We start from the raw sequence: 56451 nt of genomic DNA on the forward strand, positions 1-56451 counted from the left end.
GCTCGGCCCCGGGCCCCGGACGGTGTCCGACGCGCAGCTCGCGTACATCATCTTCACCTCTGGCTCCACCGGCGAGCCCAAGGGAGTGATGGTGGAGCACCGCTCGGTGGTCAACCACAACCTCGCCATCGCCGCGCGCTTCGGCCTGCGCCCTGGCGACCGGATGTTGCAGTTCGCCCCGCTCAGCTTCGACGCGGCGGCCGAGGACCTGTACCCGCCGCTCGCGGTGGGCGCCACGGTGGTGATGCGCAGCGGCCTGCTGCCGGCACACACGATGACGCCCTACCTGGAGCAGGAGGGCATCACGATCATCAGCCTGCCACCGACGTACATCGAGGAGTGGATCCGGCAGATGGAGGCCCTGGGACAGCGAGTGCCCTCGCGGCTGCACCTGCTGGCCCCCGGCGGCGACGTGCTCAAGCGCGAGACGTTCGAGGCCTGGCAACGCGTGGGAGGCGCGCACGCGCCCTGGGTCAACGTCTACGGCCCCACCGAGTGCACCATCACCTCCGCCACGTGCGACATCCCCGGCGCCGAGGGCGTGGGCACCGACGCCACCTTCCCCATCGGCCGCCCCATCCCCCGCGTCCGCTTCTACCTGCTCGACGAGCACCTGCAGCCTGTGCTCCCGGGGTTGCCGGGCAAGGTGTACATCGGTGGCGCGGCGCTCTCGCGTGGCTACCTCGATGCGCCAGACCCGACGGCCGAGCGCTTCGTGCCCGATCCGTTCGCGGGCGTGCCCGGCGCGCGCATGTACCACACAGGTGACCTGGCCCGGCTCCAGCCGGACGGACGGCTACGCTTCCTCGGACGTGCGGACCACCAGGTGAAGATCCGCGGCTTCCGCATCGAGCTGTCGGAGATCGAAGCCTGCCTGCGGCGCTTCCCGGAGGTGGAGGAGGCGGTGGTGGTGGCCCGTACCTCGGCGGCGGGCGTGCAGCAACTGTGCGCCTACGTGCAGGCACCGGCCCCGGTCCGGGCGGACGCGCTCCGCGCGCACGTGGCGGAGCGGCTTCCCCAGTACATGGTGCCCGCGGCCTTCGTCGTCCTGGAGAAGCTGCCCATCAACAACAACGGCAAGGTGGATCGTCATGCCCTGCCGGATCCGGACGCGATGGCGGCCCCCGCTCCCGTGGCGGTGGAGGAGCCCGCCTCGGCGAAGCTGGAGACGCCCTTCCGCTCGACGCTGGAGATGCGGCTGCAGCGGCTGTTCAGCGAGGTGCTGCGCCAGCCGACCATCAAGCCCGAGGATAACTTCTTCGAGCTTGGCGGCGACTCCATCCTCGCCATGCGGCTGCTGGGGCGGATGGAGGAGGAGTTCGGCGTCCCCGTGCCGCTGGCCGCGCTCTTCCAGTACCCGGTGTTGAAGGACACGGCGGACGCGGTGCGCGAGCTGCTGGCGGAAGGAGAGACCTCCTCGAGCGTGGTGCGCCTGTCCGGCCCCGGCACCCCGGCCGAGGCGCCTCCCCTCTTCCTCTTCCACCCGGGTGACGGCGAGTTGCACCACTACCGCCACCTCGCGCCGCTGCTGGAGCCGGGCTTCCGCGTCTTCGGCATCCAGGCTCCGGAGACGCTGTCCGGGCGCACCTTCGCCAACTTCGACGAGCGCATCACGGCGTATGTGAAGGACCTCCAGGCCGTGCAGCCCCACGGGCCCTACCGGCTCATGGGGTACTCGTACGGTGGCTATCCCGCGCTCGGTGTGGCGGCGGCGCTCGAGGCGGCGGGCGAGCGGGTGGAGCTGCTCGCCATGCTCGACACCCTCACCTTCGAGACCATCGACGTCATCGCGCCGACGCGGGTGGATCCCGCCCTGCTGGTGGCCGAGGAGTTCGGCGTGCTCGACGAGGAACTGCGGCGCGAGCTGGCCCCGCTGGCTCCCGAGACGAAGTGGGACGTGGTGGCGGCCCGAGCACGCGCGAAGGGCACCGCGGCGAGCCACTTCGAGGGGAAGGACCTCTCCCGGCTCTGGCACATCCTCGGAGAGGTGCTGGTGCCGCAGGTGCGGAGCTGGAAGGTGCCTTCGCTCCCGGGCTCGCGGCTCCTGCTGCTGCGCGCCGAGGCCACGCAGGCCCAGGACGAGACGCTCGGGTGGGGCCGGTACGTGCCGCGAGAGCGGATCGACGTGGTGACGGTACCGGGCGCCCACTTCAGTGCCCTGCAACCCCCGGGCGTGGAGGCGCTCGCGGAGCGGCTGCGCGCGGTGCTGGCGCGGACGCTGGATTAAGGGCCGAGCGAGGACCTGCTCGTGTTCCGCATGCTCCCTCTCCCTCTGGGAGAGGGCGGGGGGTGAGGGTATGGGGAGCACCCGGGTTGCCCCTGTGCTCTGTCACACAAGTGGGGGCTCTGGAACAAATACCCTCACCCTAGCCCTCTCCCAGAGGGAGAGGGGACATCCACGGTGAAGACTCCACTAGCGGATGCGGCCCTCGAGCCAGGACTTGGTGAAGATGTTGGGGCTGAGCGGAGCCAGCTCCACCTGCTCGTACTTCACCACCATCTGGGTGCCCTCCTCCTCCTCCAGCTCAAGGACCTCCTTGTAGTGGTAGACGGTCTGGCCGCTCACGGGGTCCTTGAGCCGCTGGTAGCTGCGGATGATGTCGGTGCGCAGCGTCTTGCCCGAGGGCGCGTACCCCACGCGCTTGACGATGTTGTGGTCGGGGTCCACCCAGAGCCGGAGCATGGGGAAGTTGACCTCGGCCTCGGGCTTCGCGGTCAGCATCAGCTTGCGGTAGGCGGTGCCGTTGATGGTCTCCTCGCCCTCGTCCTTGGCCTCGTAGTCCTCGGAGAGGCGGGAGCGGTCGAAGTCGCCCTCGCAGGCGATGGTGCCGATGATGTTGGCGCGCCGGGTGGTGCGCTCCCACTGGCCCACGGCGACGTTGTACTCCCACAGGTTCTTGCCGATGCGCAGGTAGCCACCGCCGGCCATGTTCCGGGGCTGGGTGATGAGGAAGAGCAGGTCCTGCGCCGAGTCGCGGCGGTAGACGTTCATCTCGAACGCCTTCTCGACACCGTCCTTGCGGATCTCCCGCATGCGCACGATGCCCTTGTAGTCACTGGCGAAGCCCATCCGCTTATCGATGATGCGCAGGAGCTCCGCCGGGGAGGCCTTGCTGGTGGCCTTCTCGGCCGTGGCGGCCTTCTCGACGTTGGCGACCTTGTCGGCCGCGCCCGCCAGGGCCGGCTGCAGCAGGGCGAGTGCCAGGACACACGAGGACACCAGGGCACGTGGCTTCATCACAGGGACTCCATGGCGGAACGAGGAGGGAGGGCGGCGGCGCGGGCCGCCGGGAGGATGGAGGCGACCCCCGCCCCGAAGGTGACGAGGAGCACCGCGAACAGGGCCTCACCCAGGCGCGGCTCCAGGGGCAGGGTGCCGCTGAAGAACAGGCTGGCCATGGCCTCGGGCAGGGAGAGGGCCCCCTGGAGGAGCGCGCACAGGGCCGTGGCCACGAACGCCCCCACGAAAGAAGCCGTCAACCCCAACAGCAGCCCCTCCAGTACGAACAGGCCCACCACGGACGTGCGCTGCATGCCCATGGCGCGCAGCGTGCCGATCTCCCGCGTCCGCTCGCGCACGGCGACGTTGAGGGAGACGAACAGGCCCACGATGACGACGGCGAGCACGATGAGCGCCACCAGCACCGTCAGCGCCGCGAGCCCATCCGTCACGAAGGAGAGGAAGGCGGACTCGTCCTCCCAGGTGCTGACGTCGAGCCGCTGGCCCGCCCAGCCCTCGCGCAGCAGCGGGGCCAGCTTGTCCCCGAAGGCCTCATGCGTGGCCGGCAGCACCTCCAGCTTCGCGTCGCGCAGCGCCTGGCGCAGACCGGAGCCCAGGGCGTCGATGTCCACGCCCTCGCCGCAGGAGAGCTGGAGCACTCCGGCGGCCTCGGGCCGGTAGCCGCCCAGCTCGCGCAGCGTGGCGTTGGAGACGAGCACACCCGAGGTCTCCCCCAACAGTCCGGCGCGCTCGGTGATGGCCACCACCTCCACGTCGAGCGCGTTGCGCTTGCCGCCCACCGTCTGCGCGAAGAGGCTGGCCACGTCCCCCACCTTGACCCGCAGCCGCCCGGCGAGCTGCGTGGAGAGGACCACCGTGCGCGGCCGGTCCAACCCCTCGAGCGCGCCCTCCTTCACCTTGAAGAGGCGCAGGGCGTCCTTCTCGCGGGAGACGTCCAGGCCCACCACGAAGGAGCGCGCCCGGTAGCGGCCCGCGCCCGCGGTGAGCTGGCCTCGCCCGCGCTCGCGCAGATGGCACACCGCGGGCACGAGCGGCTCGACCACGGCGCGCACCTGGCGGGCGTCGCCGATGACCGGGGAGATGGTGTCGGGGTGCACCTTGAAGAAACCACCGACGTTGAGGTCCCCGCTCAGGAACGTCGTCACGGCCTCGCGCTGCGCCGAGGCGACGCCGGTCTTCAGGGCCATCATCCCGACGAGCACCGCGCTGGCGCCGGCGATGACGCCGAAGAGCAGCAGGCCGCGCTCGCGGTGGAGGAAGAGGTTGCGCAGGGCGATGCGGAAGAGAGCCAGCATGGTGTCAGCCCTCCCCCTGACGCATGGCCGCGAGCGGGGTGACCGCGCTGCCGCGCCACGCGGGCACCAGCGCCGCCCCCATCACCACCCCCAGCACGCCCAGCCCCACGGCCAGCACGTGCCACGCCTCCAGCTGCGGGTACAGCACCGGACCTCCGAGGAAGAACTGCAGTGTGTCGTCGTGCACGGCGAGGCCCTGGCCCATGAGGCCCTTCAGCAGGGCGGCCCCGAGCCCGATACCGAGTACGCTGCCGGCCCCGCCCAGGAACAGCCCCTCCAGCAGCAGCCCGAGGAACACCTGCCGGCGCTGCATGCCCACCGCCCGCAGGGTGCCCACCTCGCCCACCCGCTCGCGTGCCAGCAACAGCAACGTGCCGGTGGACACCAGCAGCACGAAGAGCCCGAGCAGCAACGCGATGACCAGCAGCAACACCTGCGTCATCGCCACCACGCCGCTGATGAAGCCGCCCACCTGCTGCCAGTCCGCGGTGGTCAGGGGCAGGCCCTTGTCGCTCACGAGCTGGCGGATGCGCTCGGCCACTTCCTCGGGCGTCGCTCCGGGCTTCAGCACCAAGGCGGCCTGCGGGATGCCGCCCGACAGCAGCTCCTCCTCGGTGAAGCTCGGCGAGAGCCCTTCCGCCCGCTCGAAGACGGGGGCCTCGCTGCCCGTCGTCTTCACCTCTCCGTCGACGATGGCCGGCGGAGCGAACGCGTCCGTGGACAGGCTCCCGGTCCCGCCAGCCAGGCCGAACGAGTCGATGAGCCGCCGGGCCTCCTCCGCCTCGGCCCGGGTCTGCCGGCCCGACAGGTGGCGCACGGTGACGAGGTCCATCAGGCTGGTGCTGTTGACGCGGCTGGTGTCGCCACCGAGCCCGCGGAAGCGGAACGTCCCCCAGACCTTCACCGGGACGCCGCCGCCGATCCCCAGCAGCCCCTTCACCACCAGGGTGTCCCCTGGCCGGATGCGGTACAGCGGGAGATGGGGCGCGAGCGCGTCATGGAAGAGGCGGTAGCGCGCATCGAAATTGCCGTCATCGAGCTTCAGGAACTCCGTGAGCAGCGCATCCAGCTCGCCCTCGTGGCCCAGCTGGCGCGCGAGTTCCGCCCGCAGCGCGGTGGCCCGCTCCACGTCGAGCCGCGCCAGCAGGTCCGGAATCTCCGCGACGTTGCGCTCCACCTGCGTCCGCAACCGCTCGTCGGCGGCGAGCGTGTTGCCCCGCTCGCGCTCGCGCCGCACCTCGTCCAGCCGGGACGCCATGGGCAACTTGAAGGACTGCTCGTAGAGGGCGTGCCCCAGCAGGATGCCGCGGCTGCCCGGAGGAGGCATCTGCCCCTGCACGAGCTCGAAGCGCGGAAACGCCCTCGCGAACCGCGGCAGCTCCGAGCCCAGGTAGTCCACGAAGAGCGTCTCGCCCTCGCCCACCTGCTTGGCCACGCGGTTCTCGAGGAACTCGAGGACCGGCAGGGGCTCGGTGGAGAAGCGCTCCCAGAAGCGCTCCGAGGTGGCCTCCTCCAGCGCACGCTGATCCTCCCGCGACTCCTCATCGCTGGCGAACGCCTCCTCGCGCCGGCGCGCGTCCCCGGCCACCCGCTGGAGGGTGCGCGCCAGGTCCTCGGCGAGCCTCCGCAGCCGGGCCTCGCGCTCCAGAGAGGCGGGCTCGCGCACCACGGCGCGCACCGCGGCCAGCTTGTCGTCCAGGTAGTTGCCGCGGAACACCGTGGCCACCCCCGTCTCCAGGGGCACCACCTCCCCCACGCCCTCCACACCGCGCAGCAGCGTCTCGGTGGAGGCGTAGTCGGGCAGCGGCAGCAGCTCCGGAGGGCCACCGGGCCCCACCATCATCTGGGGCGGCTCGGTCGAGCCGGAGTGGTACACCTGCAGGTCTCCGGCCCCGCTCTCGATCATGCTGCGCCGCGTCCCGCCATAGACGGCCTCCACGAGCGCGAACCCAACGGTGAGCAGAGCCGCCATACCGGCCGCGAGCAGGCCGACGATCCAGCTGCGAGGACGAGACCTGACGCTCCGCAGAGCGAATGAAATCAGCATCACGGATGAAGCCTGCCCGGGGGCCCGTGGGGGGGAGGAAACGGGCCTGGCACGGCTTCCCGGACTCTAAGGAACCGGACCGGCTGAAACAAGCCGCCGGCTCAAGAGGGCTGGAGCGCGCTCAGCAGCAGGCTCACCTGGGCATCGGAGAGCTGAGACACGTCCAGCTCGTTCGGGTCCACCATGGAGCGCAGGTGGCCCACGAGCTCGGAGACCGAGGGGTGCTCGAAGAGCGCCAGCTCTCGCAGCCGCAGCCCGGTGCGCTCGTTGATGCGAGCCACCACCCGCGTGGCCTGCAACGAGCTGCCACCGAGGGAGAAGAAGTTCGAGCGGCCTCCCACCTCGTTCACGCCGAGCACCTCGCGGAAGGCCTCCACCACCACTTCCTCCAGGGGCCCCAGGGGACCGCCCGTGGCCTCACCGAAGGCTTCCGCGGCGAGCGCCGCCCGGTCGATCGTCCCATCGACGAGCCGGGGGAGCCCGGGCACTCCATGCGGCACGGCATCGGCCCCGGCCACCAGAGCGGGCGCACCGGCCTCCTGGGTGACGAAGACATGGGCCTGCTCCAGGGGTACACCCGCTCCCAGGCCGGCGGCACGCCAGGGGAGCGCCGAGCCCTCCACCCCCACCAGCACGTGCGAGGCCCCCGACTCGATGGCGAGAACAAGGGAGGCCAGCGCCTGGGAGGGCTCCAGCATCCGGTAGCCCGGAGGAGACGCCATCAGGTCTCGCGCCATACCCGTCGCCCGGATGGAGCTGAAGGACACGGCCAGCGCCCGCCGGCCCTCCGCCACGAGCGCCTCCGCGAAGCGCTCGACGAACCCGGAGGCGGCGCAGTAGCTCGCATGCAGCCCCGCCCCGAGCGTCCCCATGAGCGAGGAGGCGAAGACGAGCACGGCCTCTGGCCGCGCCGCGAACGCCTGGGCGATGGCCAGGGCGCCCATCACGTGTGCCGAAGCCCCGCGCACGAGCGCCTCGGGCGTCTGTGCGCCGAGCGACAGGGACTCCAGGGTACCGGCGAAGTGGAAGGCGCCGTCGAAGGCACGGCCGGCGCGGGCCTCGGCCTGACGCACCACCTGGCCAAGCGCCGCCGCGTCCGTGACGTCCACCGGCACGTACTCCGAATCCCCGAGCTCGCGCACGAGCGCCTCGGAGACCGCGTCCCGCTCACGGCGCCCCACCAGGAGCAGGCGGGCACCGAGGCTCCGCCGCAGGTGACGGGCCCAGGCCTGCCCCACCCCACCGAGCGCGCCCGTGACGAGGTACAGCCCTTCCCGCTTCAGGCTCCGGGGAGAGTCCACCTTCCGAGGCACCCAGGAGGAGAACGCGCGCTCCAGCCGCAGACCCTCGCGGTACGACACCTCACGCGCGGCGCGAAGCCCCTCGAGCTCCGCGGCCACGCACCGGGCCACCTCCTCCGGCGAGGCAGAGCACCAGACGAGCCGTGCATCAAGGCCCGCCACCTCCGCCGCCGCGGACCAGAGCAGGCCCGGTATCAGCAGCGGGCCCACCGCGGAGTCGGAGGCGGATTCGAGGCGCGGAGCCACCACCCGCAGTTGCACCGGCGCGCCCTCCACCCTCGGGGCCAGGGCCTGCACCAGACGCAGCAGCGGCGAGATGGCCTCCACCGGCGCCGCCCGGCCCGCCACGTACACGACATCCTCGAAGCGCTGTCCCTCCGCGGCGAGCGCCTCGAAGGCCCGCCCCACCTCGTCGGCCAGAGCTGGACCCGGCTCCACGCACACCACGCGCCGCCGACCGGAGAGCCGCTCACGCAGAGGGGCGGAAAAGGCCGCACCGGCCACCAGCAGCAGGGAACCCGCGGGCGACACCTCGCTCGCGGTCACCTGGAGGCTCGACACCCACCGGGGCACGGCCAGGCAGCGGGGCAGCGTCGAGGCACCACCGAGGAGCCGCTCCGCCTCGCGCCTCTCGGCGGCCAGCTCACCCGCCTCGAAGCGGCGCCGCAGCTCGGTGCGCCCCCGCTTGCCCAGCTCCGTCTTGGGCACCTGGTGCTTCGCGAGCGGCACCAGATAGCCCACCTGCACCCCGAGCGCCCTCGCCACCGCCTCCCGGATGGAGCGCAGCAACTGCCCGAGCGGCGGCGCGTCCGGCATGGGCACGAAGAAGACGAGCACCTCGTCCGTCTGTGTGCCCCCGACCCGCGTGGGGCAGGCCACGGCGAACGATGGCAACACACCGGGCACCTGCTCCACCACGGATTCGATCTCCTGGGGGTAGAGGTTGTTTCCGTTGATGATGAGGACTTCCTTCTGACGCCCCGAGATCGCCATCTCGCCCTCGCGGAGGACGGCCATGTCGCCGGTGCGGAACCACCCATCCGCCGTGAAGGACTTCGCGTTGAGCTCGGGGTCGTCCAGGTACCCGGCCAGCACGGCGGCCCCGCGCACCTGGAGGTGGCCCACCGTGCCCTGGGGCACCACGACGTCCTGGTCGTCCACGACCCGGAGCGAGGAGCCGGCGGGGGGTGGGCCGAGCTGGACGTGAGGCTCTCCCGGGTGGGTGCGCACCCCGCGCGTGAAGGTGAAGAACGACGTGGTCTCGGCCATGCCCCACGCCGGGCAGAGGGCATCGGGCCGCAGCCCATCCTGGAGGAGCGGCTGGGTGAAGCGGTGCATCGTCTCGGCGACGATGGGCTCTCCGGCGCAGGACAGCACGCGCACGCGCGAGAGCTTCCACGCGCGGCGCTCACCCCGGGCGAGCCGGTCCGCGACGAGGCCATAGGCGAAGTTGGGGGCCCAGCTCATGGTGGCACCGAACTCGGTGAGCAGGTCCAACCAGCGCAGCACGTCCACCAGCACGAAATCCCTCGCGACGAGCACGTGCGAGGTCCCCGCGCGCAGGCTGACGAGGTGGGGGTAGGCCGTGCCGGCCACGTGGTCGAGCGGCATCCAGCTCAGGCCGAGGTCCTCTTGCGAGTACCAGCCACCGGCCAGGGTCGCGTCGCACATGGCCAGCAGGTTGTCTTGCGAGAGGACCACGCCCTTGGGCCGCCCGGTGCTGCCCGAGGTGAACGACAGCACGGCGGGAGAAGACGGAGACAACGCAACGGGCTGGCCGGCGGCCGAGCGGTCCAGCGAGGAGAGCGCGACGGCGCGCGGACCCAGCGCCGAGAGCACAGGGGCGGCCTGGGCGTTGGTGAGCACGAGCGGACCGCCCAGTCGCTCCGACACCGAGAGGATCCGGGCGATGCTGGCGTGCGACCGATCGAACGAGGCCGGCCAGGCCATCGGCACCGGCACCACGCCTCCGAGGGTACAGGCCCAGAAGGCGCGCACGTAGTCGCCGGGACGATCCATCAGGAGGATGACGCGCTCGCCAGTCTTCACGCCAAGGGAGCCCAGCCCGCCCCAGAGCCGGAGGGCCTCCTCCCAGAGGTCCGCGTACCGAAGCGTCTCTCGGCCACCCTCCACGTCGATGAAGGTGACGGTGCGATCGGCGTGGACCCGAGCCGCGTGCCGCAACAGCTCCCCGAGTGTCGTTGCCGCGCCCGGGGCACCGCGCCTCGGGCCTCCCTCCAGGAGTGACGGGCCCGCCAGCTCCGAACTTCCATCGGCGGCCGGGCCAGGGATCGCTGTCGTGGCGGAGAGGGCCGCGCCCGTCCTGGGACGCAACGACTCGGGGAGCAGCTCGTCCAGCGGGTCGAACCGCTCCTCGTGCTGCCTCGGGCCCGACAGCGCCACGGCCTCGCGGCCAGCCTGATGGAACCGGGCCTCCAGGTGCTGGAGGAAGGCGGGAGTGGCGGGTGTCAGCCGCGAGAGCGCCTCGCGATCGGGCTCGCCCGAGTCGAGGATGGGAATGGCGTCGATCAACGCGACACACGGGGTCTGTTCGCCCAGACGCTCGCGGAGCAGCGCCTCCAGCACTCCCGAACGGATGGCTCGCCGCGGCACGACCCAGGCCACCGCCGTCGCGCCTTCGCCCACCACACAGACGTCCTGGACGTGGGAGTCGCTTCGAAGCACCTGCTCGACCGCACCCGCCAGCATCGTTCGAGAACCCATGACAGGGGATGGTAGCGCACGCTCCAGCGGCGCTGGAAACGGGCCGGGGTGCGGTTGCATCGGGACGATCGGAAGGGACAAGCTGAGGCTCCCCGAACGAGGTACCGATGACGGCTCCGCAGAGCGCCCCCTCCCCCACCCTCGCGCAGTCGCTGCACTTCTGGGCGCGCAACGCCTCGAACGAGTCGGCGCTTCTCCGTACATCGCTGAGCGTGGGGCTCTTCGACGCACTGCCAGTGGAAGGAGAGGGCGCGCCGGTGTCGGTGCGGCAACTGGCGGAGAAGGTGGGGGCTTCGGTCCGCGGCGTGCGCTCGCTCGTCGAGTTGCTGGTATGCCTGGGTTTGGTGCGGATGGATGACGCACGAGGACTGGCGCTGGCCTGCCCCGTCGCGGCCTTCCTGAGGGACGCGGCGTTCCGAGAGCGGCTCCAGGAGGCGGCGCGCTGGTGGGGCCCCATCGGCCACCTGGAGGAGGCGGTGAAGACAGGGGAGGCCGTCAACCACGAGGGACAGCGTTGGGACGTGCTCGACCACTACGGGCGGCTCTTCCTGGAGACGACGCCCGCGCCCTCACCGGAAGCCGAGGACTTCTTCGACCGTTTCGCGCGCAGCGCCGCACGCACATGGCTGCTGGTGGCGGTGGGCCGGCTGGGACTGCTGGAGCAGCTCTCCACGGGCCCCAAGGACGAGGCGGTGCTCCGGGCGGCCACGGGCGCGAGCGAGCGGGGTCTGCGGCGGGTGTTGGAGGTGCTGGCCCACCTGGGCATCACGCGGACCGAGGGCCTGACGAGCACCTTCACGGACGAGGCCCGGCAGGTGCTGGACGGCAAGGCGCTGCCGTACCTGCTGCGCTCCTTCTCCGTGTCCGCGCAGTACTGGGAGGCGCTGGACCGGCTCGAGGAGACCGTGCGTCACGAGCGCTACATCCTGGACCTGAAGGACCCCGAGGTGAGCCGGCGCTTCTACGCGGACAACTCGAATCAGATCACCGCGGTGTTCGCCTCGCACTACCAGCTCAGCCGGCGCGCGGCGGCGACCATCGCCCAGGTGCGTCCGCTGACGGGCGCGTCGGTGCTGGACATCGGCACGGGCTCGGGCGTCTGGGGCGTGGCCTTCGCGCGGACGGAGCCCACGGCGCACGTCACCTACTTCGACCAGGAGGTGGTGCTGGCGCAGGCGCGGCGCAACGTGGAGCAGCTCAAGGCCCTGGGCCAGGCGCGCTTCTGGCCCGGCAACCTCTTCACCCAGGACTTCGGCGAGGCCGCGTACGACTTCATCATCCTGCCGCAGGTGCTCAACGTGCTGCGGCCCGAGTCCCTGCCAGACATGTTCCGCCGGGTGGCGCGCGCGCTGAAGCCGGACGGCATCCTGGTCATCGCCGAGTACGTGCTGAACGAGCGGCGCGACGGCCCGCTGGACCACCTCTATTTCGGGCTGCGGCGCTTCCTCACCAACGAAGGGGATCTGCTCTCCCATTCGGAGTACGGCCGGCTGCTGGCGGACGTAGGCCTCACCGCATCGGTCTGCCTGCCACTGCCAACGCAGGAGCTGCTCCTCGCCGCGCGCCCCGGGGTGACGCTGCCCACGCAGCTCGCGCCTCCCGCGCGCACGGCCGCCTGACGCACCCCGTCACACGCCCCTTCCCCCGCCTGCTTGCTCACCTCATGATTCTCAGTTTAAGCTAATCTTACACTTCTTCCGTTCCCCCGGACGGTTCCCATGGCCCCAGCGTCGCTGGAGGACACCCCCCGCCGCACGAGCGATGGCCTGACGCCCGCCGGGCGGGAGCGATCCGGCTCGGTGGCGGCGCGGCTGAGGGCGAGGTACGCGCGGGAGGTGGCCCGGATGAGCGGCCACGCGCACTCAGTGGCCGGGGGGCTCGGGCACATGGCCTTCCACATCGGGCTCGGGGTGGGAGCGGCTTTCGCGGCCTACGCGCTGCTGGAGACGCGGCCAGTGGTGGGCTGGGTGCTCTACCCGCTGGTGGCCTTTTTCATCGCCACGCGGTTCCGCGCGCTCGGCAACATGCTGCACGAGGCGTGTCACGGCATGTTCGTGCGCGGCAAGCGCGCCAACCGCTTCTTCGGGCACGTGCTGTCCATCATCGACCTCACCGCTCTCGGGCCCTACACGCGCGAGCACTTCACCCATCACCAGCACCTGGGGGATCCGGTGAGGGACCTGGACTTCATCCCCCGCCAGAAGTTCGGCTTCGCCGAGCCCATCCAGCACTTCGCGCGCCGCCACCTGCTGCGCCCGCTGCTGCTCGTCCACCTGCCGTCCTTCGTGCGCCCGGTGCTCTGGAGCCGCACGGACCCCTGGCCGGTGACGCTGTGCCGGTGGGCCTTCGTCGCGGGGCTGCTGGCGCTGGCGCAGTGGGGCGTCGGCTGGAGGGCGTTCCTGCTCTTCTACGTGCTGCCCTACTTCGTGACCTACCAGGTCATCCGCTACTGGTCGGACGCGGTGGACCACGCGGGCATCATCGGTGAGGCGGACGAGTTCCAGCGCTCCCGCAACCACATCTTCGCGTGGGGGCTGCTCAACCGGGTGCTCTTCCCCCGGAACGACCAGTACCACCTCACGCACCACCTCTTCCCGGCGGTGCCCACCACCGCCCAGGGTCGCGTGCACGCGCTCCTCATGAAGGATCCGGAGTACGCGGACCGCCCGCACTCCTTCTCCTCGCTGCTGTGAGGAGTCTCATCACCCGGAGGCACCGTCCACGACACGGGACAGTCCACGTTCCACTCCTCACCGGTGAGGAGTGAAACGAGGCGGATGCATTCCGCTCCTCACCGGTGAGGAGCGGAACGAAGTGGCCTCCCACCGAAGCCCCGCTCAGGGAATCACGATGGGCACGTGCATGCTCTTGCCATCGTAGGGCGTGGAGCCGCAGCGCGCGTGGGCCCAATCTCCGTTCATCGCCGTGCAGATACGGAAGGCGGTGATGTTGGAGATGGCCACGTTGATGCCCGGAGTGTCGCAGCGGCCGGAGTAGGTCCAGGCGAGACTCCGGTTGACGGAGTTGACGCCGATGCAGGGGCCGATCCACGCGCCCGTGTCGCGCCGTTGGATGTCGATGGAGTACTGGGCGCCCGTCTCCTCCTCGCTCCAGCTCAGGTCCACGAACGGCGTGGTGCCACCGGGAATCTCCAGGAAGACGTCATCGGAGACGCCATCATAGGCCTTCTCGACGAAGGGTCCCCAGGTGCTGCTGTTCGAATAGAAGATCCGGAAGGCGGCGATGTCGCCCTTGTTCACCATGCGGTTGCCCGCGCTGGGGCAGACGCCGTTGAAGACGGTCTTGTTCGCCGAGCCGATGATGCCGGCGTAGATGCACGGACCAATCACGGTCCCATCACGCAGGACGAGGTCGAGCGAGTAGTTGTACCCGGTCAGCCGGGTCCAGCGGACATTGACCTGGTTGAGCGAGTGCATGGAGCCATCGGGCTTGAAGGCGATGCGCTGCTTGTAGGTGCTGCGCGAGGTGAAGGTACCCGGGGGAGAGAAGGCTCCCTGGTGGAAGATGTTGAAGAACTCGCCGCGGCGGTCCACCACCACGTTGTGACCATGGGTCTGGATCAGCGCTCCGGCGTCGTTGCGCATCGGCTGGGAGAGCTGCCGCACCGCGCGCGCCCGGGTGAGCGCCGGCAGGGAGTCCGCCATGATGTAGTTCATGGCGTACTGGCTGTTGTACCAACCGCTGCTGAAGAGCAGGTAGTAGATGCCATTGCGCTTGAGGAGCTCGGGGGCCTCGTTGATGCCCTCCTCGTTCGCGGGGAGGGTGTAGAGCGCCGGGCCGGTGTGGTTGTAGACGGTGCCAGGGGCCGCGAGGTTGAACGAGGAGATGTTGTTGCCCCGGTCGAACCAGACATAGAAGAGCCAGCGGCCCGACGTGTCATTGAAGGTGGCCGAGTCGATGCGGATGTTCCGGTTGCAACCCTGCGGCGTGCAGGCGGAGCCGATGGTGGTGCGCGGATAGGTCGTGTTCGGGTTGATGGGCTGGGGCGCGCCGAAGTTGAGATTCAGGTCTGGCGCCGAGGCCACGAAGGTCGTCACGTCCTGGCCGGTAGCCGGGCAAGCCATGCCGTTGGGGACCCGCTGGGCCGAGAAGTAGAGGTAGTAGACGCCGTTGTATTTGCCGAGGTCCGGCGCCCAGAGCATGCAGTAGTCATAGGTCGGGTCGGCGGCCGAGGCGTCGTAGCTCCGCTTGAGGCGGAAGCTCGACAGGTCGTTGGTCTCGTAGATGGGCAGGGTCCGTCCGTCACCGGTGCCGGAGAGGAAGAACAGGTCATCGTTCTCCTTGTAGACGTCGGGGTCGGCCATCCCCGGAACGAGCAACGAGCGCGAATAGAAGTTGGCGCCGCGTGTGGCGCACGACGATCCTACGAAGCCCTCGTCGCAGACGCAGACCGCGCTGCCCGCGTTGTCCTTGCAGACACCGTGTCCGCTACAGGTCACTCCGTCACAGACCCCGGCCAGCTCCGACGAGGAGGAGGCCGTGCGCCCCGAAGCGAACTCGGGGCCAGCCTCCTCCGCGCCAGCGCATCCGACGACCGCGGCGAGGGTGACAAATGAAAGGGATATCCACTGGAATCTCGAACGCATGGTGACTCCTCGAGAGCCGTGGCACGCGCATCGGGCCACGGCGGTTGACTCATGGAATCAGCAATTTGCGGGTATTCACAGTATTTCCCGCGTTTGCGCGCGAATGCGAGCCACTGAAGCACCTGGTTCCCAAGCATTTGAAGCTCTGGGGTGAAGCGGTGGATGTCCTGCCATCACGTTCATTGGAACCCCGTCGGTGACGGGAAACTGGATGGTGCAGATCGGCGGTCACCACCTCGCCATCGACGTGACGTACCAGAACGGCGTGGCGAGCCCGACACCGAACTTCATTGGCGTCGAGCCGCAGACCTGGACGAGCGGCGGCATCACGTACTCGCCGCTCACCGACGAGCGCATCGCGGTGTTCGGCATCTTCGATACCTTCTACCCGACGGGGGCCGACCGCGTCGGTGTCCGGGTCTCGAGCCTCACGCCCCAACAGCAGGAGCTCGTGACGGCGGCGATCTCCGCGTGGGTGAAGGACTACAACCCGGGCATCGCCGATACGCTGCTCGCCGAGTACACCTCGGCCGCGGCGTACGCCGACACCTATGTCGCCTGGGCGGGTGACCAGCTCGTTCCCAACGTCAACGGAACCTACGTCCGCATCGATGGGCCCCGGGTGTGGAGCGTGCGACCGCGGTCCTGCTCGACCTGCGGGAGCACTCGGTCGAGGGTGAGCTCCAGCTCCCGTTGGATCAGCTGGGGCTCACCCTGCATCACAACCTGGGCGAGAACCCTTCGACGTTGGTCGCGCGAATGGGAAGCGAGCTCGCGCGATACATCGCGGAGCACGTCGCGGCCACGGCGCCCGACGGCCGGGCTTTCGACATCGCCGTGCGCTCGCTGGAGGTGCGGCCGGTCGACGGGGCGAACTGCCTCGTGGCGCTCCTGTCGATGCAGCCGCCCCCGGGCGCGGCAACGGGTGCGTTCACGCTCCGGTACGACGCCATCGTCCACCGCGTCGTCACGCACAAGGTGTTCGTCTCCATCCGAAGTGACTTCAAGAACGGGGTCCTCTCCGACCAGCCCGAGCTGCTCGGCGTATTGCGATACCGAAGCACGGACCTCGTCATCGATCGCTCGAACGGGACCTGGTGGAAGGGTTTCCGGTCCGTCTTCGTACTGGGAGTCCGGCACATCGCGGAAGGTACCGACCACCTGCTCTTCCTGTTGGTTCTATTGCTCGCCGCCCCCTGGTCGCGAGCGGGGCCCGGTGGAGAGCGTCCAACACCGTGCCACGGAGCGTGAAGCAGGTCGTCAAGATCGTGACGGCCTTCACGCTCGGTCATTCCATGACCCTGGTGGCGGGAGCGGTCGGCCCCCTGTTCTCGGGCCGCGAGCCGCTCATCGCCGCCGGATTCGGGCTCGTGCATGGGCTCGCGTTCTCGACGGTGCTCGCGGAGCTCGGGCTCGACTCCCAGGCCCTCGTGCTGAGCGTGCTCGCCTTCAACCTGGGCATCGAGGCCATGCAGCTCGCGGTGGTCGCGATGACGATGCCCTGGCTCCTCCTGCTGAGCCGTTCCCCCGAGTACGCGACCGTTCGTATCGTCGGAGCGAGCCTCGGAGCGGTGGCCGCGTGTGGTTGGATCGCCGAGCGCGCGTTCTCCATCCAGAACCCCATCGCGCCGCTCGTGGAGGCCGGTTCCCACCAAGCGCTCGCCGGAATCGTCCTGCTTGCCACGCTCTCGGTCATCGTCGCCGCCAGGAGCCGCATCCGTGCACATCGGATGCGGGCGGGCGACGGCTCGTGCGCCACCAGCCCCTCACTCAGCGGGTGGTGACGCGCTCGATGGCCTCCAGGGCCTCGGGGAAGCGGTCCGGGTGCATGCCCAGGCCCAGACGGAAGCCGTGACCGCGCTCCAGCGGATGGGCACCCGAGGGGTCGCCGTACTCCATGGAGCTGAGCGGCAGGACGAACACCCCGGCCTCGCCGAGCGCCTGGAGCTTCGCCTCGGACTCCTTTGGACTGGCCGCGCCGCGCACGCCGATGCAGGTGACGAGCCCGCCCATGGGGGCCACGCCATACACGCCCCGCGAGCGCTCCAGGAAGGCGGCGAGGATGCGCCGGTTGCTCAGCCACTCCTCGCGCGCCTGGCGCAGGGCGGAGCTGTGCAGGTCCTTGAGGACCTCGTAGGAGATCCACTCGGTGACCGGGTTCACGGTGTGCGTGGTGTAGTTCTTCTCGTTCTGCATGCCCGCCAGCATGGCCGTGTCACCGACGCACCAGCCGATGCGCAGGCCCGGGCAACCCAGGCACTTGATGAAGGAGCCGGTGACGAAGCTCCGGGTGCCCGCGCGGTACACCGTGGCCCCCAGCACCTCCGTCTCGGAGGAGAGGAAGCGGTAGTGCTCGTCGCCCACCAGCGTGGCGCCGGACCGCTCCGTCCAGCGGGAGACGCGCTCCAGCAGCTCCGGCTCCAGCACGAGGCCGCTCGGGTTGTGAGGGTTGTTGATGATGACCACGTCCGGACGCTCGCGCTCGAGCAGCTCCAGCCAAGCGTCGGCGTCCACGGAGGGCACGCCCCGCTCGTCCCAGCGCAGGGGCAGGCGGACGACTTCCGCGCCCTGCTGCATGGGCAGCTCGTAGAGGAGCTGGAAGGCGGGCCAGGCGAGCGCCACCTTGCGCGGGCGGAGCTGGCGGAAGAGGAGAAGCAGGGCCTCGCTGGTGCCGGTGGTGATGAGGACGTTGTCGCGCGTGGCGCCGGGGTGCATGGCGGCCACGAGGTCCCTCAGGTCGGCGCGGCCCCAGTTGGGGCTGTCACGCAGCAGGGTGGAGAGGAACGTGTCGGCGGCTTGTTGGGGGCCGACGCCGGAGCCGGCGAGCAGCTCTCCCACCGTGCGGGGCCGGGCACCGGACTCTCCGAGGTTGTAGCGCGCGGTGAAGCGCGAGCCCTCGAGGTAGTCCTCCATGAAGAACGAGCGAAGGGGTTCCATGTCTCTCCAGGAGCGTCAGCGGGAGGGCAGGCCGTCAGGCCAGGGGACCTCACCGCGCGAGGCGATGACGACCTGCTGGATGGGCATGTCGAAGCCACGGGAGGACGTGAGGCCCACGGGCTCGAGCAGCCGCCGGAAGTCGGGCATGGACAGCACGTCGCCCTCGTTGGACACGTAGCGGCGCAGCGCGAAGTAGAGCGCGTCCAGGGGCCCATCGCGCCGGTCCGTCAGCAGGTAGCCCGAGATGATGAGCAGCCCCCGGGGACGCAGCGCGCGGGCGAGCTGTCCGAAGAGACGTGGCAGCGCCTCGGGAGGCAGCGCGGGGATGACCTGGGGCAGGAGGATGAGGTCGTACTGGCCCTCGCCGTAGTCCACGGAGAGGCAGTCCCCGGCCCAATAGCGCGCCCGTCCGTCCAGCTTGAGCTTCGCGATGTTGGGCTTCACCTGCTCCAGGACGTGCTCGGAGTCCAGGTAGGTGACGTGCACCGTGGGATCCGCCAGCCCGAAGGCGGCGCCCCAGACACCCGAGCCGGTCCCCACGTCGAGGACGCGAGCCTCCTTCAGCGAGCGCATGGAGGCGACGAGCTCCGCGGCCTTGCGGCCCAGCTTCACGTGCGAGGCGAAGATGCCGGTGATGCGAGAGGCGTTGCGCTGGTAGATGCGCCTGGCTGTCTCGGGGTCGCGCAGATCCAACCGGAACTTCCGCTGGGTGACGGCCTCGTCCAGGTGCCCGAAGGCCTCCCAGTAGTCCATGGTGGCCGGGAACGCGCGCTGGAAGTACGGCAGGCTGCTCGCGTCCAGGGAGCGGCCGGCCAGCTCGGTATATCCGAAGGACTCCGCCTCCCGCCGGACGAGCCCCATGCACACGAGCACCTCCAGCAGTGTGCGCAGCGACTCCGGATGGGAGCCCGTGGCCTTCGCCAGTTCCGCGAGCGGCCGGAGGCCGGACACCAGCGCATCCAGCAGGCCCACCTCACCGCTCGTCACGAGCGCCTGGGTGCGGAGGAAGTTGCGCGCGGCGCGGTCGTCGTAGTCCGCGGCGGTGGCGCTCGGCGCGGGGGCCCGGGGCTCCAGGAACTCCTTCCGGTACCAGCCGAGCAGATCTCGTGACTCCCCGTGCCAGTCCACCGGAGCGCCGGTGCGGACGGCCTCGGGCAGCTTCGCGGACACGAGCCACCAGCCGAGCGCCTCGCGCATCCGGGCGGCGAAGTCGGGGCGGCGCAGGAAGGAACTCGCCGCCGGGAGCGAGTACCCCCTCCCCTCCTCCAGCCGGACGAAGCCGAGCCCCACCAGCGGCTCGATGACGGAGCGCGTGCCTCGCACGGTGCCGCCCATGCGGGAGGCGAGCGTCTCCAGGGACACCGGCGCGGCGGAGCCCTCGTCCGGGAGGTGGCCGAACAGCCCGAGCGCGAAGGCGCCCAGGAGCGCGGCCGACTCGTTGCTCGCATCGCGAGCCCAGAAGTTGAGCTGTTGGACGAACGCCGTCTGTGAGGGCGCGGGGAAGGACTCCGCCAAGGTGGCTCCTCGTCGGGGGGGGAGCCCGAGTATGGCCCAGGTGGGCCCGGGCTTTCACCTGGGCGGGGACAGGCGCCGCCAGGCCCCGATGAGCGCTTCCGCGGCGGCCATTACGTCCCCGAGCGTCGTCGTCCGGCCCAGGGACAGGCGCACCGAGCCGAGCGCCTCCCCGGGCGCCACGCCCATCGCGGTGATGATGGAGGAGGCGGACTCCTCGCCCGCGTGGCACGCCGAGCCCGTGGACGCGGCCACCTCGGGAGCGGCCGCCAGGAGCGCGGAGCCGCTCACCCCGGGGAAGCGCACGTTGAGGGTGTTGGGCAGTCGCTCTTCCAGGTGACCATTGAGCACCAGTCCCGGGACGCGCGCCCGCAGCCGCGTCCAGAGCTCGCCCCGCAGCCTGCACATCCGCGCCGCCTCGCCCTCCACCGTGCGGAGGGCCACCTCGCTGGCCACCCCGAGCCCCACGATGGACGCGACGTTCTCCGTCCCCGGGCGCAGGCCCCGCTCGTGCCCCGCCCCGAGCAGAACCGGACGCAGCGGCGTACCCCGGCGCACGTACAGTGCGCCCACGCCCTTGGGCGCTCCGAACTTGTGGCCCACCACCGTGAGCAGATCCACGCCCAGCCCGTTGACGGACACGGGCAGCTTGCCCACCGACTGGGCCGCGTCGGTGTGCACCAGCACGCCCCGGGAGCGGGCCTCGCGGGCCACCTCGGCGATGGGCTGCAGCACGCCCGTCTCGTTGTTGGCATGCATGAGGGTGACGAGCGCCGTGTCGCTCCGCAGTGCCTCCACGGCCTCGGAGACGCGGACCCGGCCGTCCCCATCCACCGGGAGCCACGTCACGCGCGTGCCGTGCTTCTCCAGCTCGAGGCAGGGCTCGGTGGTGGCCGGGTGCTCGATGACAGAGGTCACCACGTGCCGCTTCTCCGGAAGCGCGGCCGCCACGCCACGGATGGCGAGGTTGTTGGCCTCGGTGCCATGGGCAACGAAGAAGATCTCCTCCGCGGAGGCGCCGAGCAGCGCCGCCACCTGGGCCCGTGCCCGGTCGACGGCCTCGCGGGCCCGGCGACCGTAGACGTGCGCGCTGGAGGGGTTGCCGAAGTGCTCGCGCAGGTACGGGAGCATGGCGTCCACCACCTCGGGAAGCAGGGGCGTGGTGGCGTTGTGGTCCAGGTAGACGGGGTCGCGTGGAGCACTCATGGGACGAGGAGGCTACCTCACGGTACGTCCGTCGGGTCCCACCCCGTGTACAGGTTCTCGTTCAACCCATCGAGCCGCCGCATCTCCTCGGGGGAGAGAGTGAAGTCGAAGACACTGGCGTTCTCTCGGATGCGCGCCTCGTGGACGGACTTGGGGATGACCACCATGTCGTGTTGGAGGCACCAGCGGATGAGCACCTGGGCGGGAGACTTGCCGTGCTTCCGGGCGAGCTCCACCACGCGCGGGTCCCCGAGCCGCAGTCCCTTGGTCAGCGGACTGTAGGCCTCCACCGCGATGCCCTTGTCCGCGCAGTAGCGCAGCAGGGACGGCTGGTAGAGGAAGGGGTGCTGCTCCACCTGATTGACGGCGGGGACCACCTTGGCGCGGCCCAGCAGCTCGTCGAGGTGGTGCTCCAGGAAGTTGCTGACTCCGATGGCCCGGCACTTCCCATCGGAGAGCAGCTGCTCCAGGGCCCGCCATGATTCGAGCCGCCGGCCCGGCACCGGCCAGTGCACCAGGTACAGGTCCACGTACTCCAGCCCGAGGTCCTTCAGGCTGCGCTCGCAGGCGCGAAGCGTGGAGTCATGGCCCTGGTCCTCGTTCCACAACTTGGTGGTGACGAAGATCTCCTCCCGGGGCAGGCCGCTCTCCCGCACGGCGAGGCCCACGTCCCGCTCGTTCCCGTAGATGCGGGCGGTGTCGATGTGCCGGTAGCCCGCCGCGAGCGCCGCCGATACGGCCGCGCGCGTCACCTCGCCGCGCGGGGCCCGGAAGACGCCCAATCCCAACCGGGGCATCCGCACGCCGTTGTTCAGCTTCACAGTGGATTGGAGGTCGAGCTCCATGGTGTCTCCTTGCACGTGTGCAACCGCCATCGTCAGGTGAATCCCACGACGCAGCGCGTCTGGATTTCGCACGAACGGTCAATCCCCGACGTGCCGTCAGGGTGACGCCCGGTGGGGCGTCTGGTTTCAGACGCCCTGCCGCCATGCAGGCACGGCTTGGAACCTGCTTGGTTGACCGGCCACACGCAGGGTCAAAGGATTGAGCCGTCATGAGCACGCAAGAGCCGAGGATCGTGGTCACGTCGACTGACATGGAGCGGCTGCGGACCCTCATCGATACGACCGCTGGGGACCAGGCGGACGCGCTCGATGCGGAGTTGCTGCGCGCGGAGGTGGTCGAGCCCACCCAGGTGCCGCCAGATGTCGTGACGATGAACAGCCGTGTCGTCTACCGGGACGAGGACACGCACGAGACGCGGGAGGTGACGCTCTCGTATCCGAAGGACGCGTCGCTCCAGGAGGGGCGGGTATCCGTGCTGGCGCCCGTGGGAGCGGCACTGCTCGGGCTTTCGGTGGGGCAGGAAATCGAGTGGGAGATACCGGGAGGGAAGCTCAAGCGGCTGCGCATCCTCTCGGTCACCTACCAACCGCAATCGGCCGGGCACGCTCACTGAGCGCCCCTCCCCTCCCCTCTCCCTCCGGGAGAGGGACGGGGTGAGGGTATCTCGTCACCCGGGTTGAACTCCGGGCCCATGGACGCGTGGCCTTTGTTACAAGCGCGCCCATGTCGGTCCCCCCCACCCCGCCGCCATCTCCGCTGAACCGCGAGCGCTTCGAGGCGCTCGTGGCGGAGGGCTACAACCAGGTGCCACTCGTCCGTGCGGTGGAGTTGCGCGGAGCGAGGCCGGTGGACCTGCTGCGAGCCCTGCCGCCGGGACACCGCTTCCTGCTCGAGAGCACCCGCACCTCCAGCGAGGGCCGCTACTCCTTCGTGGGAAACAAACCCTTCCTCACGTTCAGGGCGAAGGGAGCGCGGTGCGAGGTGAACGGTGAACCCCACCCGGGCGAGCCGCTGACCACCCTGAGAGAGCTGTTGAGACGCTGGCGGGGCGTGCGTCTACCGGGGATGCCGCTCTTCTGTGGTGGGGCGGTGGGCTTCTTCGCGTACGAGGCCGCGCACCACTTCGAGTCCCTACCGCGCCACCGGAACGACGATCTGGGCCTGCCGGACATCGCACTGGACTTCGTGGACACCTTCGTGGCGGTGGACCATCCGGAAGGCCGGGCACTCGTGGTGGCCACGGGCAGCGACTACGGGGACTGCCTGCGACGGTTGGAGGCACTGGAGCGGGTGGTGCGCGAGGTGGCCTCGACCGAGGCCCCGGCCCCCGCCTGGCGGCTCGCGGACGGACAGACTCCAGACGTGCCCTGGAGCTCCAACTTCACGCAGGAGGGCTACCAGCGAGCGGTGGAGCGGGTCCAGGAGTACATCCGCGCGGGAGACACCTACCAGGTCAACCTCTCGCAGCGGCTGGAAGTGGAGCCCAGGCTGCCCGCGCTGGAGCTGTACGAGGCCCTGTCGACGCTCAGCCCGGTGCACTTCGCCAGCTACCTGGAGGTGGACGGCTTCGAGGTGGTGAGCGCCTCGCCCGAGCGGCTGGTGCGGGTGGAGGACGGCCGGGCCATCACCCGTCCGATCGCGGGCACGCGGCGCAGGGGCACGCCGGAGGAGAACGCCCGGTTCGTGCACGAGCTGCGCACCAGCGAGAAGGAGCAAGCCGAGCACGCGATGCTGGTGGACCTGGAGCGCAACGACCTGGGGCGCGTCTGCGCCTACGGGAGCGTCCAGGTGGCGAAGCTGATGGAGATCATCGAGTACGCGCACGTGCTGCACATCGAGTCCGAGGTGGTGGGCCGGCTGGCACCGGGAGTGGAGCCGCTCGACGTGGTGGCGGCGGTGTTCCCGGGCGGCACCATCACGGGCGTGCCGAAGATTCGAACCATGCAGATCATCACCGAGCTGGAGCCACACGCGCGGGGCCTCTACACGGGCTCGCTCGGGTACCTGAGCTTCACGGGCGAGCTGGACCTGAACATCGTCATCCGCACGATGCTGCTGAAGGGCGGCCGGGCCTGGGTGCAGGTGGGGGCGGGCATCGTCCACGACTCGGAGCCGAGGCGCGAGTACCAGGAGACGCTGCACAAGGCGCGCTCGCTGCTGCTCGCGCTGTCGGCACGGCCGGTGGGGGACGCGACATGATGCTGCTCATCGACAACTTCGACTCCTTCACCTTCAACCTCGTGCAGGCGCTGGGTGGGCTCGGGGCGGAGCTGAAGGTGGTGCGCAACGATGCCATCACCCTCGCCGGGGTGGAGGCGCTGCGGCCGGACCACATCGTCATCTCTCCGGGCCCGTGCACGCCGAACGAGGCCGGCATCTCCCTGGAGGTCATCCGTGCCTTCGCGGGCCGGGTGCCGGTGCTCGGGGTGTGCCTGGGGCACCAGTCCATCGGCCAGGTGTTCGGCGGGCGCGTCGTGCGGGCTCCGGTGCCGGTGCACGGGAAGACGGCTGACATCCACCACGATGGCCGGGGCGTCTTCCGGGGGCTGCCAGCGCCCTTCGTCGCGGCGCGCTACCACTCGCTGGTGGTGGAACGGGCGAGCCTTCCGGACTGCCTGGAAGTCACGGCCTGGTGCGGCGAGCTGGTGATGGGACTGCGTCACCGCGAGTACCCCTGGGTGGAGGGCATCCAGTTCCATCCCGAGTCCTTCCTCACGCCGCACGGCAACACGTTGCTCGCGAGGTTCCTGGAGGCGCGAATCGGATGATGGACACGGTCGCGGTGAACGGAGAGGTGCGGCGGCTGGAGGAGCTGCGGCTCCAGGACTTCCTCCAGTCGTTCTTCTTCGGCGCGGGGTTCTTCGAGACATTCCTCGTCACCGAGGGCACGCCCATGTTCCTGGAGCGGCACCTCGCGAGGCTCCGGTCGAGCCTCGGGGCCCATGCGGGCTGCGTGCGCGCACCGCCCGAGGACGTGCTCACCGCCGGGTCCGTCCGTGAGGCCCTGCACCGGTGTCTGGAGGCGGATGCCAGCCTGGGACCACGCTTCACCGGCGTGGGCAAGCTGGTGGCGGGAGATGGGCGGCTGCTGCTGTCCTTCCGGGCCCTGCCGGCGCCACACGCGCACACCGTCCTCGACGAGCTGGAGGATCGCGGCTACCGGAGGAATGATCCCACGTTGAGACACAAGAGCGTCTCGTACCTGCGGCAGTACGCGCACTTCGGCCGGGGGACGGTCTTCGCCAACGAGGCGGGGGAGCTCTGCGAGGCACCGAACGGCAATCTGTTCTTCCTCCTGGGCGACGCGGTGGTGACTCCGCCCCTGGAGGCCCCCTGCCTCCCTGGCGTCATCCGCGCCGTGCTGCTGGAGGAAGGGCGGCTCGGGGACATGCCGGTGGTGGAGCGCACGGTGGAGAGGGCGCAACTGGAGGAGGTCCGCGGCTGTGTCCTCACCAACTCCGTCAGCCTGGCGCTCGCCGTCCCACGGCTGCTCGGGCGGGAGCTGCCCGGGAGTCACGCGCTCGCCGAGCGCGCCCGGGCCGTGGTGCGGGAGTACGCACGGCGCGAGGAGTGAAAGCTCTCACCGTGCTCCCGATGCAGGGGCACCGGGCCGCACCGGGACGTGACGCGGCAGCCGCACCGTGAAGGTGGTGCCCTCGTCGGCGCTGGAGCTCACGTCGACGGAGCCTCCGTGTGCCTGGACGATGCTGTTCACGATGTAGAGGCCCAGGCCGATGCTGCGGCTCGCCCGCTCCACCTCGGCTGTCCCTCGCGTCATGGGCTGGAAGAGACGCGGACGCAGCTCGGACGGGATGGGGTCGCCCGTGTTGTGGACCATCAGCGTGATCTGGTCACCCTGGCCGCGTGTCACCACCGTCACCAGGGTCCCCGCCGGGCTGTACTTCGCCGCGTTGGACACCAGGTTGGTGATGACCTGGGCCAGGCGGTCGGGGTCCCACTGCCCCTGCCCGTCTCCCTCCGAGTCCAACCGGAAGTTCCGCTCGGGGTAGCTCATCCGAACCTCGTCCAGCACCTGGCGGGTGAGGGAGTGCAGGTCGAGCGGGGAGGGCTGGATGGGGATGCCGCCGCCCAGGCGCGCCTGGGTGAAGTCCAGCAGATCCCTCACCATGCGGGCGGCGCGCTCGGCCGAGGACTGGATGCGGGTGGCGGCCATCTTCTGTTTCTCGTCCAGACCGTTCCGCCGCGCCAGGAGGCTCTGCGCGCCGAGAAGAATGGCGGTGATGGGGTTGCGCAAGTCGTGGCTGACGATGCCGACCAGCTGCTGCTCGAACTCGGCCCGCCGCCGCAGCTCCTCCTCGGAGAGCTTGCGCTCGGTGATGTCGCGGCTGGTACCGGCGATGGCCTCCACCTGTCCGTCCGGCCCGAAGATGGGGGCGAAGATGTATTCGTAATGGCCGGTGCCGGAGGCGCTCGTGTACGGGTTCTCTCCCCGCACGGGCCTTCCCGTGCGCAGCACCTCGTCGAGCTGCCGCCGGTGCTTCTCCACCAGCTCGGGGGGATAGCCCAGCTCCTGGAAGTTCTTCCCCACCGCCTCCTCCAGCCGCTTTCCCCAGAGGGCCAGCAGCGAGCGGTTGACGTAGGTGAAGCGGTGCTGCCGGTCGAACTGGTACATGAAGTCCGGATGGGCGGTCATCAAGGCATCGAAGGTGCGTGCCTGCCGCTCGTATTGGAGGGCGAGTGCCCGGTAACGCCCCTCACTCTCCCGCAGGGCCGCCGCGACCTGGTCGCGCTCGGCCTCCAACCGCTTCGTCTCCGTCACGTCCCGCGCCACGGCGAAGATGAGTCCCTCCTCGGGCACCGGCGCCGACGTCCACGCCAGCCAACGGTAGCTCCCATCCTTGCACCGGTAGCGGTTCTCGAAGTGCAGCGTGTGCCCCCCTCGGGAGAGCTTCTCCACCTCGGCACTGGTGGCCGCGAGATCGTCCGGGTGCAGGAGGCTGACGAAGGGATGGAAGAGCAACTGCTCTTCGCTCCAGCCCAGTGTCCGGGTGAAGGCGGGGTTGACGCGCTTGAAGAAGCCGTCCGTCCCCGCCACGGCCAGCAGGTCATGCGAGAGACGGAAGAAATTGTCGAACTCGGCCTCGGCGCGCTTTCTCGCCGTCACGTCCATGAAGGTGGCGACGCCCGCCACCCGTTGCCCCAGCGCATCGCGTACCGGGCTGGAGGAGATGCTGAGCGTGGCGCGGCTGCCGTCCTGACGCACCACCTCCATCTCCTCGCCCTCCACCACCTCGCCGGAGAGGAGGCTTCGGGCCAGGGGCCATTCCTCACAGCGGTAGGGCCGGCCGTCCGGGTGGATGCCCCGGATGGAGGCTCCGTACTCGCTCACGCCCTGCGAGGCCCGGAAGGGAAAGCGGAGGATCTGCTCCACGCGCGCGCTGGCCAGCACCAGCTTCCCGGAGGGCTCCGCCACGAGGACACCCGAGGGCATCTGCTGGAGGACGGCGTCGAAGAGGGCACGCTGGGCCTCCGCCTCGCGCAGCAGCCGCTCGCGCTCGCGCACGAGCGCCTCGACCTCCGCCCGCGCCGCCTTCTCGCGCGTCAACAGGGCGGAACACTCCCGCTCGGCCTCACGGTGGCGGCGCTCGAACACGGCCTTCTCGATGGCGTTGTGCGTCGCCCGGTAGAGGCTCGCCGGGGTGATGTCGGATTTGATCAGGTAGTCCGAGGCACCCGCCTTCATCGCCGACACCGCCAACCTCTCACTGCCACGCCCCGTCACCAGCACCACCGGAGGGGCCGCCTCGCCGAGCACCTCCTTCAACCGCCGCAGGAAGCCCAGGCCGTCCATTCCTGGCAGCCCATAATCGAGGACGACGCAGTCCACGTGATGGGCCAGACAGAGCGCGAGCCCCCCTTCCGCGTCCTCCGACTCGAGGAAGGAGTAGGAGTGCTCCTGCTCCTGGCGCAGGAACGCCGCCCAGGAACCCCGGTCCTCGGGGCTGTCGTCCACGAGCAGCAGGGTGAAAGAAGACGCCGTCATCGCCGCCCCTCGAGAAAGCCGAGGCCCCGCTCCACCTCGTCGTCCGTGAGCAGCCGGCAGGCGCCCTCCGGCACGTCCAGCACCAGCGCTCCCACGGCCTCGCGGTGCAGCGTCCGCACCGGGTGCCCCACCGCCGCCAGCATCCGCTTCACCTGGTGGTGCCGCCCCTCGGTGAGCACCAGCTCGACGTGGCTGGGAGCCAGCAGCCGAGCCCCCGCTGGCCGGGTCGGTCCATCCTCGAGCACCAGGCCCTCCCGCAGCTTCTGGAGGACCGCGTCCAAGGGGCTCCCCTCGACCTCCGCCACGTACCGCTTGGGGACGTGCGTCTGGGGAGAGGTCGCGTGCGCCACCAGCCGCTCCTCGTTGGTGAAGAGCAACAGGCCCGTGGTGTCCCGGTCCAGCCGCCCCACCGCGTACCACTCATACCCGCGCAGCTCCGGCGACAACACCGGCCGCAATCGCTCGAAGACGGTGCCGATTCCCTCGGGGTCGCTCCCGTGCACCACCACCCCCGCGGGCTTGTGGAACATCAGCGCCAGCGTCCGCGCCTCCAACGTGCGCGGCTGCCCATCCACCCGCACCGCGCTTCCCGCGTGCACCTGGGCGAAGGGGTCGCGCTCCACGCGCCCGTCCACCTCCACCCGCCCCTCCCGGATGGCCCCCTCCGCCTCCGCCCGGGGCATGACTCCCGCGCGCCCCAGGGCACGCGACAGCCAGTCCGCGCGGCTCCCCTCCAGCACCGGCTCCGTGCGCCGACGCGCGGCCTCCAACCATCGCGGTGTCCTCGGCTTCCTCGCCATCAGCGCCCTCTCCGCCGGAGCTTCCCACACCGCGTATTTCTATTCCCGCGGCCCGAACTTCCCTCTCCGCTGCCCGCTCCGCGAGCGATTCCCGCCCCTTCCATGGCGCCTGCCTGGGCGTGCCTAGCTTCTGTCATGTGTGGGTCATTCCTGCATGAGCAGTACTCCATTCCAACCTACTCGGAGGAGACCGCATGGCAACCGTCACTGAAGGGGGAATCCAGGGTTCCAGCTTTACCGCTACCGGTACGTCGATGGGCGGCCGTGATGTCTCGGACCAGGACACCGGCATCGCGGCGCAGGGCAAGGAGCAGGTGAAGCGCGTCACCGGCGTGACCCGAGATCGGGTCTTCCATCAGATCGACGACCGGAAGGGAGAGCTCATCAAGGGCCTCCAGGGCTTCGTCTCCACGCTGGAGAACGCCTCCCGGAACGCCGATGGCTTCTCGCAGCAGCTGCTCGGTGGCGCCGTGGGGTACATCCGCAAGTTCTCGGATCGCATCGAGCAGGGCTCCACCGAGGAACTGGTGAGTGATGCCAGGCAGTTCATCCGCGAGCGGCCCGCGCCCTTCTTCGCCGGCTGCATCGCCGTGGGGTTCCTCGCCGCCCGTCTCCTGAAGGAATAGGGAGGACACGATGCAACCCGAGAATCCAGGGACACGGAGAAGCTACAACTACGAGGAGCGCACCATCCCGGGCGATGGCATGTCGGACCGCGCGTTCGGCTCGCTGGTGGGCGAGTTCTTCGACCAGGCCCGCCGGCTGGTCCGCGCGGAGGTGACGCTCGCGAAGACCGAGCTGCGCCAGGAGGTGACGAAGGTCAAGGCGGGCGGCGTGATGTTGGGCCTGGGCGGAGGGCTGCTGCTGCTCGGCGGCATCGCCTTCACCCTCTTCGCCGTCTTCGTGCTGGATCTCCTGCTGCCGTTGTGGGCCTCGGCGCTCATCGTCACGGTGCTCTTCTGCGGCATCGGCGCGGGCATCGCCAAGGTGGGCATCAACCGCATGAAGGAGATCCACGCTCCCAACCAGACCATTCAAACCCTCAAGGAGGACTCTCAATGGGCGAGCAGGACGTTCCAATCCGTGAAATCACAGATGCACGGGCACGCATGAGCGAGCTCGCCGACGAGCTGGCCCGCCGCATGGAGACGGAGCACCTCAAGGAGGTCGCCTCCACCAAGGTGATGGAGTTGAAGGAGCAGGCCAGGGAGCGAGCAACGGAGAAGGTGGACGAACTCAAGACGCACGCCAAGGAGGCGGTGATGCGCAGGACGACGGAAATCAAGGAGCGGGCGGACACGCCCAGGGGCTGGAGCATGCTGGGGGCGATCATCGGCGCGGGCGTGGGCTCGGTGCTGATGAAGAAGGTCTTCGACGTACGCCACGACCGTCATCTGTACAGCGGGTATGACCGGGACATGTCCCTGGTGCCAGCACCCGAAGGTGGCCTGATGCGGCCCACCGGTGACGCACGGGGCTCGCTGGGCAGCGACATCGGCGTGCGCACCAGCACCGACGTGGGAGGAATGAACGTCGGCTCCGGCAACCTGGGTGTCGGCACCCAGGACGACAGCGGCCTGAAGGCACGCGCCTCGGGCGCGGTGGACATGGCCAAGGAGAAGGCGTCGGATCTCAAGGAGCGCGCCAGTGGCCTGGTGGACAAGGCGAAGGACAAGGCCTCCGGGCTCCGTGAGCACATCCCCAGCCGGTACGAGATGACGCAGCGGACGTCGGGCTGGTACGACACCGTGTCCGAGAACCCGGTGCTGCTGGCCATCGGCGGCCTCGCCGTCGGCGCGCTGTGCGCCAGCCTCATCCCGGTGACCAGCCGCGAGCGGCGGATCATCGAGCCGGCCAAGGCCAAGGTGCGCGAGAGCATCTCCAACCTCGGCGACCAGCTCGAGAGCAAGCTGTCGGGGCAGTCCGAGGACGAGAGCGGCCGGGAGGACGAGTTCCAGGCATCCGCCTCCTCGGAGAGCGAGCGTGAGCGCGGCACCATCCCGCCGCTGCCGACGCTCGATGACTACACCTCCGTCCACTGAGCGGTAGGGAACGGAGCGCACGAGGCCGGACGGGGCGAGCACCGCCTCGCCCGGCCTTGCTCTATGTCGAGGCGGGCCGGGCCGCGACGCGAGCCCGCCACTCGTGGTCGAGCAGGGCGTAGATGAGGGAGTCGCACCACTCGCCCTTGATGAAGACGTTCTCGCGGAAGTGCGCTTCCTTGCGCATGCCCAGCTTCTCCATCACCCGGAAGGAGGCGGGGTTGCGCGGATCGCAGTCGGCCCACACGCGGTGCAGGCCGAGCTTCCCGAAGCCGAAGTCCACGAGCGCCTGGACCGCCTCGGGGATGTAGCCCTTGCCCCACCGCGAGCGGTCGAGGACGTACCAGACGGTGGCCTCGTTCATCTCGGGGTTGTTGACGTGCATGCCACAGCGCCCGATGAGCCGGTTGTCCTCGCGCAGCACCACGGCCAGGTCATAGACGCGCCGGGGTGTCTCGCGGGACAGGGCCATCACCCGGCGGATGTAGTCCCGGCTCTCCTCGGGGGTGCGGACCCCGTGGGACTGGTAGCGCACCACCTCGGGGTCGGACTCGTAGGGGTGGGTGGCATGCCAGTCGTCCTCCTCGAACTCGCGCAGCAGCAGACGGGGTGTGGACAGCGGAGGGGTGAAGAGCATGACCGTCAGGACTCCTGGCGTGGAGCATCGGGGAAGAAGGCGTGGAGCTTGCCCTGCTCGTCCTGGAAGGAGAAGTCCTGGAAGCGCGCGGCGTCGGGGGACTCGGGGTGCTGGCGCGCCTCGGAGAGGCTCGCGTGGGACAGGGAGGCGATGTCGTCCTCCTTCACGCCGGCCAGGGCGAGGAACACGGGACGGCTGTCCCCGTCGCGCAGGAGCGTGGGCCGGTGTCCCTTGAAGTCGAGGGCGGTCGAGACGCGCTGGAGGGCGGCGTGGGCGTGGGAGAGCTGCTTCGCGGTGCGCATCCGCGGGGCCACCTCCTCGCGGGCCTGGCAGGCGCCATCGACGTGGACGCTGAAGCGCAGGGAGTCCTCGCCGGAGGAGAAGACGAGGACGCGGCTCTTGGGGAGCTCGCGGGAGAGGGCATTGGCGGCGTCCTCGGCGGCCTCTCCCTGGACGGAGGGCCACAGCCGCAGCGCCTTGCCCGGACCCGCGGCGAGGAAGGCCGTCAACCGGCGAGAGCCGAGCCAGCGCTGCACCTTGGTGCGTGCCGCTCCCAGCACGACGAATCCCTGCGTGGAATCACTCATGGGGGCCAAGAGCACGGCGGCGGAGCGATTCCGTCAAGGAGAAAGCAGGCAAGCGGGCGGGTCTCTCCTCACAGGAGGCAGGGCAGGCATGCTGGCTGGCCATGGAGTGACGGAGGCTTCGTTTGACACCCCCGGGTGCCTCTGCGATGTGCGCCCCGTGCTCCCGGCCGAACAGCTCATCGCGCTCCAACCGCCGCCCCCTGGACCCTCCGTGGCCTTCACGCTGCGGCTCGGGCAGGCGCTGCACCGCTATGGCACTCCCGCCCACCGGCTGGAGGAGCAGATGCGGCTGGTGTCTCAACGGCTGGGACTGGAGGCCCGCTTCTTCTCCACCCCCACCTCCATCTTCGCGTCCTTCGGCCCCCCCGAGGCCCTCCAGACCTGCCTCATCCGCGTGGAGCCCGGGGACATGGACCTCGGACGGCTGGCGCGCCTCGACTCGCTCGCGGACGCGGTCATCCGCGGCGACCTCTCCCCCGAGGAGGGCGCCGGGCGCGTGGAGGCCGTCCTCGCCGAGCCTCCCCGCTATGGCACCGTCCTGCTCCTGCTGTGCTGGGCCCTGGCCGCCGTCGGCGGCGCACGGCTCTTCGGCGGCGGCCCGCGCGAGATGGGCGTGGCGGCGCTGATCTCCCTCCTCGTCGGCGGGCTGGACATCTGGACGCGCCGGCAGCCCTCCACCGTCTGGGTGCTGGAGCCCGTGGCCGCCATCCTCTCCTCGGCGCTGGCCGTGGTGGCGGCCAGTCTCGTCGGCCCCCTGTCGGTGCAGATCGTCACCCTCGCGGGCCTCATCGTCCTGCTGCCCGGCCTCAGCCTCACCGTGGCCCTCAACGAGCTCGCCACCCGCAACCTCATCTCCGGCACGTCGCGGCTCACGGGCGCGGCGCTCGTGTTCCTCGAGCTCGGCTTCGGTGTGGCGCTGGGCACCCGGCTGGCGGCCTGGTTCCCCCTGCCCGCCAAGCTGGGTCCCCTGCCCGCGCTCCCCGCGTGGACGGAGCCCCTCGCCCTGGTGTCCATGCTGTTCGCGGTGAGCGTCATCTTCCGCGCCCGGCCTCGCGACTGGGGGTGGATTACCGTGGCCGGAACACTCGCCTACGCCGGCTCCCGCCTGGGCACCCAGGTCCTCGGGCCCCAGCTGGGCGCGTTCGTCGGGGCGCTCATCGTCGGCATCGTCACCAACCTGCTCGCTCGCGTGCGCAACCGCCCCGCCGTCATCACCCTGGTGCCCGCCATCATGCTGCTCGTGCCCGGAAGCATCGGCTTCCGCAGCATGGAGTCCCTGCTCGCTCGCGACGTGCTCGCCGGCGTGGACACCGCCTTCTCCATGCTCATGGTGGCCGTGGCCCTCGTCGCCGGCCTCCTCTTCGCCAACGCCCTCGTCCAGCCCCGCAAGGTGCTCTGAAACGTCCGCCACCGGGCGCTCCCCCTCCACGCGCTTGACCGCCTGCCATTCTTCGGGCATCTTGATTTTGAAAACGATAATCAGAATCATTTTCACACCATCTCACGAGGGACCCCATGCCGACTCCCACCTGCTGCCGCACCCTCCTGGCCCACAGCCCCAGCGCGGAGGTGGCGCGCTGCACCTGCGGCCACATCCACCTGAGCCTCGGACCGATGACGATCCGCATGGACGAGGACACGCTGCACGCGGTCTGGCACACGATGGGCGATGCGCTGCGGGCACTGGCCTCTCCCCCCGCGGCGCCGCCGGAGCCGGCCATCGCCGGGAGGTGGAAGCAATGAGCACGCTGACGGAGTTGCTGCGGCGGGCCACCGCCGACGAGGCGCACGCCGTGATGCGCACGCCCCTGGCCCTGCGGCTCGCGAAGGGCGCGCTGGAGCGGTCCGATTACGTGCGGCTCCTGTCGTGCCTCCAGGCCCTGTACGCGGAGCTGGAGTGGGCGCTCATGTGGAACCGCGCGCACCCCATGGTGGGCCCCCTCTGCCTGCCCGAGCTGTGGCGCAACGAGCTGCTGCAGGACGACCTGCGCGCCCTGCTCGGCCCGGGCTGGTACGCGAGCACGCCCCGCCAGCACGCGGCGCCCTACGTGGAGCGGCTCGGACTCCTGTGCGACGAGGCCCCCGGGTTGCTCGCCGCGCACGCCTGGGTGCTCTACGCCACGCCCCTGCCGGGTGCTGGCCAGACGGGTACCGGGCTCGCCCGGGCGCTCGGGCTGCGCGGGAACACGGGCACGGTCTTCCTCCGCCACGCCACCCACCTGGACGGAGAGGCCTACCGGGCGCACCTGCTCGACACGCTGGATCGCCTGCCCCTGGACGGGCGGGGACGCGCGGCGCTCGCCGACGAGGCCCGGTTCGCCGTGCGCGGAGTGCACACGCTCTTCGAGGCACTCGGCCGGAGCCTCACGCCGGTGCACGCCGAGCGGCGCGAGGGTTCGCGCTTGGGAGGCTGGCTGCCGCGCGCGCTCATCCCCGCGCGCGGCATGTCCTGAGCTCCCCCTACGGCACGAGGTGGACCAGGCCCCTCTTGCGCTTCGGTGACAGGGCCTTGGCGCGAGAGGGCTTCGGCTTCGCCTCGGGCACCGGGTGGGACTTCAACCACGTCTCCACCTCGGCCACGCGCTCCTGCTTGCCCACCTGGACGAAGCGCTCGCGGGCCTTGGAGGCCTCGGCGAGCGCCCGGACGTAATCCTTCTCCGACTGCCAGAGCGCCCGCGCCAGGGCGAAGCCACTCTCCGCCAGGGGCTCCGGCTCCAGGTCCTCGAAGGAGAGCGCCTTCTCCAGGGGAGCGATGGCCTCCTCCGCGCGCCCCGCCGCCAGCAGCGCCTGGCCGATGCCGTCGTACGAGAAGGACAGGTCCGGGCTGTCGGGCCCCAGCGCCTTCTCCTTCATCGCCAGCGCGGACTCGAAGGTCGTCCGCGCCTCGTCGTGGCGCCCGAGCGCGATGAGGCTCATCCCCACCGCATCCAGCGCATCCGCCACGGCCGGGTGCTCCTCGCCGAAGTGGGCCTTCTGGATGTCCACCGCCGTCCGCGCGTGCGTCAGCGACGGCTCCAGGCGGCCCAGCTCCCGGTTCGCCCAGGCCAGCATGGCGTGGCAGTCCGCCACGTGGGGGTGGCTCTTGCCCAGGAGGGTCTCCATCCGGCCGAGCGCCTCGCTCAACAGCTCCAACGAGCGCTCGCGCTCGCCCATCATCAGGGCGGTCACCCCCAGGTTGTACGTCGTCCACGTGCTGCGGAGATCCTCCGGCGCCATCACCTTGAGCTGCAGCTCGCGCGTCTTCTCGAAGCGGCGCTTCGCCTCCGGGTAGTTGCCCTGGCGCAGGGCCACGCTGCCCAGGTTGCCCTCCAGCTCGCTGGCCAGGAGCGTATCGCCGCCCATGCGGCTGAGCACCGAGCCCGACAGCCGGGCCCACTGCTCCACCTGCTTCTGCTGACCCTGGAGGCCGTGGATGAACACCAGCCGGTTGAGCGCATCGACCTTCAGGCGATCCGCCTTCCCCGCCTCCGCGTCATTGAGCGCCTGCTCCACCTGGAGGGCGCCGGCGTCCAGGTCGCCCAGGGTCTGCTGGTACCACCCCAGGCTGCTGTGCAGCTCGGCCTGGAGCGGCAGGTAGCCGGTGGCCACCACCTTGGGCTCGAGCTCCTGGGCCTTGCTCAACGCGGCCTTGTAGCGCCCCGCCCTGCCGAGCGCCTTCACCGCGGACAGCTCCGTGGAGAGCTGCTCTATCTGTCCGCGCAGGCCCGGGTCCGCGGGCAGGCTGGCCTGGGTGGACAGCGAGACGATGTCCTGGCACTCGCGCGGCGACGGCAGGCCGTTGACGGCGTCCACCGCGCGCTCCACCAGCTTGCGGTCCGCCTCCGTGAGCAGCTGGGCCAGCGCCTGGAAGTCCTGGCGGTGCCGCTCCAGGCACACCACCCGCAGCGACAGCAGCTCCTCGGTCTGCACGCCGCGCACCCGCGTGGCCTCGCACGCCTCGGTGTGCTGGCGCACCCACTCGCCCGCGTACGTGTCGAGCACCTGGCCCACGCTCCGGGCCACCTCTGGCGCGAAGGCCCTGCCCGTCGCGGAGAACGCCGTCTCCAGCTTCTTGCGCACCTCCGGGTTCCACGAGCGCGCCATGAGCTGGTCCGACCCGGCGCAGACCTGGCCGCGCTGGTGCAGCTGCACGCCCACCGCGGCGATCAGCGCCACCGACAGGCCCGCGGCCACCGCCAGTCCCTGCCGCCTCGCCGCCCGCCGGGGCTCCTGTGACAGCGCTTGCAACAGCGCCGACATGGAGGCGAACCGCTCGTCCGGTTGGAGCGACAGCCCCTTGAGCACCGCGCGCCGCACCCAGGCGGGCACCTTGGAGTTGGACGGGGGCTGGTGGATGACGCTCCCCGCGCCCCGCTGCTGGGAGGACGTGAGCGGGGCCGTGGACCGCTCGAGCAGCTCCCCAGCCGCCTCGGCCACCTGCTTGGGCTCGAAGGGGCGCTTGCCGTAGAGGGCCTTGAAGAGCGCCGCGCAGAAGCTGAACTGGTCCGAGCGCGCGTCCGGCATCTGCCCCAGGTACTGCTCGGGAGGCATGTAGTTGGGCGTGCCCACCACCACTCCGGCCTGGGTGACGGAGGCGGAGGCCCCGGGCGAGCTCTCGCCCTCAAACCCCGGCGGCAGCGCGAGCGCGACGGAGGGCTCCTCCTCCTCGAGGAAGGACACCCGCCGCGCCAGGCCGAAGTCCGTCACGTACGCGCGCTCATCCTTGCCGATGAGCACGTTGGCCGGCTTGAAGTCGCGGTGCACCAGGCCCGCGGCGTGTGCCGCCTCGAGGCCCTGGCCCGCCTGGAGGAACACCCGCAGCACGTCCCGCCACGAGCGCGCCTGCTTCAGCCACTGGTGCAGCGTGGGGCCGGAGATGAACTCCATGGCGATGAAGACCTGCTCGCCAAACGTCCCCACGTCGTACACCGAGCACACGTTGGGGTGGGAGACGCGCGCCATGGCCTGGGCCTCGCGCAGCAACCGGGCCCGGCCCTGCTCCGCGTCGGTCGTCTCCAGGCGCAGCAGCTTGAGCGCCACCTTGCGATCCAGCTCTGGATCATAGGCGGCGTACACCACGCCCATGCCCCCTTCGCCCACGGCCTTGAGGATGACGTAGCGATCGACCCGCTCGCCCCGGCGCAGCTCGGGCCCCTCCGACTCCGAACGGTCCTGGAGGTAGGGCGTCCGCGCCTGCCTCGCCTGCGGACCCTCGGGGGAGGTGCGCTCCCGGGCCCGGGGCGGGGGGGTCAGAGGCTGGGTCTCTTCCTGGGGCTGCTCGGGGTCTCTGTCATCAGGGGGCCAAGAGGACGGCATCGCCACGACTCTAATCGAACCGGGTGGTGGAGCGCCTTTCCATGGCGGGCGACTGCGCCCGCCCGCCAGCCCGTGCCCCGCTCACGGACCAGAAACGCGGGAGCATCTCACTCTTCGTAGCTCCGGACCTTGACCCGCTGGCCGATGGCGGACTGGTCGGCGAAGTTGTTCATGACCTTCTCGTAGGCCTTCTGGTCCACCGGGTTGGCGCTCGTCTCGAGCTGATCCAGCAGTTGCTGTCCCTGCTCCTTCACCGAGGTGTCCTCGCCGTTCTGGTGCAGCAGATCCAACACGTGATTGGCGTACTGGTCCGCGCCCATGTCGGGAGCGACGACCTGCGGGGCCTCGGCCACCGTCGGCACCACGGGCTTGAAGAGCTCCTGGGTCTCCTGCGGGTTGAGGGTGACCGGCTGCTTGGGCTGGTGGTCCTGGTAGCTGTCCGTCAGGTAGGGCTTGAAGGTGGTGTCCTTGCCCTGCACCTTGCTGTCGTCGGTCTTGATGGTATCGACCGTGGGGCCGGACACCTTCGCCGTGCCCAATCCACCTGGCGAGGCGGCCTCCTGGGGAGCGACGGCGCGAGGCTCGGCGGGCTTGATGGGGATGAGCACGCCCCCGGCGCCGGGCATGTGGTTGACGGCCTTGCGCAACGCGTCCCCCGACATCGAGTAGGTGCCCTTCATCGGGTCCTTGATGACGTAGTTGCCCTTCTTGTCCTTGCCATCGACGATGACGTAGTGGGGGTCGTAGCGGCCGGTGCTCTCGTTCTTCACCCCCACCTGGGCGACGACCTTGTCCCCCTTGGCCAGGAGCGAGTCCAACCGGTTGTCCGAGTAGCGCCCGGTGATGACCTTGCCGTCGACCTTGGCCCCCACCTCCTGGAGCATGGAGACCATGCCCTTGGTGCTGGTCCCCTTCGAGGTCGTACGGTCCCTCGACAGATCATTGATGAGGTCGGCGTCCGTCTGGCCCTGCTTCGTTCCCAGCGAGCGAGCCACCGTCGCGGCCACCGCCCCGGCGCAGTTGTAGACACCGTTGCGGTAGCTCTCCGGGGTGGACCCCTCGGGATTGAGCTGGTCGACCACCGAGACGTCCTTCCACTGGGGACGCTGGACGTCCTGCGTCGCGAGAGAAGGGCGGAGGGTTCCCGACCTGCCGATATTCAGACTCATGGCTCGCTCCCAACAACATTGGTTCGTGAAGGTATTTTCGTCATGACACAGGGGGAAGTTGCGTACATCAGCGCAGATTTCATGCGAAGTCGGTCTTTTCTCAAGGATCAGCACCCTCCCCCGGGCGACGTGGTGCCAACCCGTGCGCCTGGGGCTGCCCCGTTGCCTCGAGGAAGAGGACGGCCTCGGTCCACGCCCCCCGCTGCGAGAGGGACAGGCGGATCCGCTGCTCCCGCCGGAGGAAGAGCCCCGGGGACTCCTCCTTGTATCCGGCGCGGGTGAGCTGCTCGCGATACCAGGCCCGCACCTGCGCCTCCTTCGCCGCCACCCGGAAGGAGAGCGTCCGCGCCCCCTCGAAGTCCCCCAGCAGGGGATTCACCGCCCCGGGGTACACGGGGAACACACCGGAGGGCTCGGCGGGCTGGCGCTCGCCGAGCTTCGCCTCGCCGAGCACCACCGAGGTGAGCCCTCCGGGCTCGGGCTGGAGGATGACCGTATAGGAGGTGAAGGTGCGCGTATCCAGCGCGGTGAGGTGGGGTTGGGCGACCAGCTGTTGCTGGTTGCGCTCGATGTAGAAGCCGGCCTCGTCGAAGGCGGTGGCGAAGTGCTGGAGGAGGCGCTCCACCGACTCACGCGAGGTGTACACCCGCATGCGCACGGGGATGCCGCCCACGTTCATCTGGGCGGGCACCTCCACCGTGGACACCAGCCCTGGCACCTGCCACTGAAAGGGCTCCCGGGCGTGCGCCGACGGCGCCGCCATCAACAGCTCGAGCACGAGCAGGTAGCTCAGCATCCCTTCAACCCCAGGAAGCACTCGTTGGAGGAGCGGCGCCGGGCCGTCGGCTTGTGGTCCACGCCCCCGGTGTTGCGCGGCCTATCTCTCTCGTCCTGGGACTCGCCGCGGGGCGTGTCCAGCTCGATGTAGTCGTCCTCCTCGCCGCGGTAGCTCATGAAGAAAGCGCTTTCATCGATGGGACTGAAACCGACGAAGGCCTCCGCGAAATCGGAAGCGGCGTGGCCGGCGGCGCGCCCGGTGTTGTCGAACACCTTCTTGGCCGCGTAGTAGAAGGCGCGGTTCTCGGGGCAGGGCATGTCCGGCCGCTCGGGTTGAAGGGGGCAGTGCCCGCTCACCTCGGTATCGGCGAAGCCGAAGTCCCCGAGCAGGATGCCGTAGCTGCCCTGGCAGCGCCCTCCCACGGGGCGGCCCGCCGCGCACGCGCGGATGTCCAGCAACACGGAATGCTTCTCCTCGAAGAACCCCCCCTCCCCTTCGAGGAAGGTGGTGGGCAGCGTGGGCAGCCCCTCGAGGTGGGCCTCCGCGGCGCAGCGGATGCCGCCCTCGTTCTGGTAGACGCCATCGAGCACGCTATCCGTCGGGCTGCCCACGTCCTGATCGGGTGGGAAGGTGCCCCAGTCACCGGCCCGGGGTGAGCGCATGGCGGGGAGCCGGCTGCGGGGAAGGTCGAAGGCCAGCTCGTCCTCCCGGGCGCACCGCACGTCCAGCTCATCCAGCCGGGTGAAGACCTGGGATATCTGAGCGCGCGAGCCCGGGGTGGAGCTACGTCCGTCGAAGTCGCGGTAGCGCTCGCGGGCGTTGGCCATCACCCGGGGAGCGATGGCGTCGAAGGTGCCGAAGTCACCGATGTCGTCCTGCTGGCCGCGCATCCGGTGCACCCGGAGCGCCGTGCTGTCCCAGAGGGGGGAGACCGCCGCCTGGTGCACCTTGAGCGAGAGGTAGCCCACCTCGGCGAAGTGGATGCCGACCATCACCACGGTGACGAAGACGGTCAGGCCCAGCGCCAGCTCCACCGAGGACTGGCCACGCGGGGTCCGTCGGAGCGTCCTCATCAGTGCACCCCCTTGTACCCGGCGAGGATGAGCTGCTGGAAGGCCGCGGCCGCGGGTCCACCCACCGTGTCCGGGATGTCGGTGCCCCCGCGCCGCAGGTCGCCCCCGTCGTCCACGTCCGAGGCGACGAGGGTGGCGCGCCAGTAGGGGTTCCAGAGGTTGGGCGGCTCGTTCCAGTGACCGCGCCGGTGGTAGTAGGCCAGTCCGGTGGCGAGCGCGGCCTGCACGCTGATGTCGGTGCCATCCGCCAGGTGCAGGCCGTGGCTGTCGAACGTGCCGTCACTGTTGGGGGTGAAGCGGAAGCGGAAGAGGAGGTTCCACGGGTCGCTCCTCAGACCGCGCTCCTTGTAGTCCCGCTGGGCGAGCGCGAAGATCTTCGGCTGGGCCCAGAGGTTGTCGTCCGAGATGTCGCCCGTGTTGTACGTCATGCCGCCGATGAAGGTGTTCGGGCAGTTCGTCCGGGGCTGGCAGGACAGGAGCGTGTGCCGGTACTGCTTCTCCATGCCCGGATCCGTGTTTCCGACCTTTGGGAGGGTGGGCGTCCACCAGTGGTTGTCACTGCCATCCTCGAGGTCGGTGGCCTTCACCCCCGCCCAGGCCGGCACGCGGAAGGGCGCGCAGCCAGGGAAGAGGACCTCCACCACGGCGTGGTCCTCCGCCCAGGTGAATTCGGTCTTGTCCGCCCGCCCGCCGTGTCCGAGGGCCGTGCCCCAATAGGCGCTGCCGCCACTGCGGACGATGTTCAGACGCCCCCCCGCGGTGGCCAGGGCGCCCATGATTCCCTTGGACACGGCGCGCTCCGGCAGGCCCTGTCGGTGGGTGATGAACTCATAGCCCCGGGTGGCCATGGCCATGTCCAGGGCATGGCCGGAGCCCCCACTGGTGGCATGCACCAGCTCGCCCACGGACACCGGGGTGGGCCCCGCGTGCAGCTCGCGAGGGAAGCGGCTGCCCTCGTTCGCCATCTTCGCCAGCTGCGCGACGAAGGAGCGCTGCCCACCCGAGACGGACTCCTGCAGCTCGCCGAACATCATGCCCTGCATGCTCGCCAGGTGGCCGCCGAGGAGCTGGATATTGTAGGCCTGCACACCGGCCTTCGAGTCCAGCTCGTTCCACGGCTGCTCGATGGCCTCGTTCTGCGCCTTCAACGCCGCGAGGGCGGCGGCGGCGGAGGGGCACCCCTCGGCGGCCAGGATGGCGGAGTTGAGGCTGGCGCGCATCATGCTGGTCCAGCTGATGAGGCTCATGGTGCCGGACATGGCCACCAGCTGGGCGGTCTGGGCGCGGCGCATGAGGGCGATGCTGTTGAAGGTGCGCGCGGTGGCCACCGCGCCGCTGTAGGCGGCCAGGTCCGCCACGCTCTGGGTCTCCATCTTCTCGCGCACCTTCATGGAGAACGACAGCGTGAGGCACACCATCACGGTGACCAGGAGCATCGTCAGGCTGAAGAGCACCAGCGACTGGCCGCGGCGTGCACGGGTGGGGCTCATAGGGCCTCCGGAGTGAGGGGGCAGTTCTGCTTCCGGAAGTGCCGGGGGCGCGCCGGCGTCATCATCCGCATGGCGTAGCTGGCCTGCAGGGGGAAGACGTACTCGCGGCGGCTGGCGCGATCGAGCAGCTCCTGGCGGATGGCCAGGTCGAGCGAGGCCGACAGCCGGCCGCTCCAACGGGCCTGACGGGCGGGCTGGAGCGGATCCGTGGAGGAGTACTCCCGCAGCCCCAGGTGGGCCAGGAACATGCGGCCCAGGACCCAGTCGGCGAAGGGGATGCGCAGGGGGAACCAGAAGACGAGCCGCGCCTCCAGCCGCATGACATCCGCCACGCCCGCGTAACGGGCCGGGTCGTCGAAGGACTCCTCCTCGTTCTGGCGGATCTCCCCGAGCAGCGGACGCTCCCGGGCGATCCACACGATGGCGCCGCTGTGCCCTCCATCACGCCTGGGGTCGAACCGGTTCTCCCGGTGATGGAGGAAGGCCGTCCCGAGCGCCGTGGGGGAGTCGGTCCGGGCGAAGGTAGGGAGCAGCGCCGCGATGGCCGAGTGTGTCATGGCCTCGCAGTCCCCGTACTTGACGCTGCCGGTGCGCACGGCCCGGAACGCCGCGTACTCCGTCAGCGCACGAGCCTGGAGCAGCAGGAAGAACTGGAGCGTCCCCAGGATGAGAAACACCGTCAGGGGCAGGGTGAGCGCCGCCTCGACCAGCGCCTGGCCGGACTCCCTGTCTGATGAGCCATACCTACACATGGCGGCGCACTCTCGACGACCCGCCATCCCGAAATCCACAGGATAACTGGTCAGTCCGACATTCCCTGTTTTCTATCTTCCCGAGAAGTTAAAGCATGGACGGAAGATTCTGTCACGGGTCTACCTGGGGAGCCCTCAGCCCCCCGGCGGCGGCGTATCTGGGGAGGAGGGGCGGGTGCGCTCAGGGGGAGTGCGCCGGGAGCCGGAGCGGTCGCGGACGCCCGTAGGTGAGCTGACGCCACACCCACTCCACGGGCCCCTGGGAGTGGTGGCGAAGCCACAGGACACTGAATCCCCACTGCGCGGCCAGGAGGACGGGGGTGAGCGGAAGCAGCCACACCGAGCCCACCCGGCCCATGAGGTTCAACCCGTAGCCGTAGAAGAGCAGGAGCCCCAGCACCGTCTGGCAGAGGTAGTTCGTCAGGGCCATCCGGCCGAGCGGGACGAAGACGGAGAGGAGGCGCTGGCCCCGGGCCGTGCCCCACAGCAGGGTGAAGCCCGAGGCATAGGCCAGGGAGAGCGGGGCCACGCCCACGGCGTACGCGAGCGTCTGGACGACCCCCAGGGGTGTGAGGGCGAAGGACTGCCCCGTCTCCGCCTCGATCCAGGCGAACAGGCTGCATCCCAGGAGGCCGAGCACCAGACCGACTCCGAGCACCCGGACGAGGAGCCGACGGTGGACGAGCGGGTCCGGCAGCAGGCGGCGGCCCACCCAGAGGCCGAGCAGGAACATCGCGAGGACCTTCTCCGGCCGTCCCGTCTGCAGGTAGCGCCCCGGACGCTGGACGGCGTTGGCGAGGTTGCCCAGGAAGACCTGCCACGGGTGGTCGGAGGAGCGCAGGGAGAAGAGCGTGGCGCCTGGACCTCCCGCGGCCTCGCGGAGGGTGCGGGAGAGCGCATCGAACGGAGGCGTGGGATCCAACGCCCCACCCGTCCCCATCATGGCGAGCTGGAAGAGCAGCGGCATCCCGAGCAGCACCAGCGTCCACCCCAGGAGCGCGCGGTCAGCGGCTCGCCGGAACAGGAGGAAGACGAAGCCCATCAGCGCATAGAGGGTGAGGATGTCGCCGTGCCACAGCACGAGGATGTGGAAGAGGCCGATGCCGAGCAGCGCGGCCATCCTCCGGAGGAACAACCGCCGGAAGTCACCGCCGCGCCGCTCGGTGCGGTCCTGAAGCAGGGCGAACCCCACCCCGAACAGGAACGAGAAGAGGGAGTAGAACTTCCCCTCCACGAACAGGTTCATCGCGAACACCACGGCCCGGTCGAGCTCCGCGGTGGGGAGCGCCGCCAGTTGAGCGGGGCTCATCACGTAGTGACCGGCGAAGCTGATCAGGTTCGCGAAGAGGATGCCGAGCAGCGCGAAGCCACGGAGCGCGTCGAGCAGGGCGATGCGCTCCTCGGGCCCGGCCGGCCGGAGCGCCCCCTCGGTGGTCGTCAGGGTGGTGCGGGACATGCCCTCATTTCACCCGGCCGCCATAAAAATGCAACCGTGTTGCATAAGTAATCATGTCGCGGCCCGAGGGGGCACCGCGGTGTCAGCGCTTCAGCTCCGCGTCGATCGTCTTGACGAAGTCCTCCATGGGGCGCGCGCCCACCACCGCCGTGTCATTGACGAAGAAGGTGGGCGTGCCGCTGATCCCCCGCGAGCGTGACTCCACCACGTCCGCCTCGACGTAGCTCGCGAACTCGTGGGTGTCGAGCGAGCGCTTGAACCGCGCCACGTCCAGGCCCAGCTTCTGGGCCAGCTGCTCCAGGGAGGCCCGGTCCAGCGCCCGCTGCTGCTGGAAGAGCGCGTCGTGGAACTCCCAGAAGCGGCCCTGGGCGTTGGCCGCCATGCTCGCCTCCGCCGCCAGCCGCGCGTTGTCGTGCATGGGCAGGGGGGCGTGGCGGAAGACGATGCGGATCTTGTCTCCGTACTTCTCGCGCAACTGCTTCACCGTGGCGTTGCCCCTGGAGCAGAAGGGGCACTGGAAGTCCGACCACACCTCCACCGTCACCTTCGCGCTCGTGGGGCCCTGGCTGGGGGCCTCGGAGCGGGGCGTGGCCGCGCGCGGCGCCGCGGCGGAGTGCGACGCATGGTCATGACCCTTGGGGCAATTGCCATCACAGGCGGAGGCGGAGGAGACGGGGAGGAACGTGGACACGAACGCGCCAACGAGCGCGGCGGTGACGATGCGCTTCATGAGCTGACCTCGATGTGGAGTGGAATGGTGCGCACGCCCCTGGGAGGGGGCGGCGGCCGGGGCTGTCCTGCTCGCCCTGGCCCCTCGTAGTGAACCGAGCCCCGCGCTGGTTTCAGCGCTCCATTTTCCTTCGCGGCGCGCCCGGTGTCGGCGGGACCCGGGTGTGCGAGACTCGGGAGACCTAGAGGAGAGAGAATCCATGACCGCGCAATCGTCGCCCTCCCCATCCACGGGCGAGGGGGGCCGCTGCCACGCGCACCCGGACCAGCCCGCGCTCGGCGCCTGCACCCGATGCGGTGTCTTCTTCTGCGAAAGGGATCGCCGCCTCGTGGACGACCAGCCGTACTGCGACACCTGTGCGGCGCGCCCGGATGTGGACTACCTGGAGCGCTTCCGGCTCGAGTACTGGGGCAAGCGCGATGGGTGGGCGTGGATGGTGGGCATCAATGCGGTGGCCTACCTGATCGGCGGCGTGTTCCTGCTGGTGGCTGGCGGGGCGAACATGCTGACGACCGCGCTGTTCTGGCTCGTCGCGGGAGCGGTGTGCGCCTGCTTCTGGCTCGGCCAGCCCTGGGCGCGGCTGGGGTTCGTCTTCATCCCGCTCGTTTTCATGGGCATCTCCCTGGTGAAGGCGGAGCCCATGGGGCTGGCCTTCGGGGTCATGCCCCTGCTCATGTCCATCTCCATCTACAACGACACCCGCAACAAGCTCTTCTTCCAGGTGGAAATGCCGCGCGAGACGCTGCGAAAGGCGTGGCACCTCTACAAGAACAACGCGGTGGCGCGGGCGGGCCTGATGCTCGGGGTGCTGGGGCTCTTCTTCCCCGGCGTCGGGCTCATCGCGCTGGTGTGCTCCGGCATCGGCCTGCGGAACGTGGACCCGGACGCGCAACCCCCCATCGGGCGCAAGGGGCAGGCCATCGCCGGCCTCGTACTCGGCGCGGTGGGGTGCCTCTTCTGGGTCTGGTTGGGGGTGTACGGCTTCCCGCGCCTCGGCTGAGCTGGCGCGCTGGCCGCCTGGTGGGGCAACGGGCGTGACGATTTCCTGAAACCCCATCGGGGGGTCCCGCGTACCAGGGGAGAGCGCCCGCACCGGGCGCACCCGGAGGCCTGAATCCATGACGACCGCACCCGCTGTCCCTCCCCTCTCCCACCGCGCCCCGCCGACGGTGGCGCGCCGGCTGTTGCCCGCGGCGCTGGCCCTGTTCACGGTGTTGAGTGCATCCGCCGAGGCTCGCGGCGCCTCGGGCCCGAACGTCGCGGAAGCCACCACGGAGACGGCGTACCTGGCCGGTGGATGCTTCTGGGGAATGGAGGATCTGCTGCGCAAGATTCCGGGCGTCATCGAGACGGAGGTCGGCTACACGGGCGGCGCGAAGGAGTTCTCCCGTCCGACCTATGACGACGTGCGGACGGGACGGACGGGGCACGCGGAGTCCGTACGCATCGTCTTCAACCCGAAGCTGCTGACGTACGAGGCGCTGCTGGAGAAGTGGTTCTTCCGCATGCACGATCCGACGACGCTCAACCGCCAGGGCAACGACGTGGGCACGCAGTACCGCTCGGCCATCTTCTACGTGTCGGACGAGCAGCGCCGGGTGGCCGAGGCGGTGAAGGCCCGGGTCAACGCGTCGGGCAAGTGGAAGCGACCCGTCGTCACGGAGATCACCCCCGCGGGCACGTTCACCCCCGCCGAGCAGTACCACCAGGACTACCTGGTGAAGAATCCAGGCGGCTACACCTGCCACTACATGAGGGAGTAGCAAACTCCCCTCTCCCTCCGGGAGAGGGACGGGGTGAGGGTGAGGGGTCAGGAGCGCACGCCCTGTCAGGTTCCCGTGAATGGCACCTCGACTTCCAAGGCCCAGGGTCCACCCAGGTAACGCCACAACAAGAAGCCCTCGCCTCGCGCCATGAAGGGCGAGAAGCCCGCCTCCAGCGAAACCTTCAGCGCGCGGGCCTCCTCCACGGATACCTTGTTCTGCACCGTCACGTGAGGGCGGAATCCCTGCCGGTCCTGGGGCGTCAGCCAATGCGCCCACCGCCGGGCCAGCTCCGCGCGCAAGGAGCTCAATGGCGGGGAGCCGATCTCGAACGCCACCCCGCGCCCCAGCGAGCGCAGCCCCGTCACCTGCAACTCCACCGCGGCGGTGGGCGCCACCGCGCGCAGGTCCGCCTCCACGGTGTCTCGCTCCCCTCCGGGCAGATGGTGGAACAACGTCAGGTGCGCGGAGAGGTGGTTGAGCTTCGCCGGGAAGTGTTCCCGGCGCAGGCGGTCGAAGAGGGAGAAGGTGTCCGCATCGAGCTTCAAGGTCACGATGAGTGGCTCCATCCTTCTCCCCCTTCTCTTCGACTTCCTTCAGCCCCGAGCCGACTGGCGGCTCAGAACTCGGTGGTGCACTGCCATTGATTGAAAGGGATGTCCTGGCAGTAGCACCAGCCCTGCGCGCCATTGTTGAACACACAGGGCACTTCGGAGGTCGGGTTGCAGCCCCGGTATTGAATCTGCTCGCAGGACGTGGCGAGCTCCGTCTTGTCCTGCTGCGCGGGCGCTTCGTTCCCGGTGCTGTCGGGCTCAACCCCTCCACCACACCCCACCCCCACGGCGGCTACGAGGAACGCGGACACGAGGACGGCTCTGAACATGAGTGAAGCCCCTTTCACGACGAAGGAAGCGGGATGGGACATGGCTCGAGACGCGTTCGTCAAGCGGATCCACGTACAGACGATCTTGATGCTGTCATGGTCCAGCACGAACGTGCTCTGATGCGCTCGGGCAGTTCCTTGTCGTCTCGGCAAGCACCTGCACAGGAGAAGTCATGAACGCGTTGCTCAGGCCCCTGATGAATCTGGCTGTTCTCTCCGTCCTCACCTTCTCGACTGGAGCGCTGGCGATCCTGCATTGCGACCAGACGTGTGGAGAGAGCGTGTCGTGCGACACCGCCTGTTATCACTGGGCGTACGGGCGCACGACCTGCGGTAAGGCCGGGATGGAGTGCACGAGCGAACCCCAGGTGGACTCGCGGGTCTCCATGACCGAGCAGCGGTCCTCGTCCGAGGAGTCCTCGCTGACGTGCCATGCGCCGGAGCAGGCGCCCGAGTCCTCTTCTCAGCCCGCCAGGAGCTGACGCGGGTCGCCGGCTTCACAGCCTCCAACGCGCCACGGTAGAATCCACCGGTCTCGCCGGAAAGGACGGCCTGTCTTGACGCCTCTCGCCGCCTTCTCGCTTCGCGGCGAGCCCGCAACCCGGGAGGGGCCCGTCGGCGCGCTTTTCCATGAAGGACGAGAGACGGGCCTGCGCATCCACGCAGCCAGGCTCGAAGCACAGTTCCACGTTCAGCCGAACCTCTTCCTGCTGTTCTTCACCGACGACTCGCCCTACGAGGAAGAGCTTCAAATCCTGCTGCTGGACACGCACTTCCAGCTCCTGGATGGACTCGTGCTGGGACAGCCCTACACACCGGGGATGCTCTCCGGGCTCGACGCCCAGGGTGAGCAGGGGCTCCTTTTCGACTTCTTCGCGGACACACGCCTGCTCCTGAGTGTTCATCCCGAGGGGGTGTTTCACATGATCAGGCGCCTGCCGTCCTTCGCCAGACCCCTCAAGGGCCGTTTCTTCTCCAGACACTACCTGACCCTCCAGGAAACCCCAGGCGCCACGGACAAGGAGAACCGGAATGCCCAATAAGGCCGCGGCGATCAGCTACCTGCGAGCCCTGTAGGCGAACCGGAGGCCAGCTGAGGCCATCCCCATCCGGAGCGAGAGGAGTTCGTTCTTGCTTCGCGGTGGGTGCTCGCCAACGCTCACGAGCATGTCCGTGCTCCCCGCCGCACCGCCACCCGACGATTCGTCCATGCCGCCCGAGTCCCAGGCCGGGCGGCGCAGCCTTGCCGCCGATGTCTCGCTCTCCGCCATCGTCACCGGGTTCGTGACGGTGCTCGTCGGCTACACGAGCTCGGCCGTCATCGTCTTCGAGGCCGCGCGGGCCACGGGGGCGGATGCGGCGATGGTGGCGTCGTGGATGTGGGCGCTGGGCCTGGGCATGGGGCTCACGTGCATCGGTCTGTCGATACGGTATCGCATGCCCGTGGTCACGGCATGGTCGACACCGGGCGCGGCATTGCTCGTCACGAGCGCGCCAGGGATTCCACTGTCCGCGCTCTCCGGGGCCTTCGTCGCGACCGGAATCCTCATCCTCGTCGCGGGCGCGACGGGCTGGTTCGAACGCGTGATGTCGCGCATTCCCCTGTCACTTGCCTCGGGAATGCTCGCGGGTGTCCTGCTGCGCTTCGGGCTCGACGCCTTCGGCGCGGTGCGCACCGCGCCCGTGCTCGTCACGGCGATGTTCGGCGTATGGCTGCTGGGGCGCCGCTTCTGGCCACGCTACGCCGTGCCGGGTGCGCTCGGGGTGGGAATCGCCATCGCGGCGGGGGCTGGGACGCTCCGGTTCACGGGCGTTCCGCTGGCGCTGGCGACTCCGGTCTTCGTGACACCCGCCTTCTCCTGGTCGGCGCTCATCAGCGTCACGGCTCCCCTGTTCATCGTGACGATGGCGTCACAGAACATTCCGGGCGTCGCGACGATGCGCGCACACGGCTATACGCCCCCCGTCTCGCCCGTGATTGCGTGGACCGGCGCCGCGACGACGCTGCTGGCGCCCTTTGGCGGGTACACGCTGAACCTCGCGGCGATCACCGCCGCCATCTGCATGGGCCGCGATGCGCACGAGGATCCACGCCGTCGCTATGTGGCGGCGATGGCCGCTGGTGTTTTCTACGTGCTGCTGGGACTTTTCGGCGCGACGATCGGAGCGCTGCTCGCGGCCTTCCCGCGTGAGCTCGTCGCGGCGCTCGCGGGGCTCGCGCTCGTGGGGACGATTGGAAACGGGCTGGCGACCGCCGCCAGGGACGAGACGGAGCGCGAGGCGGCGATCGTGACCTTCCTCGTCACGGCGTCGGGCCTCACGCTGTGGGGTGTGGGGGCCGCGTTCTGGGGCCTCGTCGCCGGCCTGGTCGTGCGAGCGGTGTTCTCGTGGAAGCGCCCGGGGCGCTGAGACGGAAAGAGCCCGGCCTTCGCCCTTCCCCCTCACTGAGAATCCTATACGTGTCCGATTGATGAACACACAGGCTGCTTCGGAGGTCGGGTCGCATCCGTCTCCAGAATCTCAGGGAGTTGCTCATCCAACTCATGCATCTAGGATGCGAGAATGCTCACGTCTCGCGCCACGCTCTGCTGCAGTGTCCTGTGGGTGCTGTCTTCTGGCTGCGTCGGCTCGTCCGCCACGACGCGAAAGGACGAGCCGGGCGCGGAGGCGGTCGTGCCCGCGACCGAAGCCGCCGCGCAGACGCCTGCCGCACGGGAGGAGGCGCCGACACAGGAGCCCTCGGGCTACGGCTACACGCCGGAGGCTCCCATCAAGGTCGGCGGAGGTCCTCGGAGCGAGCATGAGTACCTGCAGTACCTGCGCGGTCCCGAGGGTCAGCGGCTGCGCTACCAGCGGCTCGGCAGCTGCTGCGACTTCAAGGATCCCTCCCTGCCCTTTGGCGGCGGCCTGCTCGACATGTACGAAGTGACGTACGAGGGTCTGGAGAAGCCGGTGACGCTCTACCTCGACATGTACCGCCGCGAGGAGCCGCGCGCTCCCGCCGGCTTCCGCCTCGACTGAGGCGCACGCATCAGGACGGGCCCTCCCGGTACGTCAAACGCCACACACAGCGTCCGGCCGTGAGGAAGGCTGTCTCGGCATGAGCCTCGGCACAGGCGCCTCGAGCGAGGGCGGAACCGAAGCGGCAAGAGGCGAGCAGAAAGAGCAGACGCCGCGAGTGGGTTGGGCCGGCTTGTTTCGCCGCTCGGCCAAGAAAACCGAGCAGCGACCCACTGAAACAAGCGCCTACCGCGCCGCGGCCCGGGCCAGCTCCACCGCGCGCAAGATGGCCTCCGGGGTCGCTGGCGAGGCCAGCTCCACCGGCGTACGCGGCGGCCCGAAAGCAGACACCGCATGCCGCAGCGCCGTCACCGCGCCAATCGCTAGCATGAACGGGGGCTCTCCCACCGCCTTGCTGCCATGGATGGTGTTGTCCTGTGGCGCGCGCTCCAGCAGGGCCACGCGGAAGTCCTCGGGCGCGTCCCCCACCGCCGGAATCTTGTACGTGTCCGGCGAGTGCGTGAGGAGCCGCCCCTTCGCATCGAACAGCACCTCCTCGCACGTCAGCCACCCCACGCCCTGGATGAAGCCTCCCTCCACCTGGCCCCGGTCGATGCTCGGCACCAGCGAGGTTCCCACGTCGTGCAGGATGTCCACCCGCCGCACCCGGTGCTCTCCGGTGAGGCCGCTCACCTCCACCTCCACCACGGCCGCGCCGAAGGCGTAGTAGTGGAACGGCTTCCCCCGCCCGGCCACCCGGTCGTACGAGATGTCCGGCGTGCGGTAGTAGCCCGTGGCCGATAGCGACACCTGCGCCAGATACGCGGCGTGCACCACCTCGGCGAAGGACACCGAGCGCTCGGCACGCGCGGGGAGGAAGACGCGCCCCCCGGTGAAGACGAGTGAATCGGCCTCGCCGCCGCGCTCGAGCTGCAGCAGCCGCGCGGCCACCGGGCGCAACCGGTCTCGAATCACCTCACACGCCTGCTTCACCGCCATGCCATTGAGGTCCGAGCCGCTCGAGGCCGCCGTGGCCGAGGTGTTCGGCACCTTGTCCGTGGCGGTGTTCATCACCCGGACGCGCTCGACGGGCACGCCCAGCTCGTGGGCGCACACGGCCCGCATCTTGGTGTGCAGCCCCTGCCCCATCTCGGTGCCACCGTGATTGAGCTGCACGCTGCCGTCCGTGTACACCATCACCAGGGCCCCGGCCTGGTTGAGGAAGCTCGTGGTGAAGGAGATGCCGAACTTCACCGGCTGGAAGCCGATGCCCCGCTTCGTCCACTTCGACGTGGCGTTGAAGGCGTCGATCTCCGCCCGGCGCCGGGCGTAGTCGCTGGAGCTCATCAGCTCCGCGTGGATGCGCGGCAGCCGGTTGCCCTCCACGGCCTGTCCGTACGGCGTCACGTTCGCGGGAGTGTCCCGGTAGTAGTTGCGCTCGCGTACCACCGTGGGGTCCAACCCGAGCCGCTCGGCGGCGCGGTTGAGCACCTCCTCCATCACGAACATGCCCTGCGGCCCACCAAAGCCACGGAAGGCCGTGTTCGAGGGCAGGTTCGTCCGGGCCACCTGTCCGGTGAAGTGCAGGGCCGGGATGAAGTACGCGTTGTCCAGGTGGAAGAGGGCCCGGTCCAGGATGGCGCGCGACAGGTCCGTGCTCCATCCCCCGTCGGAGTACAGCGCCACCTTCAGCGCGAGCAGCCGCCCCTCGGTGTCGAAGCCGGCGTCGAAGCGGCCCCAGAAGGGGTGGCGCTTGCCCGTGAAGGCCATGTCCTGGTCGCGGTTGAGCCACACCTTCACCGGCCGCCCGGTGGCTCGCGCGCCCAGGGCCGCCAGGCACGCGAAGGGCGCGGCCTGCGTCTCCTTGCCGCCGAAGCCTCCGCCCATGCGCGGCACCTCCACCACCACCTGGTGCCGCCCCGTGCCGAGCACCTCGGCCACGAGCGTCTGCACCTCCGTCGGGTGCTGCGTGGAGCACCACAGGTGCACCGCGCCGTCCTCGCCGGGCACCGCCAGCGTCACCTGCGTCTCCAGGTAGAAGTGGTCCTGCGCGCCCGTCATGCACTCGCCCGTCAGGCGCACCGGCGCGGCGGCCAGCGCCGCCTCCGAATCTCCCCGACGGATGGTGTGCACGTCCGAGAGGAAGGAGCCCGCCTCCACCGCCTCCTTCAACGTCAGCAGCGCGGGCAGCGGCTCGTACTCCACCTCCACCAGCGCGGCGGCCCGGCGGGCCAGCGCGGCGCTCTCCGCGAGCACCACCGCCACCGTCTGTCCGTGGAAGTGCACCTCGCCCTCGGCGAACAGGGGCTCGTCCTTGAAGACAGGGCCCACCTGGTTGTGCCCGGGCACGTCCTCGGCGAAGAGCACCGCGTGGACTCCAGGCAGGGCCCGGGCGCGCGAGGCATCCCTGCGCAGGATGCGCGCGTGCGCGTGCGGCGAGGTGACGAGGTGCCCCGCCAGCATCCCCGGCGGCTCGGGCATGTCGTCCACGTAGAGGGCCTCGCCGCTGGTGTGCTTCAGGCCGCTCTCGTGCGGAGCCGGGGCATGCAGGGGCGTGCTGGCCGGCGAGGGACGCTGGGCCTGGGCGGTATCGGGAGAAGAAGGAATCGTGCTCATCCGGGTCACCTCACCTGCACCGTGGCCGTATGGCCCTGCGCGAGCCGGGGCCGCGGCTCCGAGAGCGTCTCGTGGAAGAAGCCGCGCAGGAGGTTCTTCGCCACCCGCGCGCGGTACCATGCCGAGCCGCGATGGTCGGACAGGGGCTGGAAGTCCTCCTCCAGCTTCGCCAGCGCCTCCTCCACCGTGGCCTCCGTCCAGGGCCGACCCACCAGCGCGGCCTCCGTGCGCCGGGCCCGCGAAGGCGTGGCCGCCATGCCGCCATAGGCCAGCCGTGCCTCCGTCACCCTCCCCTCCCCGTCCACCACCACACGGAAGCCCGCGGACACCGCGCTGATGTCCAGCTCGCGCCGCTTGGACACCTTGTAGGCCAGGGCCCTCGCGCCCACCGGCTGTGCCGGCACGTCCACGTAGGCCAGCACCTCGCCGTGCCCGAGCGCAGTGCGCCGGTAGCCCTGGAAGAAGTCCTCCAGCGGCATCCGCCGCTCTCCCGCCCGCGAGCGCAGCACCGCCTCGGCGCCCAGCGCGAGCAGCACCGGCGCCATGTCACCAATCGGCGACGCGGTGCACAGGTTGCCGCCCACCGTCGCGCGGTTCTTGATCTGCCGCGAGCCGAAGTAGCGCAGCATCCGCTCCAGGGGCGGACACGTGGCGCGCGCGTAGTCCTCCAGGTCCGTCAGCCGCACCGTGGCGCCCACCCGGTGCCCACCCCCGCGAGGCTCCAGCACACGCAGCTCGGACAGGGCCTCCAGCGACACCAGCAGCGGCGGCTCCGCGTAGCGCTTCGTCACCTCCAGCGACAGGTCCGTCCCGCCCACCACGAAGCGCGCCTCCGGGTGCTTCTCCAGCACGTCCCAGAGCGCCTCCAGCGAGCCGGGGGTGAAGAAGCGCTGGGCACCCGCCTCGTAGGCCAGGTCCATGGGCTCGGGCTGCGTCTCCGCGAGCGCCCGGGCGAAGCGGTCCGGCGGACGAAGGCCCGCCACCTGGCTCGTGGCCTCGCGGATGGGCCGGTAGCCGGTGCAGCGGCAGAGGTTGCCGCACATCTGCGCGTCCAGCTTCCAGGGCTCGTCCAGGTCCTTGCGGTGACAGGCCTCCAGCATCGCCATGGCGACCCCGGGGGTGCAGTAGCCGCACTGCGAGCCCAGCTCGCGCGCCAGGGTCTCCTGGACGACGTGGTACTTCCCGCCCTCCTTGAGCGCCTCCACCGTGTAGACGTGCTTGCCCTGCACCATGGGCAGCAGCACCAGGCACGCGTTCACCGCGCGCAGGGCCGGGGCCCCCTGCCCATCCTGCTCGAGGATGGCGACGGAGCAGGCCCCGCAGTCCCCCTCGGCACAACCTTCCTTGGTGCCGGTCAGGTGCGCCCTGTCCCTCAGGTAGCGCAGCAGGGTGGTGGTGGGAGAGAGCCCTGTCTCCTCGACGGGCCGGTCATTCAGGAAGAAGCGCAGGCGTTCCATGGGCCTCCCCTGGCCCCCAGGAGGGAGGCCGGGGGGCCAGCGTACTACGGCCGGCGCGTTCCCGCCCGGTCACCCCTGATGGATACCCGACGGGCTCAGCCGCGCATGGCGAGCAGCGCCACCAGGCTGACGAGGAAGTAGGGAACCAGGCCCGCGGCGCCCGCGTAGTCCTTGGCCATGCGCTGGCCGAAGAAGAGGGCCACGAAGGAGAGCGCGGAGAGGGCCGCGCCCCAGATGGCCACCCGCGTGCCCCCCGCGAACACCAGCACCACCACGCCGGCCGCGCTCACCGCGCCCGCGGCCAGCTCCAGCAGCGTGAGGGTGGCCAGCATGGGGGCCACCACCCCGCGCAAGGGGGTCTTGGCGAAGTGTCCGGTGAGCCACCCGAGGTTGCCCTTCCAGTCGAAGATCTTGTCCAGTCCGGACTGGAGGAAGGTGATGGCCAGGAAGAGAGCGCACAGCGTCTGGACGAGCCAGAGAGGGAAGAGGTTCGAGTCGAGCGACGGCATGGGGCGAGCACTCTAGGCCTGCCTGCCCGCTTCCCCAAGCACCGAGCAGTGTCCGGGAGCCACCAGCCGGTCGGCCCCTCCCCCTACCTTCCGTCCGGGGGAGCCCCCATCGTCCCGCCATGGCCACTGAACAAGGTTCCCGACGGGTCTTCATCGGGCTCATCTTCCTCGCCATCGCCCTGGTGTTGCTGGTCGCCTCCCCCTTCTTCGAGGCCTTCTTCCTGGCCGCGGTGCTCGCCGGGGCGTTCCAGGGCCTGCAACATTGGTTGACGCGGAAGTTCCGGGGGAAGAGCGGGCTGTCGGCCGGCGTCATCTGCGTGGGCACCGTCCTGGCCCTGCTGGCGCCCCTGGCCGCCCTCACCGCCTTCATCGTCTCCGAGGTCATCGAGGGGGTGAACTTCATCTCCAACATCGTGCAGCAGCGGGGGCTGGAGGGATTGCTGGCCTACGTCCCCGGCCCGCTGCGGGACCACGCCGGACAGTTGCTGGAGCGCTTCCAGACGCGGAGCGCCGGGCTGTGGCAGACGCTGCAGGAGCAGCTGAGCACCCGGGGCGCTACCGCGGCCCAGACGGTGGGCGGAGTCGTGGCGACCACGGGCTCGGCGGTCCTGCAGACGGCGATGATGCTCATCGCGCTCTACTTCCTGCTGGTGGACGGCGGGCGGCTCGTCACCTGGCTGGAGAGCGTGTCCCCCCTCAGGCGCGGGCAGACGACGGAGCTGCTGACCGAGTTCCGCAGGGTCACCAAGTCGGTGCTGGTGTCCACCATCGCCACCGCGGGAGTGCAGGCCCTGGCGGCGCTGGTGGGCTACTTCATCACCGGCGTGCCCGTTCCCATCTTCTTCGGGGCGGTGACGTTCTTCTTCGCCCTCATCCCGGCCATCGGTGGCGCCTCGATCTGTATCGTCGCCTCGGTGATCCTGCTGGCCACCGGCCACCCCGTGGCCGCCCTCTTCCTGGCGCTCTGGGGCATCATCGTGGTGGGGCTCTCCGACAACATCGTCAAGCCGCTGCTGGCCAAGCGCGGCATGCACATGCACGGTGCCATCGTCTTCTTCGCCCTGCTCGGCGGCCTGGCCGTCTTCGGCGCCATCGGCCTGCTGCTGGGGCCCCTCATCGTCGCCTTCTTCCTCTCCGTGGTGCGCATCTACGAGCGCGACTACGGCCGGCCCTCACCCCGTCCCGGGGACCCGGGCACCCCTCCCCTGAACAAGCCCACCGTGCCCGAGGGTGAGGAGTGGGAGCCCTCCGGACTCCACCCGGAGGAGACGCACCCCCACTGAGTCTCCGAGGGGAGCCCACCGGGGCTCCCCTCCCGAGGGACTACGGCTGGACGGCGGTGCCAGACACGTTGAGCGTGTAGTTGCTCGTGGCGCCCGCGTAGCCCACCACCTTCACGTAGTACGTGCCCGCCGCCGGGACGCTGTAGGTGCCCACCTCCGGGTTGGCCGTGGTGTAGCCGCGCGTCAGGTACGTGGAGACGTTGGAGCCGGAGTACAGGTACCAGTCCAGGTCCCCGGTCCCCGGCATGGTGAGCTTCACCGTGACGAGGCCCGGCCCGGTCACCGTGAACTTGAACCAGTCGATGTCCGTGCTGGTGGAGACGCTCCCGGTCACGTTGGTGCCCGCCGCCACGCGGCCGTTGGCGCCCGCCGCGGTGTTGTTGGCCTCGGTCTCCTGGGTGATGACGGGGT

General features: G+C 70.0%; 49 protein-coding genes and 1 pseudogene (2 of these 50 running past the window's edge). 23 read left to right on the plus strand and 27 right to left on the minus strand.

Translation table 11 applies throughout. From position 1 onward, the window contains the following. Positions 1-2227, plus strand: the 3' portion of a protein-coding gene (locus tag JRI60_RS38880) for a non-ribosomal peptide synthetase (RefSeq protein ID WP_239469978.1). 14627 nt of this gene lie to the left of the window's left edge; the window shows 2227 of its 16854 coding nt (coding positions 14628-16854); its start codon lies beyond the left edge, outside the window; the stop codon is at positions 2225-2227. A 186-nt stretch (positions 2228-2413) separates the two neighbouring features. Here the strand turns inward: JRI60_RS38880 and JRI60_RS38885 are convergent, their stop codons facing one another. The 4 genes from JRI60_RS38885 to JRI60_RS38900 form a co-directional block, all read right to left on the minus strand. Continuing rightward, positions 2414-3238 carry an outer membrane lipoprotein-sorting protein gene (locus JRI60_RS38885; protein ID WP_204221073.1) on the minus strand — a complete coding sequence of 275 codons (825 nt, stop codon included), beginning with the start codon at positions 3236-3238 and terminating at the stop codon, positions 2414-2416. Next, a complete protein-coding gene (locus tag JRI60_RS38890; protein ID WP_204221074.1) occupies positions 3238-4536 on the minus strand; it encodes an ABC transporter permease in 1299 nt (432 codons plus the stop codon). The genes JRI60_RS38885 and JRI60_RS38890 overlap by 1 nt, the downstream gene beginning before the upstream one ends. Positions 4537-4540: 4 nt before the next feature. Continuing rightward, a complete protein-coding gene (locus JRI60_RS38895; protein ID WP_239469979.1) occupies positions 4541-6508 on the minus strand; it encodes an FtsX-like permease family protein in 1968 nt (655 codons plus the stop codon). A 176-nt stretch (positions 6509-6684) separates the two neighbouring features. Continuing rightward, the gene (locus JRI60_RS38900; protein WP_239469980.1) at positions 6685-10608 is read right to left on the minus strand and encodes an SDR family NAD(P)-dependent oxidoreductase; all 3924 of its coding nucleotides are present in this window, start codon (positions 10606-10608) and stop codon (positions 6685-6687) included. 107 nt (positions 10609-10715) lie between these two features. Between JRI60_RS38900 and JRI60_RS38905 the strand changes: the two genes are divergently transcribed. Beyond that, on the plus strand, positions 10716-12227 hold the full coding sequence (locus JRI60_RS38905; RefSeq protein ID WP_204221076.1) for a methyltransferase family protein: 1512 nt from the start codon (positions 10716-10718) through the stop codon (positions 12225-12227). A 99-nt stretch (positions 12228-12326) separates the two neighbouring features. After that, entirely contained in the window at positions 12327-13301 is a 975-nt protein-coding gene (locus tag JRI60_RS38910) for a fatty acid desaturase family protein (RefSeq protein ID WP_204221077.1), read from the plus strand. 144 nt (positions 13302-13445) lie between these two features. Here the strand turns inward: JRI60_RS38910 and JRI60_RS38915 are convergent, their stop codons facing one another. Next, positions 13446-15215, minus strand: coding sequence for a family 43 glycosylhydrolase (locus JRI60_RS38915; protein WP_239469982.1), 1770 nt, complete (start codon positions 15213-15215; stop codon positions 13446-13448). Between the two features lie 211 nt (positions 15216-15426). Here JRI60_RS38915 and JRI60_RS55210 point away from each other — a divergent pair. The 3 genes and pseudogenes from JRI60_RS55210 to JRI60_RS54735 form a co-directional block, all read left to right on the plus strand. Beyond that, positions 15427-15783: pseudogene (locus tag JRI60_RS55210) on the plus strand (DUF3500 domain-containing protein); the annotation flags it as partial. A 56-nt stretch (positions 15784-15839) separates the two neighbouring features. Then, the gene (locus JRI60_RS54730; protein ID WP_204221078.1) at positions 15840-16466 is read left to right on the plus strand and encodes a HupE/UreJ family protein; all 627 of its coding nucleotides are present in this window, start codon (positions 15840-15842) and stop codon (positions 16464-16466) included. Beyond that, the gene (locus tag JRI60_RS54735; protein WP_204221079.1) at positions 16463-16999 is read left to right on the plus strand and encodes a HupE/UreJ family protein; all 537 of its coding nucleotides are present in this window, start codon (positions 16463-16465) and stop codon (positions 16997-16999) included. Before JRI60_RS54730 ends, JRI60_RS54735 begins: the two co-directional genes overlap by 4 nt. On the opposite strand, the gene JRI60_RS38935 is transcribed toward JRI60_RS54735, so the two are convergent. The 4 genes from JRI60_RS38935 to JRI60_RS38950 are packed head-to-tail and all read right to left on the minus strand — an operon-like array spanning position 16986 to position 21715. Beyond that, positions 16986-18152 (minus strand): pyridoxal phosphate-dependent aminotransferase, encoded by a 1167-nt coding sequence (locus JRI60_RS38935; RefSeq protein ID WP_204221080.1) that lies wholly within the window; start codon positions 18150-18152, stop codon positions 16986-16988. The genes JRI60_RS54735 and JRI60_RS38935 overlap by 14 nt on opposite strands. 15 nt (positions 18153-18167) lie before the next feature. Further along, complete coding sequence (locus JRI60_RS38940; RefSeq protein ID WP_204221081.1) at positions 18168-19667, minus strand: class I SAM-dependent methyltransferase; 1500 nt, start codon at positions 19665-19667, stop codon at positions 18168-18170. A 54-nt stretch (positions 19668-19721) separates the two neighbouring features. Continuing rightward, positions 19722-20870 (minus strand): cysteine desulfurase family protein, encoded by a 1149-nt coding sequence (locus tag JRI60_RS38945; protein ID WP_204221082.1) that lies wholly within the window; start codon positions 20868-20870, stop codon positions 19722-19724. A 17-nt stretch (positions 20871-20887) separates the two neighbouring features. Further along, positions 20888-21715 (minus strand): aldo/keto reductase, encoded by an 828-nt coding sequence (locus tag JRI60_RS38950; protein ID WP_204221083.1) that lies wholly within the window; start codon positions 21713-21715, stop codon positions 20888-20890. A gap of 209 nt (positions 21716-21924) precedes the next feature. Here JRI60_RS38950 and rnk point away from each other — a divergent pair, with 209 nt between their 5' ends. The 4 genes from rnk (at position 21925) to JRI60_RS38970 (ending at position 25290) form a co-directional block, all read left to right on the plus strand. Then, a complete protein-coding gene (gene rnk, locus JRI60_RS38955; RefSeq protein ID WP_204221084.1) occupies positions 21925-22329 on the plus strand; it encodes a nucleoside diphosphate kinase regulator in 405 nt (134 codons plus the stop codon). Positions 22330-22439: 110 nt separating this feature from the next. Next, entirely contained in the window at positions 22440-23915 is a 1476-nt protein-coding gene (locus JRI60_RS38960; RefSeq protein WP_204221085.1) for an anthranilate synthase component I family protein, read from the plus strand. Further along, a complete protein-coding gene (locus JRI60_RS38965; RefSeq protein WP_204221086.1) occupies positions 23912-24484 on the plus strand; it encodes an anthranilate synthase component II in 573 nt (190 codons plus the stop codon). The genes JRI60_RS38960 and JRI60_RS38965 overlap by 4 nt, the downstream gene beginning before the upstream one ends. After that, positions 24481-25290, plus strand: a complete 810-nt coding sequence (locus JRI60_RS38970) for an aminotransferase class IV (protein ID WP_204221087.1) — start codon at positions 24481-24483, stop codon at positions 25288-25290. The genes JRI60_RS38965 and JRI60_RS38970 overlap by 4 nt, the downstream gene beginning before the upstream one ends. A gap of 6 nt (positions 25291-25296) precedes the next feature. Here JRI60_RS38970 and JRI60_RS38975 read toward each other — a convergent pair whose 3' ends face one another. Both JRI60_RS38975 and JRI60_RS38980 read right to left on the minus strand, forming a co-directional pair. Next, positions 25297-27720 (minus strand): PAS domain S-box protein, encoded by a 2424-nt coding sequence (locus JRI60_RS38975; RefSeq protein WP_204221088.1) that lies wholly within the window; start codon positions 27718-27720, stop codon positions 25297-25299. Continuing rightward, positions 27717-28520, minus strand: a complete 804-nt coding sequence (locus tag JRI60_RS38980) for a pseudouridine synthase (RefSeq protein ID WP_204221089.1) — start codon at positions 28518-28520, stop codon at positions 27717-27719. Before JRI60_RS38980 ends, JRI60_RS38975 begins: the two co-directional genes overlap by 4 nt. Before the next feature lie 194 nt (positions 28521-28714). Between JRI60_RS38980 and JRI60_RS38985 the strand changes: the two genes are divergently transcribed. The 3 genes from JRI60_RS38985 to JRI60_RS38995 are packed head-to-tail and all read left to right on the plus strand — an operon-like array spanning position 28715 to position 30562. Further along, positions 28715-29146 carry a hypothetical protein gene (locus JRI60_RS38985; protein WP_204221090.1) on the plus strand — a complete coding sequence of 144 codons (432 nt, stop codon included), beginning with the start codon at positions 28715-28717 and terminating at the stop codon, positions 29144-29146. A 10-nt stretch (positions 29147-29156) separates the two neighbouring features. Continuing rightward, complete coding sequence (locus JRI60_RS38990; protein ID WP_239469985.1) at positions 29157-29633, plus strand: phage holin family protein; 477 nt, start codon at positions 29157-29159, stop codon at positions 29631-29633. Further along, complete coding sequence (locus JRI60_RS38995) at positions 29630-30562, plus strand: hypothetical protein (protein ID WP_204221091.1); 933 nt, start codon at positions 29630-29632, stop codon at positions 30560-30562. The genes JRI60_RS38990 and JRI60_RS38995 overlap by 4 nt, the downstream gene beginning before the upstream one ends. Before the next feature lie 61 nt (positions 30563-30623). Here JRI60_RS38995 and JRI60_RS39000 read toward each other — a convergent pair whose 3' ends face one another. Beyond that, positions 30624-31199, minus strand: coding sequence for a GNAT family N-acetyltransferase (locus JRI60_RS39000; RefSeq protein WP_204221092.1), 576 nt, complete (start codon positions 31197-31199; stop codon positions 30624-30626). A gap of 5 nt (positions 31200-31204) precedes the next feature. Beyond that, the gene (locus JRI60_RS39005) at positions 31205-31786 is read right to left on the minus strand and encodes a hypothetical protein (protein ID WP_204221093.1); all 582 of its coding nucleotides are present in this window, start codon (positions 31784-31786) and stop codon (positions 31205-31207) included. An 88-nt stretch (positions 31787-31874) separates the two neighbouring features. Here JRI60_RS39005 and JRI60_RS39010 point away from each other — a divergent pair, with 88 nt between their 5' ends. From JRI60_RS39010 to JRI60_RS39020, 3 genes are all read left to right on the plus strand, one after another. Then, a complete protein-coding gene (locus tag JRI60_RS39010; RefSeq protein ID WP_204221094.1) occupies positions 31875-33185 on the plus strand; it encodes a threonine/serine ThrE exporter family protein in 1311 nt (436 codons plus the stop codon). 116 nt (positions 33186-33301) lie between these two features. Continuing rightward, entirely contained in the window at positions 33302-33529 is a 228-nt protein-coding gene (locus tag JRI60_RS39015) for a hypothetical protein (RefSeq protein WP_204221095.1), read from the plus strand. After that, on the plus strand, positions 33526-34239 hold the full coding sequence (locus JRI60_RS39020) for a heme oxygenase (biliverdin-producing) (RefSeq protein ID WP_204221096.1): 714 nt from the start codon (positions 33526-33528) through the stop codon (positions 34237-34239). Before JRI60_RS39015 ends, JRI60_RS39020 begins: the two co-directional genes overlap by 4 nt. Before the next feature lie 7 nt (positions 34240-34246). On the opposite strand, the gene JRI60_RS39025 is transcribed toward JRI60_RS39020, so the two are convergent. The 8 genes from JRI60_RS39025 to JRI60_RS39060 all read right to left on the minus strand — a co-directional run bounded on the left by JRI60_RS39025 (position 34247) and on the right by JRI60_RS39060 (position 44529). Then, positions 34247-37081 carry a protein kinase domain-containing protein gene (locus JRI60_RS39025; protein ID WP_204221097.1) on the minus strand — a complete coding sequence of 945 codons (2835 nt, stop codon included), beginning with the start codon at positions 37079-37081 and terminating at the stop codon, positions 34247-34249. A 107-nt stretch (positions 37082-37188) separates the two neighbouring features. Continuing rightward, positions 37189-38250, minus strand: coding sequence for a hypothetical protein (locus JRI60_RS39030; protein ID WP_204221098.1), 1062 nt, complete (start codon positions 38248-38250; stop codon positions 37189-37191). A gap of 100 nt (positions 38251-38350) precedes the next feature. After that, positions 38351-39046 carry a hypothetical protein gene (locus tag JRI60_RS39035; RefSeq protein ID WP_204221099.1) on the minus strand — a complete coding sequence of 232 codons (696 nt, stop codon included), beginning with the start codon at positions 39044-39046 and terminating at the stop codon, positions 38351-38353. Then, positions 39040-40101, minus strand: a complete 1062-nt coding sequence (locus JRI60_RS39040; protein WP_204221100.1) for a TadE family protein — start codon at positions 40099-40101, stop codon at positions 39040-39042. Before JRI60_RS39040 ends, JRI60_RS39035 begins: the two co-directional genes overlap by 7 nt. Next, a complete protein-coding gene (locus JRI60_RS39045) occupies positions 40101-41591 on the minus strand; it encodes a Tad domain-containing protein (protein ID WP_204221101.1) in 1491 nt (496 codons plus the stop codon). Before JRI60_RS39045 ends, JRI60_RS39040 begins: the two co-directional genes overlap by 1 nt. Further along, positions 41588-42370, minus strand: a complete 783-nt coding sequence (locus tag JRI60_RS39050) for a TadE/TadG family type IV pilus assembly protein (RefSeq protein WP_239469986.1) — start codon at positions 42368-42370, stop codon at positions 41588-41590. The genes JRI60_RS39045 and JRI60_RS39050 overlap by 4 nt, the downstream gene beginning before the upstream one ends. A 154-nt stretch (positions 42371-42524) precedes the next feature. Then, positions 42525-43799: a DUF418 domain-containing protein gene (locus JRI60_RS39055; protein ID WP_239469987.1), complete on the minus strand. Its 1275-nt coding sequence runs from the start codon at positions 43797-43799 to the stop codon at positions 42525-42527. A gap of 82 nt (positions 43800-43881) precedes the next feature. Next, a complete protein-coding gene (locus tag JRI60_RS39060) occupies positions 43882-44529 on the minus strand; it encodes a DsbA family protein (RefSeq protein ID WP_204221102.1) in 648 nt (215 codons plus the stop codon). Positions 44530-44728: 199 nt separating this feature from the next. On the opposite strand from JRI60_RS39060, the gene JRI60_RS39065 reads away from it, so the two are divergent. Together JRI60_RS39065 and msrA are read left to right on the plus strand one after the other, a co-directional pair. Then, positions 44729-45529, plus strand: coding sequence for a DUF4190 domain-containing protein (locus JRI60_RS39065; RefSeq protein WP_204221103.1), 801 nt, complete (start codon positions 44729-44731; stop codon positions 45527-45529). A 118-nt stretch (positions 45530-45647) separates the two neighbouring features. Next, complete coding sequence (gene msrA, locus JRI60_RS39070) at positions 45648-46292, plus strand: peptide-methionine (S)-S-oxide reductase MsrA (RefSeq protein WP_204221104.1); 645 nt, start codon at positions 45648-45650, stop codon at positions 46290-46292. A 65-nt stretch (positions 46293-46357) separates the two neighbouring features. Here msrA and JRI60_RS39075 read toward each other — a convergent pair whose 3' ends face one another. Both JRI60_RS39075 and JRI60_RS39080 read right to left on the minus strand, forming a co-directional pair. Then, positions 46358-46861, minus strand: coding sequence for a 2'-5' RNA ligase family protein (locus JRI60_RS39075; RefSeq protein WP_204221105.1), 504 nt, complete (start codon positions 46859-46861; stop codon positions 46358-46360). A 50-nt stretch (positions 46862-46911) separates the two neighbouring features. Next, a complete protein-coding gene (locus JRI60_RS39080) occupies positions 46912-47175 on the minus strand; it encodes a hypothetical protein (RefSeq protein WP_204221106.1) in 264 nt (87 codons plus the stop codon). A gap of 173 nt (positions 47176-47348) precedes the next feature. Between JRI60_RS39080 and JRI60_RS39085 the strand changes: the two genes are divergently transcribed. The 4 genes from JRI60_RS39085 to JRI60_RS39100 all read left to right on the plus strand — a co-directional run bounded on the left by JRI60_RS39085 (position 47349) and on the right by JRI60_RS39100 (position 50196). After that, positions 47349-47657, plus strand: coding sequence for a hypothetical protein (locus tag JRI60_RS39085; protein ID WP_204221107.1), 309 nt, complete (start codon positions 47349-47351; stop codon positions 47655-47657). 75 nt (positions 47658-47732) lie between these two features. Beyond that, positions 47733-48218: a hypothetical protein gene (locus JRI60_RS39090; protein ID WP_204221108.1), complete on the plus strand. Its 486-nt coding sequence runs from the start codon at positions 47733-47735 to the stop codon at positions 48216-48218. A 124-nt stretch (positions 48219-48342) separates the two neighbouring features. Then, positions 48343-49584, plus strand: coding sequence for a benzoate/H(+) symporter BenE family transporter (locus tag JRI60_RS39095; RefSeq protein ID WP_239469988.1), 1242 nt, complete (start codon positions 48343-48345; stop codon positions 49582-49584). 153 nt (positions 49585-49737) lie between these two features. Next, the gene (locus tag JRI60_RS39100) at positions 49738-50196 is read left to right on the plus strand and encodes a hypothetical protein (protein WP_204221109.1); all 459 of its coding nucleotides are present in this window, start codon (positions 49738-49740) and stop codon (positions 50194-50196) included. Positions 50197-50421: 225 nt separating this feature from the next. Here JRI60_RS39100 and xdhB read toward each other — a convergent pair whose 3' ends face one another. The 3 genes from xdhB to JRI60_RS39115 all read right to left on the minus strand — a co-directional run bounded on the left by xdhB (position 50422) and on the right by JRI60_RS39115 (position 54757). Continuing rightward, entirely contained in the window at positions 50422-52791 is a 2370-nt protein-coding gene (gene xdhB / locus JRI60_RS39105; RefSeq protein WP_204221110.1) for a xanthine dehydrogenase molybdopterin binding subunit, read from the minus strand. A gap of 5 nt (positions 52792-52796) precedes the next feature. Then, positions 52797-54248: a xanthine dehydrogenase small subunit gene (gene xdhA, locus JRI60_RS39110; protein WP_204221111.1), complete on the minus strand. Its 1452-nt coding sequence runs from the start codon at positions 54246-54248 to the stop codon at positions 52797-52799. Between the two features lie 95 nt (positions 54249-54343). Beyond that, on the minus strand, positions 54344-54757 hold the full coding sequence (locus JRI60_RS39115; RefSeq protein ID WP_204221112.1) for a DoxX family protein: 414 nt from the start codon (positions 54755-54757) through the stop codon (positions 54344-54346). 119 nt (positions 54758-54876) lie between these two features. Between JRI60_RS39115 and JRI60_RS39120 the strand changes: the two genes are divergently transcribed. After that, a complete protein-coding gene (locus JRI60_RS39120) occupies positions 54877-56040 on the plus strand; it encodes an AI-2E family transporter (RefSeq protein WP_204221113.1) in 1164 nt (387 codons plus the stop codon). 40 nt (positions 56041-56080) lie between these two features. On the opposite strand, the gene JRI60_RS39125 is transcribed toward JRI60_RS39120, so the two are convergent. Next, positions 56081-56451: the 3' end of an endonuclease/exonuclease/phosphatase family protein gene (locus tag JRI60_RS39125; protein ID WP_204221114.1), read on the minus strand. It continues 1252 nt past the right edge of the window; 371 of the gene's 1623 nt are visible here — the last part of the coding sequence; its start codon lies beyond the right edge, outside the window; it ends in the stop codon at positions 56081-56083.

The organism is Archangium violaceum (assembly GCF_016887565.1).
Lineage (GTDB): Bacteria > Myxococcota > Myxococcia > Myxococcales > Myxococcaceae > Archangium > Archangium violaceum_B.

Bases quoted from the DNA above. Each gene is read 5' to 3' on its own strand.
- JRI60_RS38885 (WP_204221073.1), bottom strand. From the start codon at position 3,238: ATGAAGCCACGTGCCCTGGTGTCCTCGTGTGTCCTGGCACTCGCCCTG.
- JRI60_RS38890 (WP_204221074.1), bottom strand. From the start codon at position 4,536: ATGCTGGCTCTCTTCCGCATCGCCCTGCGCAACCTCTTCCTCCACCGC.
- JRI60_RS38895 (WP_239469979.1), bottom strand. From the start codon at position 6,508: ATGGCGGCTCTGCTCACCGTTGGGTTCGCGCTCGTGGAGGCCGTCTAT.
- JRI60_RS38900 (WP_239469980.1), bottom strand. From the start codon at position 10,608: ATGGGTTCTCGAACGATGCTGGCGGGTGCGGTCGAGCAGGTGCTTCGA.
- JRI60_RS38905 (WP_204221076.1), top strand. From the start codon at position 10,716: ATGACGGCTCCGCAGAGCGCCCCCTCCCCCACCCTCGCGCAGTCGCTG.
- JRI60_RS38910 (WP_204221077.1), top strand. From the start codon at position 12,327: ATGGCCCCAGCGTCGCTGGAGGACACCCCCCGCCGCACGAGCGATGGC.
- JRI60_RS38915 (WP_239469982.1), bottom strand. From the start codon at position 15,215: ATGCGTTCGAGATTCCAGTGGATATCCCTTTCATTTGTCACCCTCGCC.
- JRI60_RS38935 (WP_204221080.1), bottom strand. From the start codon at position 18,152: ATGGAACCCCTTCGCTCGTTCTTCATGGAGGACTACCTCGAGGGCTCG.
- JRI60_RS38945 (WP_204221082.1), bottom strand. From the start codon at position 20,870: ATGAGTGCTCCACGCGACCCCGTCTACCTGGACCACAACGCCACCACG.
- JRI60_RS38950 (WP_204221083.1), bottom strand. From the start codon at position 21,715: ATGGAGCTCGACCTCCAATCCACTGTGAAGCTGAACAACGGCGTGCGG.
- rnk (WP_204221084.1), top strand. From the start codon at position 21,925: ATGAGCACGCAAGAGCCGAGGATCGTGGTCACGTCGACTGACATGGAG.
- JRI60_RS38960 (WP_204221085.1), top strand. From the start codon at position 22,440: ATGTCGGTCCCCCCCACCCCGCCGCCATCTCCGCTGAACCGCGAGCGC.
- JRI60_RS38965 (WP_204221086.1), top strand. From the start codon at position 23,912: ATGATGCTGCTCATCGACAACTTCGACTCCTTCACCTTCAACCTCGTG.
- JRI60_RS38970 (WP_204221087.1), top strand. From the start codon at position 24,481: ATGATGGACACGGTCGCGGTGAACGGAGAGGTGCGGCGGCTGGAGGAG.
- JRI60_RS38975 (WP_204221088.1), bottom strand. From the start codon at position 27,720: ATGACGGCGTCTTCTTTCACCCTGCTGCTCGTGGACGACAGCCCCGAG.
- JRI60_RS38980 (WP_204221089.1), bottom strand. From the start codon at position 28,520: ATGGCGAGGAAGCCGAGGACACCGCGATGGTTGGAGGCCGCGCGTCGG.
- JRI60_RS38985 (WP_204221090.1), top strand. From the start codon at position 28,715: ATGGCAACCGTCACTGAAGGGGGAATCCAGGGTTCCAGCTTTACCGCT.
- JRI60_RS38990 (WP_239469985.1), top strand. From the start codon at position 29,157: ATGCAACCCGAGAATCCAGGGACACGGAGAAGCTACAACTACGAGGAG.
- JRI60_RS38995 (WP_204221091.1), top strand. From the start codon at position 29,630: ATGAGCGAGCTCGCCGACGAGCTGGCCCGCCGCATGGAGACGGAGCAC.
- JRI60_RS39000 (WP_204221092.1), bottom strand. From the start codon at position 31,199: ATGCTCTTCACCCCTCCGCTGTCCACACCCCGTCTGCTGCTGCGCGAG.
- JRI60_RS39005 (WP_204221093.1), bottom strand. From the start codon at position 31,786: ATGAGTGATTCCACGCAGGGATTCGTCGTGCTGGGAGCGGCACGCACC.
- JRI60_RS39010 (WP_204221094.1), top strand. From the start codon at position 31,875: ATGCTGGCTGGCCATGGAGTGACGGAGGCTTCGTTTGACACCCCCGGG.
- JRI60_RS39015 (WP_204221095.1), top strand. From the start codon at position 33,302: ATGCCGACTCCCACCTGCTGCCGCACCCTCCTGGCCCACAGCCCCAGC.
- JRI60_RS39020 (WP_204221096.1), top strand. From the start codon at position 33,526: ATGAGCACGCTGACGGAGTTGCTGCGGCGGGCCACCGCCGACGAGGCG.
- JRI60_RS39025 (WP_204221097.1), bottom strand. From the start codon at position 37,081: ATGCCGTCCTCTTGGCCCCCTGATGACAGAGACCCCGAGCAGCCCCAG.
- JRI60_RS39030 (WP_204221098.1), bottom strand. From the start codon at position 38,250: ATGAGTCTGAATATCGGCAGGTCGGGAACCCTCCGCCCTTCTCTCGCG.
- JRI60_RS39035 (WP_204221099.1), bottom strand. From the start codon at position 39,046: ATGCTGAGCTACCTGCTCGTGCTCGAGCTGTTGATGGCGGCGCCGTCG.
- JRI60_RS39040 (WP_204221100.1), bottom strand. From the start codon at position 40,101: ATGAGGACGCTCCGACGGACCCCGCGTGGCCAGTCCTCGGTGGAGCTG.
- JRI60_RS39045 (WP_204221101.1), bottom strand. From the start codon at position 41,591: ATGAGCCCCACCCGTGCACGCCGCGGCCAGTCGCTGGTGCTCTTCAGC.
- JRI60_RS39050 (WP_239469986.1), bottom strand. From the start codon at position 42,370: ATGGCGGGTCGTCGAGAGTGCGCCGCCATGTGTAGGTATGGCTCATCA.
- JRI60_RS39055 (WP_239469987.1), bottom strand. From the start codon at position 43,799: ATGTCCCGCACCACCCTGACGACCACCGAGGGGGCGCTCCGGCCGGCC.
- JRI60_RS39060 (WP_204221102.1), bottom strand. From the start codon at position 44,529: ATGAAGCGCATCGTCACCGCCGCGCTCGTTGGCGCGTTCGTGTCCACG.
- JRI60_RS39065 (WP_204221103.1), top strand. From the start codon at position 44,729: ATGACCGCGCAATCGTCGCCCTCCCCATCCACGGGCGAGGGGGGCCGC.
- msrA (WP_204221104.1), top strand. From the start codon at position 45,648: ATGACGACCGCACCCGCTGTCCCTCCCCTCTCCCACCGCGCCCCGCCG.
- JRI60_RS39075 (WP_204221105.1), bottom strand. From the start codon at position 46,861: ATGGAGCCACTCATCGTGACCTTGAAGCTCGATGCGGACACCTTCTCC.
- JRI60_RS39080 (WP_204221106.1), bottom strand. From the start codon at position 47,175: ATGTTCAGAGCCGTCCTCGTGTCCGCGTTCCTCGTAGCCGCCGTGGGG.
- JRI60_RS39085 (WP_204221107.1), top strand. From the start codon at position 47,349: ATGAACGCGTTGCTCAGGCCCCTGATGAATCTGGCTGTTCTCTCCGTC.
- JRI60_RS39095 (WP_239469988.1), top strand. From the start codon at position 48,343: ATGTCCGTGCTCCCCGCCGCACCGCCACCCGACGATTCGTCCATGCCG.
- JRI60_RS39100 (WP_204221109.1), top strand. From the start codon at position 49,738: ATGCTCACGTCTCGCGCCACGCTCTGCTGCAGTGTCCTGTGGGTGCTG.
- xdhB (WP_204221110.1), bottom strand. From the start codon at position 52,791: ATGAGCACGATTCCTTCTTCTCCCGATACCGCCCAGGCCCAGCGTCCC.
- xdhA (WP_204221111.1), bottom strand. From the start codon at position 54,248: ATGGAACGCCTGCGCTTCTTCCTGAATGACCGGCCCGTCGAGGAGACA.
- JRI60_RS39115 (WP_204221112.1), bottom strand. From the start codon at position 54,757: ATGCCGTCGCTCGACTCGAACCTCTTCCCTCTCTGGCTCGTCCAGACG.
- JRI60_RS39120 (WP_204221113.1), top strand. From the start codon at position 54,877: ATGGCCACTGAACAAGGTTCCCGACGGGTCTTCATCGGGCTCATCTTC.